This window comes from Nonomuraea sp. NPDC051941, from assembly GCF_044593615.1.
In genome coordinates this window covers 1-54,253 of record NZ_JBIUCF010000034.1, presented here as the reverse complement: position 1 = coordinate 54,253, position 54,253 = coordinate 1, and the positions used below count along the sequence as shown (strand labels likewise).

The following is a 54,253-nucleotide window of genomic DNA, read 5'->3' as shown; positions in this document are numbered from 1 at the left end:
GGACGGCGGCCACCAGCTCCGCGTGCGTGTCGTGCCCGGGATTGCGGTCGTGCGCGCGCAGCCCCAGCACCTCCACCAGGCCGATCAGCCCCTCGCGCAACGCCGGCGCGAACTCGGCGAACAGGTCCGTCAGCACCGGGTTGCCGGCCGCCGCGACGACCGCCGCGTGCAGGGCGATGTCGGCGTCCACGAACGCCGCGTCGTCCTGCGACGCCGCCCGCGCCCGCGCCGCCAGCGCCTCCTCCAGCGCCGCGACGTCCTCCTCGGTGCGCCGCTGCGCGGCCATCCGGGCGGCCTGCGTCTCGACCATCATGCGCACCTCGTAGACGTCCGTGATGGCGGCCCGCCGCAGCCGGGCAGGCCAGTCCTCGGCTATGTCCGTGGCGATCACGAACACGCCCGAGCCCTGCCGGGCCTGCACCAGCCCCGCCCCCGCCAGCGCGCGCAGCGCCTCCCGGACGGTCGAGCGCCCCACTCCCAGCGCCTTGGCCAGCGCGTTCTCGCCGGGCAGGCGGGTGCCCACGGGCCATTCGCCCTGCGTGATCTGCTCGCGCAGGTGCTGGGTGGCCTGCTCGACGAGCGGGCTGGGACGGAGGGAGCCGAGCGGCATCGAACGAACCTCTCAGGTTGTCTGAGGACCTGTGTTGTGATTAGTGTAGCCGCCATGACGCTGTCCGTGTACGCCTGGAACCGTCAACGTCCCAGCACCATGCCCTACCACCGCTACCGGCCCGCCCACGAGCGCGTCGAGGTGCCGCTCGCCGAGCGCGACTGGCCGTCCGCGCGCATCACGCGGGCCCCGCTCTGGGTGCCCGTGGACCTGCGCGACGGCAACCAGGCGCTGGCCGAGCCGATGGACCCGGCCCGCAAGCGCCGGATGTTCGACCTGCTGACGGGCATGGGGTTCAAGGAGATCGAGGTCGGCTACCCCTCGTCCAGCCAGCTCGACTTCGACTTCGTCCGCCACCTGGCCGAGCCCGGCGTCGTGCCGGAGGACGTTACCGTGGTCGTCTTCACGGCCGCCAGGCAGGACCTGATCGAGCGCACGTTCGCCGCCATCGAGGGCCTGCCCCGCGCGGTCGTGCACCTCTACACCGCCACCGCCCCCACCTGGCGGAACGTGGTGCTCGGCCACGACAGGCAGGAGCTGCGCGGCCTGATCATGGACGCCGCCGGGCACATCGCCCGGCTCGCGGACGGCCTCGACGTGCGCTTCCAGTTCTCGCCGGAGGTGTTCAACCTCACCGAGCCCGACTACGTGCTGGAGGTCTGCAACGACCTGACGGCCCTGTGGGACGCCGCGCCGGACCGCCCGGTGATCCACAACCTGCCCGCGACGGTCGAGGTGGCCACCCCCAACGTGTACGCCGACCAGATCGAGTACATGCACCGCCACCTCGACCGCAGGGACGCGGTGATCCTCTCGGTGCACCCGCACAACGACCGAGGCACCGGCGTGGCCTGCGCCGAGCTGGCCGTGCTGGCCGGCGCCCAGCGGGTGGAGGGCTGCCTGTTCGGCAACGGTGAGCGGACCGGCAACGTGGACCTGGTGACCCTCGCGCTCAACCTGCACACCCAGGGCGTGGACCCCATGCTCGACCTGTCCGACATCGACGAGATCCGCCGGGTCGTGGAGCACTGCAACCGGCTGCCCGTGCCCGAGCGCCACCCGTACGTGGGAGACCTCGTCCACACCGCCTTCTCCGGCACCCACCAGGACGCCATCGGCAAGGGCCTGGCCCACCACGCCAAGCGGGCCGCCGAGCTGGGCGTGCCGCCGGAGCAGGCGCCGTGGGAGGTGCCGTACCTGCCCATCGACCCCGCCGACGTGGGCCGCGGCTACCAGGCGGTCATCCGGGTCAACAGCCAGTCGGGCAAGGGCGGCATCGCCTACCTCCTGCGCACCCGCTACGGGCTGGAGCTGCCCCGCCGCCTGCAGATCGACTTCTCCTCGGTCGTGCAGCGGGCCACCGACGGCAGCGGCGAGGAGATCACGGCCGAGCAGCTGTGGGAGCTCTTCCACACCACGTACCTGGCCCCGGGGGAGACCGGCGCGCTGGCCGAGTGGAGCACGAGGGAGACGGTGCCGGGCGTGCACGAGTTCGAGGGCACGCTGAAGTCGGGGCGCCGGCTGCGCGGTACCGGCAACGGGCCGCTGTCCGCGCTGACCGCCGCGCTCGGCGACGACGGGATCGACGTGGACATCCTCCACTTCGCCGAGCACGCCCTGGACCCGGGTCGGGGCAGCCCCGCGATCGCCTACGTGGAGGCCCGCGTCGACGGCGTCACCAGCTGGGGCGCGGCCCAGGACACCTCGGTCCTGACCGCCTCGGCGCACGCCGTGCTGGCCGCCGTCAACCGCGTGCTGGCGTCCGTGCCGGCCTGATCAGGTCGTGGTGGTGATCTTCGCGTCCAGGTGGGCCGCGCACTCGTCGCGGAAGTAGAGCGTACGGGAGCGCAGCCGCTTGGGGTCGGCCAGGACCGCCCGGGAGACCGAGGGCACGACGGCGTGCCGTACGGAGGCGAACAGCCGCGCCACGTCGGCGGGAAAGGCTCCCTGGGCACCCAGCCCCGGCGCGAGGATGGGGCCGTTGAGGTCGTCCAGCGAGTGCTCCAGCTCGGGCAGCGTGGCCCCCATCACGACCCCGATGGGCCCCAGCGGCTCGTGCCCGGCGTTCGCCGCGGCGACCCCGGCCAGCACCTGGTCGGCCACGAGCCGCTGCAGCGGGGCCGCCTCCGGGTTGGAGGTGCGGGCCAGCACGAAGACGCCGGCGTCGTTGGCCATGGCCGACAGGATCGCGCCCTCCAGCGACCCGAACCCGAGGTACGGGCTCAGCGTCACGGCGTCGGCGGCCAGCGGGCTGCCCCGGTCGAGGTAGGCCTCGGCGTAGGCGGCCATCGTGCTGTCGATGTCGCCCCGCTTGACGTCGAGGAGCACCAGCGTCCCGGCCTCGCGCAGGTCGGCGATGGTGCGTTCCAGCACCGCGATGCCGCGGCTGCCCCAGCGCTCGTAGAAGGCGGACTGCGGCTTGACCAGGGCCGCCACGTCGCCGACGGCCTCGACGACCGTGCGGCTGAAGCGTTCCAGACCGGCGGGCGAGTCGTCGAGCCCCCAGGCGTGCAGCAGCGCCGGGCTCGGATCGATGCCCACACAGAGCGGCCCGCACTCGTCGAGCCTGGCTCGAAGGCGCGTCCCGAATGACTCGTTCATTTCAAGGGCCCCCTTATGACCGTACGCAGCCTAGCTTGCGGCGGCCGTGGCCAGGAATGCTTACTTCGGCGCCGGTATGGGATCGGGCCTTCAAGTGGCTTTCTAGGGGTAGATCAGGCTATATGTACGAGATCGCCCATCGGGTGCTGGTGCTGCGTACCGATCCGCCGCGTGATGTCACCGTCACGGTCGGCGTGCCTTACGAAGAGCCGACGGGGGACTGGTCGTGCCCGTACCGGATCGACGGGCTCGACGGCTGGGAGCACGAGCGGAAGGTCACCGGGGTCGACTCGCTGGAGGCGATCGAGCTGGCCCTGGCCATGGTCAGGGCGGCGCTGGCGGGCTCGCACGAGGCCAAGGAAGGGCTGCTGAGCTGGGACGAGGCGCCGTCGGGGCAGCGGCCGCAGACGGTGTATGTGAGTTTGGACAAGCTCCGAGATGTCGCCTATATCGCGATGAAGCACGAAATAGCGCCAGAAGAGGTCGTAAGTCAGGTTGAAGTGGCGGATGTTGTTCTTGATTTCGGCGACGCCGGGCAACTCCTCGGCCTGGAGATCTCGAACGCCGCCGGGCGGCTCCCGTCCGAGATGCGGATCTGAAAGATCGGCATAATCGGCACCATGAGCGCCGGCACCCTCCCCCGCCTTGTGGCCACCGACCTCGACGGCACCCTCCTCAACTCCTCACGTGCCATCACCCCTCGTACCCGAGAGGCCCTTCAGGCCGCCCGCGCGGCCGGAACCGAGATCGTCTTCGTCACCGCCAGGCCGCCGCGCGGCATCCGCGCGATCGCCGAGCAGGCGGGCGCCACGGGCGTCGCGATCTGCAGCAACGGCGCGATCGTGTACGACCTGGCCACCGACCAGGTCGTCACCAGCCATCTCCTGGACCGGACGGCGGCGAACAAGGTCGCGCAGGCCCTGGCCGCGGCCCTGCCCGGGGTCGGCCTGGCCGTCGAGACGGGCCAGGGCGTGCTCGCCGAGGCCGCCTACACCAGGCGCATCGTGGAGGACCTGGCCTACCTCCGCGAGGTGAGCTCTGTCTTCGACGGCGACGACCCCATCATCAAGCTGCTCGCCCAGTCGCAGACCAGCACGGCGGACGAGATGATCGCGGCCGTCATGGCGGGGATCGAGGGGCTGGCCGAGGTCACGCACTCCGGCGGGACCGGGCTCCTGGAGATCAGCGCTGCCGGGGTGACGAAGGCGAGCACGCTCGACGTGCTGTGCCGGGAGCGGGGGATCGCGCCCGGCGAGGTGGTGGCCTTCGGCGACATGCCGAACGACCTGGCCGTGCTCGCCTACGCGGGCGCCGGGTACGCCATGGCCAACGCGCACCACCTGGTGCTGGCGGCGGTCGAGCGCCGCACGCTGTCCAACGACGAGGACGGCGTGGCCGCGGTGCTGGAGGAGCTGTACGGCTGAGGATCCGTACGTGCCCGCCCGCCCCCGCAGGCGGGCACGTACGGTGTCAGGCGTCGTCGTCCGACACCCGCGAGGCGCCCTTGCAGGTGGTGGGCGACTTGCCGAGCAGTGGGAGCAGCGACCCGCAGGTGCTCACGGGCAGCGACACCGGCTCGATGATCTCGTCGTTGAAGATGGTCACGTTGCCGATCAGCGGCGGGGGACCGCTCGGCCTGGCGGCCTCGCCCTCGGCGTGCGCGGCGCCCGCGAGCGAGCACATGAACACCGCGATCGTCACGATGACGGCCGGCCGCCTCACCGGAGCGCCCCGGCTAGGCGGCGACCCGTTCCTGCTTCAGGGTCGACTGCCGCTCGCCCCCGTTCGTCTCGGCGTCGCGCCGCGCGCCCGCCATGATGCGGTCGATCAGCGCCAGCGTCAGCGCCGAGACCACGAAGGTCAGGTGGATCAGCGTTTTCCACAGCAGCTCCCGGTCGGTGATGGTCGGTCTGGACGCGTTGATGAAGATCTGCAGGAGGTGGACGGACGAGATGCCGATGATCGCCATGGCCAGCTTGACCTTCAGCACGTTGGCGTTGACGTGGGAAAGCCATTGGGGCTGGTCGGGGTGCCCATCGATGCGTATTCGGGAGACGAACGTCTCGTAGCCGCCGATGATGACCATGATGAGCAGGTTGGAGACCATGACCACGTCCACGAGGCCGAGGACGATCAGCATGACGGTGGTCTCCGGTGGTGAGCCGCCGAAGCCGAGCTCGATCAGATGGAGCAACTCCAGCATGAACCGCCACGTGTACACGATCTGGGCGAGGATCAGCCCCATGTAGAGCGGCGCCTGAATCCACCGGCTGAGGAACATGAAGTAGCCGACATAACCAGACATGGTCCGTGACTCCGGTGGAGGGTCGGCCACGGGCACCTGCGCGAGCCGCACTAGGACGTGAAGACGTTGACGTGCTGGACCCAGGTCTCGACGCGCACGATGGGCGGGTCGGTGGTGAGCTTGTCGAAAGCGATGGAGGGTAGGGCGCCCGCCAGCGCGAGTGCGGCGACGGCGGTCAGGACGCGGACCTTCAAAGGATCTCCTAGCTGCTCTGCGCTATCGGATGGACTGGGCTTGCGCTGCAGGGGGAACTGATCGGGCCACCGTGGCGGGCGGCGCGGCCGGCTTCGCCGCGCCGCCTGCCCGGATAACCGGATCGGCCGGGGACGTGCCCAGGCTGAGCCGGTCAGGGCTGCAAGCAGCTCACGGCCGGGACCTCGGCCGGCACGGCCGGGGCGGTCGGGTCGATCAGCGTCGTGGCGCCGGCGCCGGCCTCGGCCAGGCAGGGGACCAGGGCGAGAGGATCCACCACGGCGTGGGAGGCCGGGGCGGAGAGCAGGGTCAGGCCACCGGCGAGGGCCGTGACGGCGGCGATCCTACGGGGGGAGAAAAGCATAGAACCTCCTGGGAGACGGTAATGAACAACCGTCGTCTAGCTACCCGGGGCAGTGATCCAGTAACGCTCCGTATATTAGAAAGCTCTCACGTCTCCCAGCGGTCCTGCGCGGCCATGACCTCGTCGGCGTGGTCGTGCGCCCACACCCCGAACGCCTCGATCGGGCCGAGGAGCGTGCGGCCGAGATCGGTCAGCTCGTACTCGACGCGGGGCGGGGCCTCCGCGTACGTGCGGCGCGTGACCAGGCCGTTGAACTCCAGGCGGCGCAGCGTCTCGGTGAGGACCTTGGTGCTGATGCCGCCGATCTCCTCGCGCAGCCGTCCCGGCCGGCGCGGGCCGTGGCGCAGCGCCCACAGGACGACCGCGTTCCAGGTGTTGGCCAGCAGGTCGAAGGCCAGCCGGGCCTGGCAGTCGGCGATGAACCCCAACGAGGCCTCCGTTAGGCACCAAATGGTGTGTGACGGGCTTTCTACAGTCCTTCTACTTACCAGTTCATGCGACGGAGGACGAACATGCGTATCGGGATCCTGGGGGCGGGCGGCATGGCGGACGCCCTGGGCACGCAGTGGGCCAGGGCGGGGCACGAGGTGATGATCAGCGGCAGGGACGCGTCCGCGAGCGTGGCCCGGGCCGCGACGATGACGGCCGAGGCGGCCCGCACGTCGGCCGAGACCCCGGGCGTGCGGGCCGGGAGCTGGGCGGAGGCGGCGGCGTTCGGGGAGGTCGTGATGGTGGCCGTCAGGCAGGCGGGGCTGGCAGGCGTGCTCGAGTCCGCCGGCGGCGCGCTGCGCGGGAAGCCCGTCATCGACGTGGCCAACGCCGAGGGCCCGTACGACCCCGCCCGCCCCATCGCCCCGCTGATCCGCGACCTCACGGGAGGGCACGTGGTGAAGGCGTTCAACCTGTGCCACGTGGACGTGTGGCGGTTGACACCGCCGGTGTTCGACGGCAGGCCGCTGGCGGTGCCGCTGTGCGGTGACGACCCGGCCGCCCTGGCAGCGGTGCGTACGCTGGTCGCCGACCTCGGCTGCACCCCGGTGGACGGCGGCGGGCTCGACCGGGCCGTGCTGCTGGAAGCGACGGCCGCGTTCATGATCGGGCTCTGGTTCGGCGGCGCCGACGCCCAGGCCGTGCTCCCCCCGGTGGCCTATTCGGGCGTCTGAGCCGTACGACCGGCGGTGTATCGGGGATGACGACGAGCGGCGGATGCCCTCCGGCGGGCCCGGCAAGATCCTGGAGACCTCAATCCAGGTCGAAGGAGAGATCCAGTGGTAACCCAGGTCGCCAAGGGGAACGGGTACGTGACCGCGTTCAAGGCCGTGGTCGTTCTCAACACGCTGTCCGTCCTGGCGCAGGCCGTGACGGCCGGGCAGCTGATGAGCGGGGGAGGGGCGGGCTCTCACGGCATGGGGGCGTTGGCCGTGCACGTGCTGGGGCTGCTGCAGCTCGTCGCGGCCGTCCTGCTGTGGCGGCCCGGCCGGGGCCCGGGCTGGCCCGCGCTGGTCGGCCTGGCGGTGCTGCTGCTCGGCTTCGTCCAGTCCGCGCTGGGCGGATCGGGCGTGCTGGCGGTGCACGTACCGCTGGGGATGACGCTTTTCGGGCTCAGCGTCTGGCTCCTCGTCTGGGCCTGGCGCCCGCGATGACGGCGGAGGTCAGCCGGGCTGGTGGGTTCGGGCATCAGCCGGGGTGAGGGCCGGTGGTCGGCGCGGGCATCAGTCGGGGTGGCGGGCCAGGTGGTCGGCGCGGCGGATCGGGTCGGGGAGGCGGTAGCGCGGGGCGAGGCGCAGGACCTGGTCGGTGACCGTGTCCAGGGAGATGCGGTGGCCCTGGGAGACGTACACCGGCTTGATCTCCCGCTGCGTGCGCAGCGCGCGGCCGACGACGGCGCCCTCGTGGACGATCGGCGCCCAGTCGCCCCGTTCCGGCCCCGGCGGCTCGTGCGTGCCGACGAAGGGCGTCTTGCCCACGCCGAGCGCGGGCAGGCCGGTCAGCACGCCCAGGTGGCAGGCCAGGCCGAAGCCGCGCGGGTGCGCCAGCCCGTACCCGTCGCAGACCAGCAGGTCGGGTGTCACCGTGAGCCGTTCGAGCGCCTCCACCAGGGCGGGCAGCTCCCGGAAGGCGAACAGCCCCGGCACGTACGGGAACGCCACCCGCCCGCGCACCGTCACCTCCTCCACCGTCGCCATCGTGCCGGCGTCGAGGACGACCACGGCGGCCGTGAGGGCGTCGTCGCCGTGATAGTGCACGTCCAGGCCCGCGACCAGGGAGAAGTCGGCGGGGCCGGTGAGCTCGACGCGTCCGCGGAGCCGGTCCTGGACGGCCTCGGCCTCGGCGGTGGTGGTGGGCCATGGGTGAAGCTGCTGTACCTGCACCCGGCCTAAGCTATTACGCGTAGGGTCGGGCTCATGATCGAGGTGCTGGTGGTCGTCGGCCCCGGCGTGGTGGCCGACGCGGGGTTGCTGGAGGAGATCGCGGCCCGCGAGTTCTCCGCCGCGGGGGTCTCCGGGACGCTCGTCCACGCCCGCGACGCCTCTCAGGTCCTCTCGCTGCTGTCGTCGCCGTCCTCGCCGTCCTCGCCGGAGGGGGCGGGCGGTGTGGTCGTGCTGCCGGGGCCCTCGGCCGAGGTGCGCTCGCTGATCGGGCGGGACCTCGGGGCGGTGGTCTGGGTGGACGTCGAGCGCGTTGATGGGGTGACGGCCGGGGAGGGCGCCACCCACCTGCACGGGCGCGGCGTCGGCGGGCTGGCCTGGGGGATCCGACATGCCGTGCACCGGGTACGGCATCCGTCGCGGCGGATCGCGTACGGGCCGCTGCCGGAGCAATGGGGCGAGCTGTACCTTCCGGACGCCGACGAGCCGCCCGTGGCGATGCTGATCCACGGCGGGTACTGGCGCTCGATCTGGGCGGCCGACATCATGGGGCCGCTCTGCGCCGACCTGGTCGGGCGCGGGCTTGCGGTGTGGAACCTCGAATACCGGCGGCCGGATCTGCACGGCTGGGATGCGACGACGGCGGACGTGGCGGCGGGACTGTCCGCCCTCGCGACGGCGCACGCCGCGCCGCACGGCTCGGACGCGCTCCCGCCGGACCTGCTCCCCTCGGGCGCGCTTCCGGCGGGCGTCGATCGGACGGTGGGGCTGGACCTCACCCGGGTGACCGTCGTCGGCCACTCGGCAGGCGCCCAACTCGCCCTCCGCGCGGTTGCGGACGCGGTGGCCGGCGAGGCATCCGCCACCGGCGGCGCCCAAGCGGCGGCGGGTGAGGCTTACGCGGCGGGTGGGGCTCTCGAGGCCATTGGGGCTCACGCGGTGGACAGGGCTCGCGCGGACGCTGGGGCTTGCACGGCCGGTGAGGCTCGTGCGGTGGGTGGGGTGCGGGTGGTGATGGTGGTGTCGCTCGCCGGGGTGCTCGATCTGGTGGAAGGCGACCGGCGGTGGGTCGGGACCGGCGCCGTGGGAGCCGCCCTGGGCGGGCGCGCACCCGAAGGCCAGGTGGCGGTGCCGCCGTACGCGGACGCCTCGCCGTTGCTCCGGCTCCCGCTCGGTGTACGCCAGCTCGTCGTCCAAGGCGCCGCCGACGACCTGGACCTGGTCGACTTCAGCCGCCGCTACGCCCGCGCGGCCGAGGAGGCCGGCGACGAGGTGACCTACCTCGAAATGCCCGGCGACCACTTCGACGTCATCAACCCCGCCACCCCGATCTGGCAGGCCGCCGCCCGAGCGCTGGCGGGAGGCCCCGCCTCAAGGGGATAAAACGGACAACAACTAACATAACCGGGTGATCGTCGGAGAAACGCTCGGCCTGCTCGGAGCCGGGGTGGCGGCCGGAGTGGTGAGCACGGTCGTCAGCCTCGCCTCGATCGTCTCCTACCCGGCGCTCCTGGCGTTCGGCCTGCCCCCGCTCACCGCGAACGTCACCAACACCGTCGCTCTCGTCTTCACCGGCATCGGCGCCGCCGCCGGATCGCGGCCGGAGCTCGCCGGGGAGGGCGCCCGGGTGCTCAAACTCGGCCCCGTGGCCGCGGTCGGCGGCGCGACCGGCGCGTTGCTGCTGCTGGTCACCCCGGCCAGGACGTTCGAGCTGATCGCGCCCTGGCTGATCGCGATGGCCTCGCTGCTGCTGGTCAGGCCGCCGTCGGGGCGGGCACACGGCGAGCACGGCGTGCTGGGGCGGGTGGCGCTGTTCGCCGTGACGATCTACACGGGGTATTTCGGCGCGGCCGGAGGGCTGATGGTGTTCGCCGTGCTGGCCCTCATGTTCGACCACCCCGCGGCCAAGCTGAACGCCATGAAGAACGTGATGTCCGGGCTGGCGAACGCGGTGGCCGCGCTCGGGTTCGCGCTGTTCGGGCCGGTGAACTGGGCCGCGGCGGCGCCGCTGGCGGCCGGGTTTCTGCTCGGGGGATGGATCGGGCCCAGGATCGCGCGCCGGCTGCCGGGCAACAGCCTGCGCTACCTGGCGGCCGCCTGCGGGCTGGCGGTGGCGGTCAAGCTCGGCTGGGACTTGTACGCGCGCTGACCCCCTCGGGCGCCCCAATGGAGAGCCCAATGGAGAGCCCAGTGGAGAGCCCAGTGGAGAGCCCGGTGGAGAGCCCGGTGGAGAGCCCGGTGGCGAGCGCGGCGAAGCGGGTGGTGACCCGGTGCCAGATCGGCGTGGAGACCGGCTCGTCCGCCACCGCCCGCGCGTAGACCTCCTCGGGGTCGAACCCGTCCGGTGACCACTCGCGGATGCGCGCGGGCAGCACCTCGGGATGGAACTGCACGCCCCAGGCCCGCTCGCCCACCCGGAACGCCTGGTACGGGCAGGCGCCCGTCTCCGCCAGCCAGACGGCCCCGCCGGGCAGCCGGGTGACCGCGTCCTTGTGGTGCTCGATCGCGGGCACCACCTCCGGCAGCCCGTGGAACAGCGGATCGCCCGCGGCCTCGGGCCGGATCGTGAGGGGGAGACTGCCGTTCTCCGGCGCGCCGGTGTCGGCGGTCACCTCGCCGCCCGCGACCTCCGCGAGCAGCTGCCCGCCCAGGCAGATGCCGAAGAAAGGCACGCCCTCCTCCAGCGCCTGCCCCGCCAGCCGCCGGGCGTCGGCCAGCCACGGCGCCCGGTCGTCCTCGCCGGGCAGGTAGCCGCCGCCGAGCATGATCATGGCCGCGTGGTCGAGGCGGCCGGGCAGGGGAGCGCCCTCGTGGGCGAGGACGACGTCGAGCTTCAGCCCGGCCTCCTCCAGCCAGCCGCCCAGCCGGCTGGGGCCGCCGCTCCTGCTGTTCTGGACGATCAGGATCTGCTCGTTCACGGGAGGTTCGCCGCCCTGGCCGTGTGGCGCAGCAGCAGCGCGGTCGTCACCGGGCCGACCCCGCCCGGGACCGGCGTGAGCGCGCCCGCGACCTCCGACACCGCGTCGAAGTCCACGTCGCCGACCAGCCTGCCGTCGTCCGTGGGGTTGGTGCCGACGTCGATCACCACCGCGCCCGGCGCCACGTGCCCGGCGCCGATCAGCCCGGCGCGGCCCACCGCCGCGACCAGCACCTCGGCGGTAGTGGTGACGGAGGCCAGGTCCCGGGTGCGCGAGTGGCAGACGGTCACCGTGGCGTTCCGGTCGAGCAGCAGGTGGGCCAGCGGCTTGCCCACCACGGTCGAACGCCCGACCACCACCGCCCGCCGGCCCTCCAGCTCCACCTCGTAGTGGTCGAGCAGCGCCATCACGGCCGCAGCCGTGGCGGGCGGGAACGCGGGCAGCCCGGCGGCGAGCCGGCCCAGCGAGAGCGGGTTGGCGCCGTCGACGTCTTTGCGCGGGTCGATGGCCGCGGCCAGCCGCTGCGCGGAGGCGCCCGCGGGCAGCGGGGTCTGCAGCATGAGCCCGTGGACGTTGGCGTCGGCGCTGAGCTTGGTCAGCGTCTCGCCGATCCGCTCGGGCGCGGCCTCGGGCCCGAGATCGACGATGTCGCAGGCGATGCCCACGCCGGCCGCCGCCTTGGCGATCGACCTGACGTACCACAGGCTCGCCTCGTCGTCCGTCGCCACCACCACGGCCAGCCGCGGCGGCGGGCCCGCCGCCGCCTCGGCCTCCGTCTGGGCCCTGATGGCGGCGGCCAGCTCTTTCCCGGTCAGGGTTCTCACGGGTTGATCTCCTCGCGTACTTCGGCGGTCACCCAGTCTGCCCTGGCCACGGCCGCGTCCACACCGTGGACACGGGCGTTCAGCTCCTCGCGTATCCGCTCGTCCTTGATACCCGACAGGTTGACCTCGACGTTGATCCGGGCGGTGGTGAGCGCGGCGCGGGCGGCCTCCGCGGCGGCGGCGACGTCGGTGACGACGTTGCGGTTGCAGATCGGCAGCAGCACCTCGCACAGCTCGATCACCCGCGTGGCGGTCTCGACCACCCTGGCGGGCGGCTCGGCGGCGCCGGCCAGCGCCCGGGCGATGGCGGCGCTGCGCTCCTCGCCCTTGGGCAGCCGGTACGCGTTCGTGACCGCGGTGAACGCCGCCGCGTCCGCCTCGGCCAGCCGCAGCGCGCGGACCCGCAGGGTGTCGGTCTCCCCGATCACGCCGACGACGGTCTCGGCGTGGCCGGCGTACTTCTCCCCGGTCGTGTAGCGGGCGACCATGCCGAGCAGCGCGGCGCCCTGGGCCGCGTGCAGGGCGGCCGTGGCGCCGCCGCCCGGCGCGGGCACTCTGTCGGCCAGCTCGGTCAGGAAGTCGACGATCTTTGAGTCGCGCATGGCGGCATTCTGTCAGGCCACGCGTCCCTCATTCCCGATGCATCGGCCGCGTGGCGTCCTCCGGTCCGCTGTAGGACGCGTACGGTGAGGGCGCCGGCCCGTACTCGGGCTCGTAGACGGCCTGCTTCCCCGAGGACCGCCACCGCGACGGGAACAGCGAGACGACCACCAGCGCCACCCCCAGGAACAGCAGCACCCCCGAGTCCGCCACGGTCCGGAAACCCTGCTCCATGATATTCGGCAGCCAGTGGTCGGGCAGCACCCGCACGCCGACCTGCACCTCCACTGTGGGAATGACGCCCAGGGCGGTGAACGCCAGGCCGCCGAGCAGCGAGGCGATCGGCGACAGCCGCGAGCCGGCCAGGAACGCGAACGCGATCCCCGATGCCACGATCGCAGACAGCCCGAGCCAGGACGGCTGGAACGCCGACTGGAACCTGAGCAGATATTCGCCGATGCCGTACCAGAGGCTCGCGGCGATGATCGGAGGGAGGAGCAGTCCCGCGACCACTCCCAGAACATGACGGGCACCGTTTGACATGTCTAAACCCCGTTTGTTCGCTTGCGTCCCAACCTACCGCGCGATCCCACGGCGTGCGGGTGGCCTTCTCCACCCCCCCCTTGCTGAAAGCTCCCTGTGAAGGCTGCCCTCAGGCTTTGCCCGGGCGGCGGGCGCGGGCATCGTGGGCCGCATGAGATCCGCGATCCTGAAGACCGCACTCAGCACCCTCGTCGTGATCCTGCTCAGCGGCGTGCCCGCGCAGGCCACCGTGCAGGCCACCGGGAAGCCCGACACGTTCGCGCTGCCGAACGGGTTCCAGCCGGAGGGCATCGCGATCGGGCCTGGCCCGTACGCCTACTTCGGCTCCCGGGCGAGCGGCGACATCTACCGGGCCGACCTGCGGACCGGCGGGGGGTCCGTCATCAGCAAGGGCCCGGGCACGCCCTCGCTCGGGCTCAAGACCGACGGGCGCGGGCGGCTGTTCGTGGCCGGAGGCACCGGCGGCGACGCCCGCGTGATCGATCTGCGTACCGGCGAGGTCGTCAAGTCGTACAAGCTGACCGCCGACCCGGCGTTCGTCAACGACGTCATCCTCACCGGGCGCGCCGCGTACTTCACCGACTCCCGCAACCCCGTCCTGTACAAGCTGGCGCTCGGGCGCGGCGGCGCGCTGCCCGGCGAGGCCGTCAAGATCCCGCTGTCCGGCGCCATCCAGTACACGACCGGCAACAACGCCAACGGCATCGCCCCCAGCCCCGACCGGGAGTCGCTGCTGATCGTCCAGTCGAACACCGGCAAGCTGTTCGAGGTCGACCCGTCCTCCGGGGTCACCACGGAGGTGGACCTGGGCGGCGAGTCGCTCGTCAACGGCGACGGCCTGCTGCTGGAGGGGCGGACCCTGTACGCGGTGCAGAACCGCCTGAACGCGATCGCCGTCGTCAACCTGACGCGCGACGGCGCATCCGGAAAAGTCGTGAAACGGCTGACCGATCCGCGGTTCGACATCCCGACGACGGTCGCCGCCTCCGGCAAGCGCCTCTACCTGCCCAACGCCCGCTTCACGACGACCCCGGCCCCCGACACGCCGTACTCGGTGGTCGCCGTCAAGCGCTGACAGCCCTGGACGGGCAGGGGGCCGCCCTGCCCGTCCGGGCCCTACTTCTTGATCGTGTAGCTGTCGCCGTAGACCTTCCAGGTCAGCGGCGGGTTCAGGTCGAGGTTGCCGTTCTTGAGGAAGACGCGCTGCATCGTGTCCACGCGCGTCGTGTCCTCGTGCGCCTCCTCCGCCTTCATCGCCGCCTTCCTGGCGTCCAGGAACGCGTTCAGGTACGTCACCTCGTTCCCGCCCTGCGCGGGCGGCTTGGCCTTGGCCAGGGCCGACTTCCTGATGCCGCCGAAGCTCAGCTTGTCGCTGCCCGGCCCGTGCATGACCATGGCGTCGTAGTAGACGAACTGGCCGAGCGCGCGCAGCCCGTCCTGCTTGGCCTGGTTGACGGCCGGGTTGAAGTACACGCGGTCGCGCTCGTCGTTCTGGGCCTGCTGGAAGACGGTGTCCTTGGCGGCCGTCTTCCAGTCCTTGGTGAAGTTCGGGTCGAGGCCCTTGTGGGAGGCGCTGCCGTTCACCTTGCGCAGGGCCGGGAGGTATTTGGCGAGGACGTTGCCGGGCTTGCGCTCGGCGTAGAGCTCGACTAACTCCAGCATGTCGCCGGTGCCCGAGCAGAAGCCGATGATCCCCGCCGTGTAGCCGCGGTCGTCGTCGATGTCCTCGATGTAGCCGTACTGGGCCTTCCAGTCGAGCGAGGAGTTCTCCGCACTGGACACCAGCTGCATGGCGATGTCCTTCTTGTGCGGGTCGTCGAGGTCGGCCGGGCCGGTGCCGGTGACGGCGAGGGAGAGGGTCAGGAGTGTGGCGGTCAGCACATGAGCCCCTGGAGGAGAGGGAGGTTAGGAAAGCTTCCTAACGAAACATACTCCGATAAGTCAACCTAAGGGGCTCATGTTGTGAAAACTAACCCAAGGGCCGCAACGCGGCCAGCTGTTGCTCGAACGGGACGACCTCCTCCTCGGCCTCGGCCTTGGGCCTGCGGTGCAGCAGCAGGTCGGCCAGCTCCTCGGCGGCGCGGGCGATACGCGGGCCGAGGCCGTCGGTGAAGGCGTCGGCCGCGCCGCCCCAGTCCTCCGAGGCCGCGTACACGGCGGTGGGGACGACGACGGCGCGCAGATAGGCGAAGAGCGGGCGCAGCGCGTGCTCCAGCGCCAGCGAGTGCCGGGCCGTGCCGCCGGTGGCGGCGATCAGTGCGGGCTTGCCCGCCAGCGCCCCGTCGTCGATCACGTCGAAGAAGGACTTGAACAGGCCGCTGTACGAGCCGCTGAAGATCGGCGTGACCGCGATGAGCCCGTCGGCCTCCGTCACCGCCTCGATCGCCTCGCGCAGCCGGGCGTTCGGGAAGCCGGTCACGAAGTTGTTCGCGATGTCCACGGCGAGGTCGCGCAGCTCGATCACGCGTACCTCGGCCGGCGCCTGGCGCGTGACGGCCTCCGTCAGGCGGTCGGCGAGCAGGCGGCTGGAGGAGGGCTGGGTCAGCCCCGCCGTGACGACGGCGAGCTTCATCTGGTCGATCTCCTTTCCGATGGGTCAGGCGGTGGCGGGGACGCGGGCCGCGTGGGTGGGCCCGTCCGGGACCTCGGCGGGACGGTCCTTGGCGAACTCCTTGCGCAGCACCGGCACGACCTCCTCGCCGAGGATGTCGAGCTGCTCCAGCACGGTCTTCAGCGGCAGGCCCGCGTGGTCCATCAGGAACAGCTGGCGCTGGTAGTCGCCGAAGTAGTCCCTGAACTCGAGGGTCCTGTCGATGACCTGCTGCGGGCTGCCCACGGTGAGCGGCGTCTCCGCCATGAACTCCTCCAGCGACGGCCCGTGGCCGTACACGGGGGCGACGTCGAAGTACGGGCGGAACTCGCGCACCGCGTCCTGCGAGTTCTTGCGCATGAACACCTGGCCGCCCAGGCCCACGACGGCCTGCTCCGCGGTGCCGTGGCCGTAGTGCGCGTAGCGCTGGCGGTAGAGGTGGATCAGGCGCATGAAGTGCTCCTTCGGCCAGAAGATGTTGTTGGCGAAGAAGCCGTCGCCGTAGTAGGCGGCCTGCTCGGCGATCTCGGGGCTGCGGATCGAGCCGTGCCACACGAACGGCGGCACCCCGTCCAGCGGGCGCGGCGTCGAGGTGAAGCCCTGCAGCGGGGTGCGGAAGCGCCCCTCCCAGTCGACGACGTCCTCATGCCACAGCTTGTGCAGCAGGGAGTAGTTCTCGATGGCCAGCGGGATGCCCTGCCTGATGTCCTGGCCGAACCACGGGTAGACGGGCCCGGTGTTGCCCCGGCCCAGCATGAGGTCCACCCGGCCGTCCGCCAGGTGCTGCAGCATGGCGAAGTCCTCGGCGATCTTCACGGGGTCGTTGGTCGTGATCAACGTGGTGGCGGTGGACAGGATCAGGCGCTCCGTCTTGGCCGCGATGTAGCCGAGCATGGTGGTCGGCGAGGACGGCACGAAAGGCGGGTTGTGGTGCTCGCCGGTCGCGAACACGTCGAGCCCGACCTCCTCGGCCTTGAGCGCGATCGCCACCATCGCCTTGATCCGCTCGTGCTCCGTCGGCGTCCTGTCCGTGGTGGGGTCGGTGGTGACGTCGCCCACACTGAAGATTCCGAACTGCACTTTAGTCACCATCCATGACTGTTGAACTTTTGACGGCTACGGTAGCGCACAACCCCGCTGAGATATTCCACCATGGTGTGCACAAGTACGCGGAACCTCCAGGCGGATCACCACAGGCTGGAGGCTGACAACCACGCAGGTCCACGTCCCCGGCCCGCCTCCCGGCGGCTGAGTGACTAGGCGGCCAGCGCGTTGATGTCGGACGGGCCGAGGATGCGCTTGGGCGCGCCGCGCTCGGCGACCGCGATCATGGCCCGTCCGATGCGCTCCGTCGTGGTGACCGCCGACGCGAACAGCCGCCGCAGGATCGGGTAGAGCGGCCGCGTCACCACATAGGCCAACCGGTAGACCCGGGTCCGCGACGTGACGCCATGCATCGGCTGGATGTAGCCGGGCCGGAACATGTAAGCCTCGAAGGGCAGCTCCAGCAGCGCGTTCTCGGTCGCGCCCTTCACCCTGGCCCACATCGAGCGCCCCTGGGCGTCGGTGCCGGCGCCCGACACGTACACGAACGTCGAGCCGGGGTTGAGCCGGGCCAGCGTGCGGCCCGCGGACAGGGTGACGTCGTAGGTGATCCGCCGGTAGTCCGGCTCGCTCATGCCCGCCGACGAGACCCCGAGGCAGAAGAAGCAGGCGTCGTAGCCGGCCAGCTCGGCCTCGATCGGGGCAAGGTCGAGCAGGTCGCGGTGGGTGATCTCGCGCAGCTTGCCGTGGACGACCCCCGCCGGGGCGCGCCCGACGGTGAGCACGGCGTCCACCCGGTCGTCGAGCAGGCATTCCCTGAGCACCCCGCGCCCGATCATTCCGGTCGCCCCGAACAGGATCACCCTCATGCCCCGATTGTCTCTCGGATCTCGTCGGGCAGGGGATAGGGCTGCTCCGCGGGCAGCAGGCCGCTCACGTCCGCACGCGCCACGACCGCCGCGCGCACCTCCCGTACCCGGTCGGTGATGTCGGTGATCGCCAGCGTCCACTCGTCGACGTAGCGCCGCACGGCCTCGCCGGACAGCCCGACCTGGATCGACCGGTACGGCAGCGCCTGGTGCCGCACCCCGCGCTCGGGATCCCACTGGATCCGCACCGGGCTGCGCCGCATCCGGTCCGACCACCCGGGGCGGCGGTCGTCATGGCTCAGGCACGAGTGCGCCAGCGCCCACTCGAACCCCTCCCGCGACAGCGAAATGGCCAGCACCCGCTCCTGGCCGGGCTTGGTCGCCCACCCGCACCGGTACATCATCCACAGGAACGACGGCTTGATCCACGTCATCCGCTCGCGCTTGAACGGCGCCACGAACCGCTGCGCCGCCACGGCGGGCCCGGCGATGGCGGCGTCGTAGGCCTGGTAGACGGTGATCGACTCCTCGGTGTAGGCGGCACGGATCTGCCGGTAGGGCATGTTCATGCGGCCCAGCCTGGCGAAGAGCCGCACCGGAGGGCAACGGATTATGGCCCCGCCAGATCCCGGACCGCGAGCGCCAGGTGGGCGGTGGCGGGCGTCGGGACGGTCAGGCCGCAGGCCGAGATGCCGATCGCCCACTGCGTCCCGGGCACGACCGCGCTCGCGCACGCCACGTCCTCCCTGAACTGCCCGTGCTCCTCCACCACCTGCCCGGGCCGCAGCCCCGCCAGCTCCTCCTCCAGCTCCTCCACGCTCGAAGGGGTCACGGAGGTGAAGCGCTGCATGCCGTGCCCGATGAGCACGCCGCGCCGGACATGCGGCGGGAGGGACAGCAGCAGCGCCTTGCCGAGCGCGGTGGCGTGCGGCGCCGTCTCCAGGCCCGCCTGCAGGTCCTCCAGCCACGGCGAGCGCGGCCCCTCCGCCACCTCCACCACCATCAGCCGCTCGTCGGCGAGCTGGGCCAGGTAGGCGGAGTGGCCGGAGGCGTCGGCCAGGTGCCGCAGCACCTCCGAGGCGCGCGGCGGCCGCTCGAACGACTCCAGCATCTCGTGGAACCGCTCGGCCACCTGCGAGCCCGGCAGGTAGTCGCCGTCGGGCAGCCGGTGCAGGTAGCCCTCGTAGCACAGGGTTCGGACGAGGTGGTACGACGTGGACAGGTTCAGGCCACATCGGCGGGCGATGACCTTGACCGACAGCGGCCGGTCGGCACGCGAGACCTCTTCCAGCACGCGGAGCGCGCGGGAGACGCTGCGGATCAGGTCGCTGGGTTCTTCCCCGGTCATCCATATAGCATGCCGCCGCGTCGGCTTCTCCGCCCTTACGCGAAGGACCGAGCTTGCAGCCGTTCTCGGCGGCCGTGACGGCTCCCGCTACGGCTCCATGGCCTTGGTCCGGTGCACGGCCTGGAGCAGCCCGATGGCCACCAGCCCGGCGACCGTGGCCGAGCCGCCGTAGGAGACGAACGGCAGCGGCACGCCCACGATCGGCACGAGGCCCACGGTCATGCCCACGTTCACGAACGTCTGGAACGCGATCCACGACACCAGCGCACCGGCCAGCACGGTCCCGTAAGGGGAGTCGCCGCGCCGGGCGATGGCCAGCCCGCGCCACAGCAGCGCGCCCACGCACAGCACGATGAGCGCCGCGCCGACGAACCCGAGCTCCTCACCCGCGACGGTGAAGATGAAGTCCGTGTGCTGCTCGGGCACGAAGTGCCCGGCGGTCTGCTCGCCGTTGAACAGCCCCTTGCCGTAGAGGCCGCCCGACCCGATGGCGATGCGCGCCTGGGCGGCGTTGTAGCCCACGCCGCCCGGGTCGGACGCGGGGTCCGCCAGCACGAGCAGCCGTTCGATCTGGTACGGCCGCACCAGCCCCAGCTTCCAGGCCGCCGCGCCCGCCCCCACCGCCCCGGCGAAGAGCACCAGCAGCCACCGCTTGGGCGCCCCCGACACCAGCAGCGCCCCGGTCACCATGGCCGCGAACACCAGCATCGTCCCCAGGTCCGGCTGCAGCGCGATCAGCCCGATCGGCACCGCGGCCAGCACCAGCGCCAGCACCACCCCTCCGAACCCGGGCCGCCGCTGCCCGTCGCGCAGCTCGCCGAGCGGCACCGCGAAGGCCAGCGCCAGCGCCACCTTCGCGAACTCCGACGGCTGGAACTGCACTCCCGGGGCCGGCGCGATCCACGAGTGCGCCCCGTTCACCCGCACGCCCAGCGGGGTCAGCACGCCCGCCAGCGAGACCAGGGCCAGCACGTACACCACCGGCACGTACGCCCGCAGCACCCGCAGGTCGACCCGCGAGACCAGCCACATGAGCACCAGCCCGAGCCCGACGCTGACCGCCTGCCGCACCAGCAGCGAGTAGTCGCCCTCCATCCGCGTGGCCGACCACACCAGCAGCAGGCCCACCGCCGAAAGGGCCAGCGCCAGCAGCGTCAGGATCCGATCGGGCGCGGCCAGCGTCGGCGCCCACACCAGACGCGACCTCATCGCCTCTCCTGTGTTGAATGGTCGCGCTCACTTGGCCCTCGCTGGTCACGCGAGCTACCGCTCTCGGGCCTGAACGTTCGCCGCTCCGTCAACCCCAGGATGCCCTCCCAGATGGCACGAGCCGCGGGCGCCGCGCCCTCCGCGCCCCGGCCGCCCTCCGACAGCACGACCACCACGGTGTAGGCCGGATCGGGGGCGAAAGAGGCGAACCAGGAGGTGTCCCGCCGCCCGAACGACTCCGCCGTACCGGTCTTCCCGGCCACCGCGATCCGGTCGAACGGGAACTTCTCGAAAGCACCCCGCGCCGTCCCCGACCGGGGCACCTGGCTCAGCGCCTCCCTGATGAACCGCAGCGTCTCGCCGGAGGCCGGCAGCCGCCCCGCCACCGGCGGCTGGATCGTCCGCACGGTGCTCCCGTCGGGCCGCACGACCCGCAGCCCCACGCGCGGGCTGTACAGCGTGCCGCCGTTGGCGACGGCCGCGTACGCCCGCGCCAGCTGCAGCGGCGTCACCAGCACGCCGCCCTGCCCGATGGCGAAGTTGGCCGCGTCGCCGCCCCGCCACACGCCGCCGCCCCGGCAGTTCTCCCCGGCGACGGCCGTCAGGTACGCGGCCCGCCCCCGGTCGGCCAGCTCCGGGTAGCCCTTGACCGCGCGCCGGCAGCTCTCCTCGCGCGTGGCCTGCCAGTACGCCTTCTTCGACGCCGGGTCGGGCACCGCGCCCGCCGCCTCGCCCGGCAGGTCGACGCCCGTCGGCCGGCCGAACCCGAACCCGCGGGCGGTCCTCTGCATGACGTCCGACCCGCGCTCCCAGAGCTGGTCGGCGAGCCGGTAGAAGATCGTGTCGCACGACTCCACCAGCGCCTCGCGCATGGTCATCGGGCCGAGGTCCGCGCTCGCGAAGTTCCTGAACAGGCGGTTGCCGACGGTGTAGCCGCTCGGGCAGTCGTACGTGGCGCCGAGCCCGTACCCGGCGGCCGCGGCGGCCACCACCGAGGCGACCTTCCAGGTGGAGCCCGGCGCCCACTCGCCCTGCACGGCCCGCGACAGCAGCGGCAGCGCCTTGTACTCGCGGGCCGTCACGCCGTCGGTCCACACGGCCGGGTCGTACGAGGGCCGCCCCGCCAGCGCCACCACCCGCCCGGTCTCCGACTCCATCACCACCGCCGCGCCCGACGAACCGCCGCTGCTCGACAGGGCCCGGCTCAGCGCCTGCTCGGCGATGGTCTGGATGCGGGAGTCGATGCTGGTCACGAGCGTGTCGCCGGCGACGGGCTGGTCGAGGCGGATGACCCGGGTGACCCGGCCGGTGTTGTCCACGGCCACCTCCCGCCGTCCCGCCCTGCCGGCCAGCTCCTTGTCGTACACGCCTTCGAGGCCGTCGCGGCCCTTCGCGCCCTGCACGTACCCGAGCGTGTGCGCCGCCGCCGCGCCGAACGGGTAGACCCGGACGGGCCGCAGCTCCGTGCGCACCCCCGGGAAGTCCTGCTGCCGCTCGCTGATCAGCAGCGCCGTGACGCCCTCGGCGACGGGGATCGGCTCGTACGGCGAGCCCTGCCAGCACGGCTGCGCCACCCGCGGCCCGCACGGCCGCACCTTCTCCGCCAGCTGCCGGTACGGCTGCCGCAGCGCCTTCCCCAGCCGGGTGAGCACCGCCGCGCCACCGTCGGGCTGGTGGGCCAGCTCGACGGCGTCCACCGTCACCACCGGCCTGGTGTTGTTCGTCACCAGCGGCCGTCCGGCCACGTCGAGGATCTGGCCCCTCGTCGGCGGCAGCGACACGGTCCTGATCCGCACCTCGGCCGCCGCCTGCGCGTAGCGCGCGCCGCCGGCCACCTGCAGCTGCCACAGCCGCCCCACCAGCGTGAGCATCATCGCCGCGACGACCAGCCGCAGCACGAACAGCCTGGCCCTAGACACGGCGCGGCTCCGCCGCCGAACGGCCGGGCACCGGCCAGGGGTCCCTCGGCCTGCGCCGCGCCAGCGCCACGCCGACCGCCGCACCCACCGCCGCGCCGAGCGCCACCGTCCAGCCCAGCGTCCGTGGCAGCTCGGGGACGACCCCCGTCCAAGAGGCGTCCCCGAGCGCCACGGCGGCCGCGGCCTGCAGCAGGACGCCCATGGCGGCACCCGCCGCGGCCACCGGGAACGGCCTGCCCTCGCGCCAGTGGCCGACCAGCAGGCCCACGATCGACAGCACCAGCGCCGTCCGGCCCACCGTGCCGTCGGCGGGCGGCGTCACGTCGGCGGCCAGCCCGGCCACCAGCCCCGCCACGCACCCCCACACCGGCCCCCGGGCCAGCGCCAGCCACACCACGGCCAGCGTCACCAGGTCAGGACCGCCCCAGGGCGACCGGTTGACCAGCAGCACCTGCAGCAGCGGAGCCGCGAACACCAACACCACCAGCCCCATGGCTCACCGTCCCGGGTCGGGGACGACGACCGAGACGAGGTCGAGCGCGGACAGGCGGGCCGCGGGCCGCACCAGCGCCGTGCGGGTGGCCGCGCCCGAGACCTTCTCGATCGCGCTGACCGTGCCGATGGCCAGCCCGGCCACGTACGGCCGCCCGCCCGCCGAGCCGAGCGTCACCACCCGGTCGCCCACCTTCACGGGCGCGTCCGGGTCGAACAGGCTCAGCCGCAGGCTCCCCTCACCCGGCACGCCCGTGACCAGGCCGAGCTCGCCCGAGCCCGCCATGCGCGCGCCCACGGACGACCCCGCGTCCGTGATCAGCGACACCGTGGCCGTCGCCGGGCCCGCCCAGGTGACCTTGCCGACCAGGCCGTCGGCGTTCAGCACCGTCACGTCGCGCACGACGCCCGCCCCGGTCCCGGCGTCGATGGTGACCCGCTGCCCCTGCCCGAACCCCACCACGTGCGCGGCCACGCCCCGCGCGCTCGCCCCGGGCCGTTGCCGGGCCGCCAGCAGGTCGGCCCGCAGCTGCGCGTTCTCGCGCTCCAGCAACCGCACCCGCTGCTCGCCGCCGACGGACCTGGTGACCGCGCCGATCGCGTTCTCCAGCGTGCCGAACACGGCCGATCCCGCCGCCCGCAGCGGTGCCAGGGGCGTCAGCGTACGGTCGATCACGACGGTCAGGACGGCGGCGGCGAGCACGAGCAGGACGAACGCCCGCTTCACCGACGGGACCGATCGGGCAGCAGCACGTCACGCATGGCCTGGAAACGTTCGACGCAGCGGCCCGCGCCCAGCGCCACCGAGTAGAGCGGCTTGTCCACGACCCGGATCGGCATGCCGGTGGCCGCGCCCATCCGGTCGGCCAGGCCGCGTAACAGGGCGCCGCCGCCGGTCAGCACGATCCCGTTGTCCAGCAGGTCGCCCGCGAGTTCGGCCGGGCACTGGTCGAGCGTGGCCTGCACGGCGTCGATGATGGCCTGGACCTGGTCCTCGATGGCCTCGCTGATCTGCTCGGAGGTGATGGTGATGGTCTTCGGCAGCCCGCTGACCAGGTCGCGGCCGCGTACCGGGGCCGAGGTCTTCGGATCGAGCTGCCGTGGCCCGGTCGCGGGCGCCGCGTCGAGCCGCCTGGTCCTGGACCTGAACGGGTTCCAGCGGTGCGGGGCGGGCGGCGGCTCCGGCTCGGCCTCCTCCACGACGACCGCCGTACCCTGCCCGTCGGCGAGGGGGACGCCGACCCGGTGCCTGCCGGGGACGGGGTCGGCGTCGTGCACGCGAGCGGGCCTGACCATGCCCAGGTCGATCTTCAGGCGTTCGGCCGTGCGCTCGCCCAGCAGCAGCGCGTGCTCCTTCTTGGTGTGGGTGATGATCGCCTCGTCCAGCTCGTCGCCGCCCACCCGCAGCGACTTCGCGACCACGACGCCGCTCATGGAGACGATGGCGACCTCCGTGGTGCCGCCGCCGATGTCGACCACCATGTTGCCGGTGGCCTCGCCGACCTTCAGCCCGGCGCCGATCGCCGCGGCCATCGGCTCCTCGATGATGTGCACCCGGCGCGCCCCCGCCTCGTAGGCGGCCTCCTTGACCGCCCGCTGCTCGATGGAGGTGGTGCCGCTCGGGACCGCCACGACGATGCGCGGCTTGGCCAGGAACCTGCTCGGGTGCGCCCTCTGGATGAACATCCGCAGCATCCGCTCGGCCGCGTCCAGATCCGCGATCACGCCGTCCTTGAGCGGCCTGATCGTGGCGATGTGCGGGGGAGTACGGCCCATCATCCGCTTGGCCGCCCTGCCCACGGCCACGACGGTGTTCTTGTGCAGGTTGATCGCGATGACGGAGGGCTCGTTCAGGACGATGCCCTTCCTGCGGACGTAGACGAGAGTGTTGGCCGTACCGAGATCGACGGCTATGTCGTGACCGAGAAGACCCAATGCGAATGCCATGTGCCGCACAGCCTTTCGACCGGAAGGGCAGGGGGACTGCTGCCCGCACTCGCGCTGCCCTGACGGTTTTGACCACAAACGTCTTAACTCTGTATCCGCCCCCGTCCCCGCAGCTCAGCCGGTGTGCCGGGCCGGGTGGCGAGCACGGGAACCGGATCACCGGGCGGTGCGCCAGGCCTGCTCCTCGACCAGCTCCACGCTGCGCCACCCGCCGGAGGTGCGCCGCAGGCGATGGTGGTACCAGCCGCCGCCGTGCAGGAAGCCCTCGGTGTCCGCGGTGACCATGTCCCTGGTGGGGGCGAGGGTGTCGGTGAAGGGGGCGCTCACGCGCGCCTCGCCGTCCTGGAAGTCGATGGTCGGGGCCCCGATGAGGTGCAGCCGCCCCGGCCAGTGCGGCAGCACCTCGGCGAGCCAGGCCTTGACCTCGTCCCGGGAGCCCCTGATGCCGCCGGTGGCGCGGTAGTCGATCACCGCGTCCGGGCTGAACACCTCGTCGAGCAGGTCCCACTGGCCGGAGTCGATGGCGCGGGTGTAGCGGGCCAGCAGTCCGGTGATTTCGAGTCGATCGGCGATCTCCTGCGTGTCCATGGGGTGATCGTCGCGCTATGCGCGCTCGTTGGCCAGATCATTCAGCGGCGCAGCAGCCCGGCCAGCCGCTCGCGTGAGGCCCGTACGGTGAACGGCTCGCAGGTCGCGCAGAAGTAGCCGCGGCCGAACGTGAACTCCACGGCGCCGCCCGTGGCCAGGTTGACCAGCACGCGCTCGTTGTCCACGCTCACGGTGCGCGGGTTCTGCGGCGGCGGCATGAGCGGGCGCAGCGCCCCGGCCAGCCGCCGACGGCCCGCCGGGGTGAGCACGGCCGGGGTGAAGATCTCCTGTACGGCGAGCGCCCGGCCCAGGGCCCGGTCGTAGTTGACGGCCCGCCCGGCGTCCCCCGCCATCATGTAGCGGACGGAGATCACGTCGGCGTCGTTACGCACGACGACGTACGTGGCCGTGACGAGCCCGGTGGCCGCGGGATCGGCCCGCAGGCTTCGCAACGTGCGTTCGACGGCCTCGCGCACGGGCTCGGCGAGCGCCGCGTTGATCCGCGCCGCGTCGGCGCCCTGGGCCCGCGGGTAGGAGACGTCGATCGTGAGCCTCGGGCGCTGCTCCCGCCAGGCGACGGGGCCGATCGCGACCCGCTCGCGGGCCGGGCCGCCCTGCACGGCCGGCGCCGCCGCCACGAGCACCAGCAGCACCGCGCCGTACAGGAGGATCTTCCGCCGCAGTGGCACCACCAGCGCCGCGGCCACGAGCGGCCCGGCGACGAGGCCCGTCTGCAGCCCGGTGACCGGGTCGAACAGGCCGGCCAGCCCGCCGGCGAGCACCGACAGCCCCCAGACGGCCAGCAACGGGGCCGCGCGGCGCTCCTTCGTGTTCAGCCGGGCGAAGCCGAGGTAGACCAGCCCGGCGAGGAGCAGCACGTAGAGCACGCCGGTCAGGTTCTCCAGCGGCGGGCGGGTCACGCACAGCACCGGCACGGCCAGGAACGGCGCGTCGGCCCGCCCCACGGGCGGTCCCGCGCCGAACCCCTGGAACGCCCCCGCCACCACGGCGATCACCAGCGCCGCCCCGCCCGCCCGCGCCGCGGCCAGGCCGCGCTCCCGGCGGCTCGGCACGTGCGGGCGCACCTGCTCCTTCCAGGCCCGGTACCGCTCGCGCAGCTTGGCCCAGCCCTCCTCGCCCGTCAGCTCGACAATGCGTACGAACCTGGTCAGGCCGACCTGCGAATGCACGATGAACAGCAGCGCCCCCAACACCGGCACCACGAACCCGGTGAACGCGGCGGCCTCCCGGGCGGGCGCGACGTCCAGCGGCCGCTCGCCGGTGACCGCGTGGCCGATCACGCTGCCGAGGTTCCAGGCCAGCGCGGCGGCCAGCGCGAGCGCACCCGTCAGCAGCAGGTAGTCAGAGGCGGGGAAGAGCCGTACGAGCTGCCCCCGGATCGCGACGTACACCAGTACCGCCGCCGTCACCCCGAACACGGCCACCACCGCCCACACCCACACCACCACGGTCCCGCCCAGCGCCGGATCGGGCGGGGCGAGCAGCGCGAGCGCCCGCAGCGGCGCGGGCGTCCCCTCGTCGAACGTCCGCCGCGTCAGCAGCGGGAACCTCGAGGTGACGGCCAGGCAGAAGTACGTCAGCGCGAGCGCCGCCCCGGCCACCAGCAGGCTCCACCGCCGATCGGGCCGCACGGGATCGGGTGCCGTGGCCGGGCGCTCCCTGGCCGGAACGACCGTCTGGATCCCGATGGCGGCCGCCGCGAGCAGCAACGGGGGCACGGCGACCTGGGCGGGGTGGGCGATCAGCGCCGCCCCGAGGTCACGGAGGTACTCCGCCGCCCAGGCCCAGTCCAGCGGGTCGGCGAGCAGCAGCTCCCGCATGCCGCGGTCGATGGCGACGACGGCCGCGTACACGACCGGGGCGGCGGTCAGCACGATCCACGCCAGGACGAACGCCCGCCCCGGCCGCCCCTCGACCGGTAATCGCCGCCGCAGCACGCCCTCCAGCGACCCGGCCGCGACGGCGGCGAGCACCACGGCCACCTGGTCGAAGTAGTTCAGCGAGAGCGGCAGCCAGGCGAGCAGCTCCTGCCGCCCGAGGAAGGCGCTCCACACCACCGACCACCCCGCCACCAGGCCCGGCAGCACCCAGCCACGCGGCCGGAACGCCGACGTGCCCTGCTTCGCGGGCCCGGCGGGCGCCGCCCGGGTGACGGCCAGCACCAGCAGAGCGGAGAGCAGCGCCGTCGCCATCCCCCACGAGGCGGCGTACGTCAGGTGCTCCCGAAAGGGCATGCCTCGCAGCCGCGCCCACATCAGCACGGCCAGCACTCCCGCGGGACCGCCGGCGAGCCCCCAGCAGACCAGCACCCCCAGCCGCGACCCGCCGAACCCGGCCCACCGGAACGCGAGATACGCCCCGCCCGTCAGCGCGACCGAGAAGGCCACCAGCACCGCCGCCGTGCCCCCGCCCGTCCCGGGGAAGACCAGGACGCCGCCGAAGGCCCGGCCGAGCGGGAATCCGCCCACCGGCGGCAGGGCGGACCCGCCGGAGACGGCGAGCGCGCAGACCACGGCCGCGAGCAGGAAGATACGGGTCGTTTTCGCCACACCTCGTCCTCTGCCCGAGCCGGGTCGGATGCCGCCGCCCGGTGACGGGGAAGTGTCTCACCGGTGAGCGCCACCCGCTGGTGTTCGCTGTCGTGTCCCGACGATCATCGGCTCGCTGGGCGTCGGCGTTGCTGCTCGCGGTGCTGCCCGGCGTCCTGTTCCGGATCGACGCGCTCCTGCCCGAACCCGAGGACGCCACGGGCCTGTACGGGTTCGTGACCCTGTATTCGTGCCGGATCGACCTGTCCGTCCGCTACTGGGACAGCGCGCTGCGGGACTTCCCGCTCTTCTCGTACAGCGGCGCACCGTTGATCGTCCTCGGCTTCGCGGGCTGGTACGCGAGCCTGCGGAAGGGGCGTGACCGGCTCGTCCGCGCGGCCGCCGTGGTCCTGACGGTGACGGCGACCCTCCTGGTCGCGGTCGGGTCCGTCCCTCCGGGCAAGGTGAGCGCCGACAGCGAGCTCGACTGCGCCGGATTCGGCCGCGGCACCCCCGAGCCCGCCGTACGGGACGCGCCCCATGCGTCCCTGCTGCCGGCGCTGGCCTCGCTCTGCCCCTCTGTTGCGAGCCGGCAGGCGGCGCAGGAGAGCCAGCGGCAGGAGGAAGCGGCCGCGTACGTCGCCGGGAAGGAGCGGGCCTGCGCCCGGCACCGGACCCACCGCCCCAGGATCAAGCCGGTACGCCAGCGGCGCGCCACGATGTTCACCGAGTTCTGGACCATCGGGGGGTGGGAGGACGGCTCCGAGGGCCGCGTTCCCGACCTGGTCGAGAACCTGGTCGGGAGCGAGCAGAAGGAGCCGGTCGTCCATCGGTGACGCCCGGCACCCCCGCCCCTCGCGGCCTACGGGTTGAGGTCGGCGGCGGAACGCTCGGCGAAGATCCGCATGGCCTTGGTGGTGATCGGGCCGGGAGCGATCGGCAGCTCGGTGTCGTCGACGAGCCTGATCGGCTGGATGTCGCGGGTCGTCGAGGTCAGGAACGCCTCCTCGGCCTCGTACAGCGCCGACAGCGGCACGTCGGTCTCCTCCCCGCCGCACCATTCGAGCACCAGCGCCCGGGTCACCCCGGCCAGGGGGCCGGCCTCGAGGGTGGGGGTGAGCAGGCGGCCGTCGCGGACGATGAAGATGTTGGAGCCGGTGCCCTCGCAGAGGTCGCCCGCCAGGTTGCCGAAGATGGCCTCGCCGCCGCCGCGCTTCTTGGCGAACAGCAGGGCCTTGGCGTTGTCGCCGTACGAGGTGCTCTTGACCCCGGACAGGGCGCCGCGCTCGTTGCGGGGCCAGGGGACGACGGTGACGTTGGCGGTGGCCGGGAACGGCTTCTGCTCGTCCACGATGACGACGGAGGTGGTGCCCTGGTCGCCGCGGTCGGAGCCGAGAGGGCCGGGGCCGCTGGTGTAGGTGACGCGGATGCGGCCGAGCGCCCACGCGGGCGCGACGGCCAGGAGCTTGCCGATGCCGTCGGCGATGGCGTCGACGTCGGGCTCGGGCAGGTCCATGCGCTGGGCGGAGAGCGTGAGCCGGTCGAGGTGACGGGTGAGCGCGAACGACCGGCCGTTCACGATCTTGATGGTCTCGAAGACGCCGTCGCCGACCATGAGTCCGTGGTCGAACACCGATACGGTGGCCTGCGCGGGGTCGATCAGCTCGCCGTTGACCCAGACAGGGATGTTCATGTAGTTCCTCCTGTGGATGCCAGTGCGATGAGCCTGGCTGCTTTGAGCTCGGTCTCGAGCCATTCGCGCCTGGGGTCGCTGCCCCAGGTGATGCCCGCTCCCGTGCCGAATCGGAGCTCGCCTTTGCCGTGAGCCAACGGCGAGATCCAGAATGTTCTGATGCCCACGGCCAGCGCCGCCCGGCGGCGGTCGGCGTCGACCCAGCCCACAGCCCCACAGTACGGCCCCCGGGGTGCAGGTTCGAGCTCGTTGATGATGCGCAGAGCCGACGACTTGGGCGCGCCCGTGACAGATCCGGGCGGGAAAGTCGCGGCGAAGAGCTCGGGCCAGCCCGCCCCCGGCGCCAGTCTGGCCCGGACGGTGGAGACGAGATGGACGAGCCCCGGGTGCTCCTCGACGGCGCAGAGCGACGGCACCTCGACCGATCCGACGGCCGCGACCCTGCCGAGGTCGTTGCGGACGAGGTCGACGATCATGACGTTCTCGGCGTAGTCCTTGTCGAGGAGGTCGTCCGCGGTCGCGCCGGTGCCCTTGATGGGCCTGGACTCCACCACGTCGCCGTCACGCGACAGGTAGAGCTCGGGCGATGCGGACACCACGCTCAGGCCGGGCACCCGGATGACGGCCGCGTACGGCGCGGGGTTGCCCGCGGCCAGCCGGGCGGCCAGGGCGAGCGGGTCGGCGTCGGCCGGGACGGGGGCCGTCAGGATCCGGCAGAGGTTCGCCTGGTAGACCTCGCCCCGCTCGATGTAGCCGCGGATGGCGCGCACGCCCCGCTCGTAGGCGGCCTGATCGAGCGAACTGCGCCACTGGTCGGGCCGGGGCCCGTGCCAGGGGCGGGCGGGAGCGGGCAGGGGAGACTCGCGCACCCGGTCGAACCGGGCACACGTCACCTTGCCCTCGTAGTCGACGACGACAGCCCACCAGCCCTCGCCGTCGAGCGCGGCCAGGTCGGAGGTCACGTCGCGCAACCCGGTCGCGTACACGTGGCCTAAGTGGGCGAAACCGTCGTACACATTCTCCATTCTCCCAGCATTTCGACGAGCTCCAGCGCGGCCGGCAGCGGCGCCTCGGGCAGGGCCGCGTACACCTTCCGCGCGGGCGCCATCCCCCGCAGCGGCCGCAGCACCAGATCCCCCGGTACGGCCCGCGCCGCCAGCTCCGGAACCAGCGTCACCCCGAGCCCGGCGGCGACGAACCCGAACTTGCCCGTCCACTCGGCCACCCGCAGCCCGCTGCGCGGCGTGAACCCGGCCGCCGCGCACGCGGTCACCAGCAGGGTCGGCTGGCCGCGCGGGGCGGCCTCGATCCACGTCTCCTCCGCCAGGTCCCGCAGGTCCACGTCGGCCTCGGCGGCCAGCCGGTGGCCGCCGGGCAGCGCGACCAGCAGCCGGTCCTCACGCAGCGGCACCGTACGGACGCCTTCGGCGGACAGCCCAGCCGGGTAGTCGCTGATCACGGCCACGTCGAGGGCGCCCCCGCGCAGCCGGTCCATCAGCCGCGAGGTCAGCCCCTCGATCAGCCGCAGCTCGACGTCGGGCCGCCGCTCGGCGAACCGTTTCAGCGTGCCGGGCACCAGATCCACGTTCGCCGTGGCGAACGCGCCCACCCGCAGCGTCCCGCCCCGGCCGGTGTGGATGGCGGCCAGCTCCTCGCCCGCACGTTCGAGCCGGTCGAGCACGGCCGTGGCATGCCGGTGCAGCGCCTTCCCCGCCGGGGTCAGGCGCACCCCGCGCGGCAGGCGCTCGAAGAGCGGCCCGCCGGTGGCGCGCTCCAGCGCGGCGACGCGGCGGGAGACCGCCGACTGGGTGTAGCCGAGCAGCTCGGCGGCGGCCGTGAAGGAGCCGCTCACGGCGACCTCGTGGAACAGCCGCAGCGCTCCGGGGTCCAAGGCATTCAGATCTCGCATGGCTGATATGCAATCTAGTCGGTGGTGGAATACCTCGCATCCAGGTTGACTGTGGCGCATGATTACTTTTCTCGGACAGGGACGCATGGGCGTCCCCATGGCCCGGCGGCTGACCCAGGCCGGGCACAAGGTGACGACGTGGCGGCGCGGGAGCGGCGTGACCGCGGCGGAGGCGGTGGACGGGGCCGAGCTGGTCATCACCATGCTCAGCGACCCGGCCGCGGTGCGGGAGGTGCTGACGGCGGCGCTACCGGGGCTGCGGCCCGGCGCGACGGTGGTGGAGATGTCCACGATCGGCCCGGAGGCGGTGCGCGAGCTGCGCGCGCTGCTGCCGGCCGAGGTGGGCCTGGTGGACGCGCCGGTGCTGGGCAGCGTGGGCCCCGCGGCCGACGGCACGCTGACCGTGCTGGCCGGCGGTGACGTGTCGGGCTGCCGCGAGGTGCTGTCGGTGTTCGGGTCGGTGCGGGAGCTCGGGCCGCTGGGCGCGGGCGCGGCCATGAAGATCGCCGTCATGAGCGCGATCGTGCCCGCTCAGGTGCTGCTGGCGGAGACGTTCGCGTACGGCGAGGCGCACGGCGTGGACCGTGGCGCGCTGGCCGACGTGCTGTCGGGCACCCCGCTGGGCACGCTTGCGGAGCGGCTGCGCGTGCCGTCCGCCGAGACCCGCTACTCGCTGGGGCACGCGACCAAGGACCTGGAGCTGGGCTCCTGGGAGGGTGCCTCCATGGCCGGCGCCGCCCGGGCCAGGCTGCAGGAGGCGCGGGCGGCCGGGCTGGGGGAGCGCGACCTGACGGCGATCGCCGAGCATGTCGGCGGGGGGACCACCCACCGTGCGGTGCCGCTGAACCTGTCCACGATCCCCGCCACGAACGGCCGCTACTCGCACGCCGTACGCGTCGGCGACATGCTCTACGTCTCCGGCCAGGCCGCCTTCGACGAGCAGGGGAACATCGTCGGCGAAGGATCCATGGCCGCCCAGTCCGAGCACATCTTCCAGGTGATCTCGCGCATCCTCGCCGATCAGGGGGCGACGTTCGAGGACATCGCGTTCATCCGGACGTACGTGACGGACATGGACCAGCTCCTCGACTACGGGCGGGTCCGCGCGAAGTACATCACCGGCACGCCCCCGGCCAGCACCACCGTGGAGGTGTCCAGGCTGTTCCGGCCGGGGCTGCTGCTGGAGGTGGACCTGATCGTCGCGCTCCCTGGCTAGTTCAGGGGCCCGGCGACCGACTCCGCCGCCGCCACCACGCCGCCCTCGGCGACCAGGCGTACGGCGGACTCGATCTCCGGCGCGAGGAACCGGTCCGGCCCGGGGGCGGGCACGGTCTCGCGCAGGGCCTTGACGACGGCCGCGGTCGCGGGCGCGGGCTCCAAAGGGGCGCGCAGGTCGAGCGCGCGGGCGGCGGTGAGCACCTCGACCGCCAGCACGCGGGTGAGCCCGTCCACCGACCTGCGCAGCTTGCGCGCCGCCGACCAGCCCATGGACACGTGGTCCTCCTGCATGGCCGAGCTGGGGATCGAGTCCACGCTGGCGGGCACGGCCAGGCGCTTCATCTCGGAGACGATGGCCGCCTGGGTGTACTGGGCGATCATGTGACCCGAGTCCACGCCGGGGTCGTGGGCCAGGAAGGCGGGCAGGCCGTGGTTGCGGGCCACGTCCAGGAACCGGTCGGTACGCCGTTCCGACATCGAGGCCAGGTCGGCGGCCACCACGGCCAGGAAGTCCAGGACGTACCCGATCGGCGCGCCGTGGAAGTTGCCGTTGGACTCGACGCGGCCGTCGGCCAGCACCGCGGGGTTGTCGACGGCGCTGGCCAGCTCCCATCCGGCAACGGTGGCGGCGTGCGCGATCGTGTCGCGGGCGGCACCGGCGACCTGGGGGGCGCAGCGCAGCGAGTAGGCGTCCTGGACGCGGGTGCAGGACTCCGGGTCGCGGTGGCTGGCCATGATGCCGGACTCGCGCAGGACCTTGGTCATGTTGGCGGCGGACAGGGCCTGGCCGGGGTGCGGCCTGAGCGCCTGCAGCTCCGGCATGAACACCCGGTCGGTGCCCAGCAGCGCCTCCACGCTCATCGCGGCGCTGACGTCGGCGGTCCTGACGAGCGCCGTGAGGTCGTGGATGGCCAGGATGAGCATGCCGAGCATGCCGTCCGTGCCGTTGATGAGCGCCAGGCCCTCCTTGGCGGCCAGCTCGACGGGGTCGATGTGGGCCTGCTTGAGCGCCTCGCCGGCGGGCTGGAGGTTCCCGGAGCCGTCGCGTACGACGCCCTCGCCCATCAGCGTGAGCGCGACGTGCGCCAGCGGCGCGAGGTCGCCCGAGCAGCCGAGGCTGCCGTACTCGTGCACGACCGGCGTGATGCCCGCGCTGATCAGCGCGGCCAGGGTCTTGGCCGTGGTGGGCCTGATGCCGGTGTGGCCGGTGGCGAGCGTGTGCAGGCGCAGCAGCATGAGCGCGCGCACGACCTCGGTCTCGACCTCGGGCCCGCTGCCCGCCGCGTGGGAGCGCACCAGCGAGCGCTGGAGCTGGGCGCGCAGCGCCGGGTCGATGTGGCGGGTGGCCAGGGCTCCGAAGCCCGTCGAGATGCCGTACGCGGGCGTCGGGCTCTCGGCCAGCTCGTCCACCCGCTGGCGGGCGGCTGAGATGGCGGCCAGGGCGTCGTCGGTGAGCTGTACGGGGGCGCCGTGGCGGGCCACCCGGATGACGTCGTCGAAGGTCAAGGGCTCGGGGCCGACGTTCACGACCTCGTTGTCGCGCATGGGGCGTTCTCTCTCGCTGCTCGCTAGGTAACCGGCGTACCCGATGTTAGCTCCTTACTTGGGAACAATGCGGACAGCCCCTCCCTGCCCTCGTCGGTGAGGACCACCGCTCTGGGCACCTTGCCGCGCCGGTACCAGTCCCGTTCGAACAGCACCTCGGTGATCGCGGCCCCCAGCGCCCCGCCCAGATGCGACCTGCGCTCGGTCCAGTCCAGGCACTCGGGCGCGAATCGCCTCCTCGACCTGCGCGCGCCGTCCACGTCCACGCCGATGCCGGCCAGCAGCCGCTCTCCCGCCTCGGTCAGGTCCTGCGCCGCGTAGTAGCCGCCCTCGGCGAGCCGGTCGAGCAGCCCCACCCCGGCGCGTCCCGCGAGGTGGTCGTAGCAGGTGCGGGCCTCCTCCAGCATCCTGGCCTGCCTGGACTGGCGCAGGGACCGTACGGGCGGGCGGGCGCTGACCCTGGCCAGCACCTCCAGCACCTCGGCCACGTCGTGCCCGGCCAGGCGGTAGTAGCGGTGGCGGCCCTGGCGTACGACGTCGACCAGGCGCCCGTCGAGCAGCCTGGACAGGTGGGCGCTCGCCGTGGCGGCGCTGACCCCGGCCACCCTGGCCAGCTCTCCCGCCGCCAGGGCCCGCCCGTCGAGGAGGGCGGTCAGCATGGCCGCCCTGGTCGGGTCCGCGATGAGCGCGGCGACGGGCGCTATGTCGGCGTCGCGAGCGATGTACTCCATGCGTACGACGCTAGTACGGCGACATTTCGACGCGCGTCGAAGGGTCACGCCGCGCTTGCCGAGCACCTTGCGACGTGCGTCGAGGGGTCGGCCGCGCTCGCCGCCTCGCGACGTGCGCCGAAAGGTCAGCCGTGTTTGCCGAGTGCCTTGCGGATCAGCTCCCGTGCCCGCTCCATCAGCGCGATCGGCGTGCCCACCAGGACGTTCTTGGTGGCGCTCTCCGTGCCGGGGTGCGGGCGCAGCGGAGCGAGGCTCTCGGCCGCCCGCACCGCCGCGGCCATGGCCCGCCGCTCTACCGCGGAGGTCTTCGCGCGCAGCTTGACGAACTCGTACCGTTCCTCGCTGCGGGCGTGCGCCGCCACGGCCAGGCGCAGCTCACCGAGCCGCTCCCAGAACTGCGGATGGTCCACTCCGCCCTTGTGAAGGTCGAGGAGGAGCCGTTTGGCGCGGTTCTCCTCGGTCAGGCGGTCGCCCACGACGCCCTGCCCGTTGTCGAGCTTCCTGCGCGCGTACGGATGGACGATCTCCTCCTCGGCGGTCTCGTGCACGGACAACATCCGCGTGAGACGGTCGAAGGCCTCCTCCACCTTGTCCGGCGGCGCCTGCTCCACCTCGTCGAACAGGTCCCTGATCTGGCTGTGCTGGATCACCAGCAAATCGATGACATCTTGTTCACCCACGCCCGCGCCCTACCCGAGCCTCCGGCGGGCACGCGCTTCCTTACCGAACGCGGGCCGTCAGAGGACCGAAAGCGGAGGTTGCCGCATTTCGCCCCGGGTAAGCGCAGCGACATGGCCTTCGACCCACTGCAGGAGCGGGGTATCCCGCTGGACGACCAGCTGCGCCACTGGAACGAGCTGAACGTCACGCCGATCGACCCCGACCACACCGACCCCTACACGCGCTGCCGCATCATCACCATAAACGCGATCGAGACGGAGGCGATCCTCTTCAGCCACCAGCTCGCCCGCCACTGTCCCGACACCGAGATCAGGCAGCAACTGGCGCGGGTGCGCTACATCGAGGCGCAGCAGCAGAAGGTGGTCAACTGGCTGCTGTCCGGGCTGTCGTCGGTGCTGGAGACCACGATCGCCTACGAGCAGGCGGCGGTGGACCTGACGGCGTGGGCGGCGCGGCTGGAGCCGGACGACTATCTGAAGCAGGCCTACCAGTTCGGCCTGCTGGAGCACCTCGACCACCTCTACCGGTACGCGAACCTGTACGAGATGATCGAGCACCGCGCGGCCGAGAAGATCGTGGGCCGGGTGACCGAGGTGATGCCGGGGCGGCCGACGCACCTGCAGCACCGGGATCCGGTGGACAACGTGCGCGAGCCGTACGACCGGGGGAGGACGGAGCCGCTGTCGCGGCTGCACGCGCTGACCGTCATGGCGGTCGAGCAGCAGATCATGAACTTCTCCATGAACGTCGGTCCCATGTGCCTGGAGCCCGCGGCCCGCCGGCTCTACCAGGAGATCGGGCTGGTGGAGGAGGGGCACCTCACCCACTACGAGTCGCTGGCCGACGGGGGCGAGAGCTGGTGGGAGCGGCTGCTCAACCACGAGTACAACGAGTGCTACCTGTACTACTCGTGCATGGAGACCGAGTCGGATCCCCGGGTGAAGGGCATCTGGGAGCTGCACCTCAACATGGAGCTGGAGCACCTGCGGCTGGCGGCCGAGCTGTTCAGGCGGTTCGACGGGCGCGATCCCGACCAGGTGCTGGCCCAGGCGTGCCCGCCGCCGATGACGTTCGAGCCGAACAAGGCCTACCTCCGCGACCTGCTCGCCACCCAGGCCGACCGCACGACGCTGGGCACCGGGTACGTGCTGGAGGAGCACGAGCGGTTCCGGAGGATGCGGCAGGCGCTGGCGGACGGGGAACGGCCGCCTTCCGAACGCGTCATCGAGGACAACCGCGCCGTTTCCGGTCGGGACTACCGCCTGGAGACGGAGGCACCGTACTCGACGGGCGTGTCCGGCGGCCCGCGAGGCCGCTAGAACCCGTCCTATGGCGCTCACCGTCACCAGAGCCCACCGCCAGAGCCCACCGCCAGAGCTCGTCACCAGCGCCCGTCGCTAGAGTCGGGTCTCATGACAGCAGTCGCCCTCGTGACCGGCGCGTCGCGCGGCCTCGGTGCCGTGATCGCGCGCCGGCTGGCCGCCGACGGCCTGGCCGTCGCCGTCAACTACAGCCGGGACGCCGCCGGAGCCACGAAGGTGGTGGACGAGATCCGCGCCGCGGGCGGCGCCGCGGAGACGTTCGCCGCCGACGTCACGCACGAGCCCGACGTGTCGTCGCTGGTCGCCGACGTCACCGAGCGCCTGGGCCCGGTCCACGTCCTGGTGGTCAACGCGACCGGCCCGCAGCCGTCCATCGCGCTGGAGGACCTCACCTGGCAGGCGCAGCTCGACCAGCTCGAGTTCTTCGTCAAGAGCCCGACACTGCTGGTGCAGGCGGTGCTGCCGGGCATGAAGGAACACGGCGGCGGACGCGTCATCCAGATCGGTTCGGACATCGTGGACCGCAAGCTTCCCAGCATGTCCGCCTATATCGCGGCAAAGAGCGCCCAGCACGCCATGACCGAGGTCTGGGCCCGCGAGCTGGGCCCGCACGGCATCACGGTCAACGTCGTCGCCCCAGGCTGGATCCCGGTGGAGCGGCACGCGGGCCTCGACGAGAGCGGTTACCTCGCGGAGGTGCCTCTGGGCCGCATGGGCACGCCTGATGACGTCGCGGCGGCCGTCTCGTTCCTCACCTCGGAGGGCGGCGCGTTCGTCACGGGCCAGCGCATCACCGTTAACGGGGGCCACACGTGACCTGCGTGAGCGTAATCCAGTTTGGGTACTCGGCCAGGATTCGCTAGAGTTCTCTCGTCGCCCCGGTTAAACGGGGCGGATGCGGAAGTGGCTCAGTGGTAGAGCATCACCTTGCCAAGGTGAGGGTCGCGGGTTCGAATCCCGTCTTCCGCTCGGAGCTTCCGGCTCGGTGGCGTGGCCGAGAGGCGAGGCAGCGGCCTGCAAAGCCGTCCACACGGGTTCAAATCCCGTCGCCACCTCACAAGGACGATTAGCTCAGCGGGAGAGCGCTTCCCTGACACGGAAGAGGTCACTGGTTCAATCCCAGTATCGTCCACCATGCTCAAAGCCCCAGCCCACGGCACTCGCCGGGACTGGGGCTTCTTGCTGTCCGGCTTGCTCAGACGACTCCCGCGCGCCCCCCAACCGCCCTCACCCAGTGCCGATCGACCGCCCTGCCACCCTCGCCCGGCAGGCGACCGCCCAGCCCACCGCCCTCACGCGGGAGCGCGCGCCTGCCGCCCTCACCCGGCGGCGACCGCCCGGCCCGCCACCCTCACGCGGGAGCGACCGAGCAGCCCGCCACCCCCACCCGGCCCGGTGCCGGGCCGAACGCCCGTCACCCCCACCCGCTGAGTTGCCCCAGGGCCTGGTGAGCCGCGCCCCAGCCTGAATAGGCCGGGCCGCGACCCGGAATGGCGGCCGGCCGGCCAGCCCTCAGCCTCAGTACGACTTCTGAGTCTGGACGTTGAAATCGTCCATCTTGACCTTCTTGGCCGGATCAGTGAGGGGATCGTTGATCTCCAGGACGTCCAGCCCCTCCATGATGTCGCTGGAGTAGATGTACCCGTTGTAGTAATACGCCGACCAGGACCCGGCGATGCCACCGCCCGGGAACGGCCCGCGTTCGAAGAAGCCGATCTCCTTAGGGTTGGCCGAGTCGGTGAAGTCCCAGACCGACACCCCACCCTGGTACCACGACTGCACCATGACGTCCTTGCCCGGCACCGGGATCAGGGAGCCGTTGTGGGCCACGCAGTTCTCGTTCTCCTGCTGATTCCGGGGGATCTTGAAGTATCCGCGCCGCTCCAGCTTGCCGTTCGCGATGTCGTACACGGCGTCGGCGCCCTTCGTGCGCGGCGTGTTGCTGTCGCACGTGGCCTGGCCGCCGCCGCCCAGCTCGTCGCTGAACACGACCTTCGTGGCATCGTTGTTGAACGTCGCCGAGTGCCAGATCTGGAAGTTCTCCGTGTCGGTGATCTGCTGGAGGACCTTCGGATTGACCGGGTCGGAGATGTCGAGGAGCACGCCGTCGCCGAAGCAGGCGGCCGCGGCCAGCTTCTTCTCGGGGTACGCGGTGATGTCGTGGCAGCCGGAGGCGAGATCGGAGTGCTGCCGCTCAGGGAAGATATCCGGCTTCGCCACGATTTTTGCGGACTGAGGCGACTTTGTGGGGATCTCTACGATCTGGATGAGTTCGTGGGGCGGGGGGCAGGTCTTCGACTCGGGCTCGGGGCCGGGCGAGGAGACGTACACGTAGAGCGTTTCCCCGGCGGGGACCATCGTGTGCGTGTGCGAGCCGCAGTCGGTCCTGACCGCGCTGAGGTACTTGGGGCTCTTCTTGTCGCTGATGTCGAAGATCCGCAACCCCTCCCAGTCGCGGCTGTCCTCGCTGGAGTCGCATCCCTCACCGCTGCGCGGCTCGTCGATCGACAGGATGAGCAGGTTGCCATACACCGAGACGTCGTTCTGCTGGGCCGGGCAGGACACCGTGCTCACCAGCTGAGGTTTGGTCGGGTTGCTGATGTCGTAGATCGCGAACCCGCCGAAGTTTCCCACGAACGCGTAATCGCCCTGGAACGCCAGGTCGGTGTTGATGTCGTCCCGGCCGTTCAGCGGGGCGGGACGGCGCATCTGGGCGACGAGCTTGACGTTGTCGCTCGTCATCACGTCCCCGGTGGGGGTCGGCTTGCCGGCTGGAGCGCTGGTCTCCTGCGTGGAGGTGTCGGGCGTTGAGGCCCCGGACGCCGTCTGCCCCGCCGCGCAGGCGGAGGTTAACAGCAGTACCGTACACAACAACGCTCCGCGCAACTTGGCAGAGATCAACGCGCATTCCCCTTTGTCTCGTAGTTCACTATGGAAGCTATGCCAGTGGGTACGCGCACGCGTGCGGTCTTCATCACAGTTGTGACCACAATCGCCCTTGCCGCCTGCTCTCAGGAGCCCGCCGGTCCTTCCCCCGTGGGCACGGGGGCGCCGGTGATCATGCCGGGGAGTCCGGGGGCCCCGGGCCGTACCGCGACGCCGGGGGAGCGGGTCGGGCAGACGCCCAGACCGACGGTGGCCTCGGACGTGCGCTTCGCCGAGGCCATGATCCCCCATCACCGCCAGGCCCTGGAGATGACCTCACTGGTGAACGACCGTACGACCACGGAGACCATCCGCGCGTTCGCCCGCCAGATCACCGCCGCCCAGACCCCGGAGATCAAGGCCATGACGGGCTGGCTGGCCGAGCTCGGCCGCTCCGCCCCGGACGGTCACTCGCACACCCAGGCGGCGGGGTACGGCATGGCGACGCCAGAGGAGCTGAACGCGCTGCGCGCCACGAAGGGAGCGGCCTTCGACCGCATGTTCCTGCAGCTGATGACCAGGCACCACGAGGGAGCGGTCAAGATGGCGGGGGAGGAGCTGGCCACCGGCCGGGACCAGCGCATGCGATTGATGGCGAAGGACGTGTACTCGGGTCAGAGCATCGAGATCGCCCGCATGCGCAAAGTCCTGGAAACGCTGCCTGGCTAGGGCGTCAGGAGGGCCAGAGCATGTTGGTCAGCTCGGCGTCGAGGTCCATGTAGTCCGTCTCACGGCCCGCGGGGACCTTTTCGTACGTACGGTGGAGGAACTCGGTGAGCGGGGCCAGCGGCACCTCGAAGAGCGCCTGCCCGAACGGGGACGTGAGGCTGATGTGCAGCGTGCGCTCGCCATCGGCACGCGCGGGCCACACCTGCACGTCGCCGTCGCCGACACGCCTCACGATGCCCACAGTGAGCAGTTCGCGAGCAAAGATCCACTCGACCGGCTCGTCATTCCCCACGTGGAAGGCCATGCGTATGGCGTAAGGATCGTCGGCTGTGTAACTCAGTCCGGCGAGCAGGGGGACGGTAGTACGGTCGGGGACCACAAGCCGAAGGCCAAGCTCGGCGGAGACGGTGGTGCTGTTCATCGTCAGCCAAACCTTTTCGTCGTAGGTCCCCTCTTCGGGGCTTTCACTGCTCTGACGGACTTCGTCCTGAGCTATGACGCGGAACGAAGAAACCTGTAGGAAAGATTCCGCTCCAGGGGCCTTCTGTAACGCACATCACAGCTGGACATTTAGGCATCAACCAGGCTAAACGGGATCAAATCGGGTCGTATTTACGAGGGTTTTGCGTGTTGTGGAGCCTGTCCCGCCGCGCCGACCATGAACGTTTCTCACCAAAAGATCGCGATCGGTGCCTTACGGAACAGGACGATGGTATGCCACCGACCCACCCCGCCGGTGGGCAACCGCCGCGTTTCACCTGAATCCCTCCCACGGCCCCGTCGTCGTCACCCCGGAACCTCCCCCGATCCTCCCCGGAGCAACCCCAGAGCAACCCCAGAGCAACCGCGGAGCCGCCTGCGAACCACCTCGCATCCACCCCCGGCCCACCGCCCGGTCGCTTCGCTTCGCCAGCAGGTGCCAGAGTGCGGTATGGTTTTCCCCGTCGGCACCGCAAGGAGCCAACAGGGCGGGCGATTAGCTCAGCGGGAGAGCGCTTCGTTCACACCGAAGAGGTCACTGGTTCGATCCCAGTATCGCCCACCACGAAGATGCAGATGAGACGGGGTTTCGGAGAGATCCGGAGCCCCGTTTTTCGTGTCTGGAAGTCGATGGGAGCCAATCGGGGAGCCATCTCACTCGGACTCTCTACCCGTGTCGGCTGTCGCCGAAGATGATGTTCATCGTGTGGGCACCTTTGGTGATCACCGGTCTGAGCTGGTGCCGGTAGACCGCTTCCGTGACGCTGGTACCCGCGTGCCCGACGAGATCGGCGATGGTCTCGATGGGTACGCCCTGGTCACTCATGATGGAGACGAACGAGTGACGTAGCTCGCGGGGCGTCCAGGCGGTTCCGATCCCCGCTTGCTTGGTGATCTTGCGGAATGTCCGTCGCACGTTTGACGCGTCGAGTTGGGTGCCGACGCTCGTGCAGAACACCAGGTTGTGGTCTTGCCATGCCTCGCCGGCCTTGAGCTTGTGGGCGGCTTGGCGGACGTGGTGTTGCCGGAGGGCTTGCGCCGCCAGCTTGGGCAGTTCCAGCGTGCGCCTCGATTTACGGGTCTTGGTGTCACCTCCATCTCGATCGGCGCGCCATACGTAGATGGCGAACTTCCTGTAGTTGAACCCCACTTCGGTCACCGGTCGCCAGGACTTGCTTTCCGGTATCCAGGCGACGACGTGATCCCAGCGCAGCGCGCGGGCTTCCTCGGTGCGGACGCCAGTGGTGAGGCTGATCACCACGTACGCGTGGAGTTCGGACGACTTGGCAGCCTTGAGCACTGCCTCTGCCTGTTGCCGATTGAGTGCCTTGCTCGGCCGTCCGTCCGTGCCCTTGGGTGTGGTGACCAGTTCGGCAACGTTCCTGAGCACCATGTCACGTGCCTGAGCTTGCCGGATGGCCCTCTTCAGCACGCCGTGAATCTCCCGCAGGGTGGTGGTGGCCAGCTTGCCGGCGAGCTGGTCAAGCCACTCATCCACGTGATCGGCACGTAGCTGCTGGAGTTTGATCTTTCCCAGCCCTGGGATGACGTGCGTCTCGGCGAGGATGCGTAGCTTGGTGACGGTGTTCTCGGATCGGCCCTTGAGACCCTTGCTGAGCCAGTCGTTGACGGCATCGCGCACGGTGTAGGTCTCCGATGCGGTGATGCCCGCCTCAAGGTCTTTGACGGCCTTGATCAGCTTGTCCTTGACCGCGGTCTTGGTCTTGGCCTTGCGCTTGAGGCGTTGGCGCTTGCCGTCGGGGCCGAACCCGAGGGAGATGGCTCCGGTGTAGCCGTCTCCCTCGGGGTAGATGGTCGCTTCGTACTTGCCGATCAGGATTTTGGCCAAGGGATCACCCTTTCTCGTGACGGTTGAGGTACTCCTCGATCGCCTTCCTGATCACCCACGACACATCTCGTTCCTGCGACTCGGCGTACTTGCGGAGACGGTCTTTCAGTTCTGTGTCCACGCGTACGGGAGGCAGGGTCGTTCGGTCGCTCGTCATAGACGGCTTCCTTTCGTGTCATGCAGTTATCAAGAGGCGCCGGCCGGACGGTGGGTTGTGCCTCGCATCCGGCCTATACAAACGGTGTAGCACCGCGTTCTACGCCTCGTCTATCGGTTCCAGCGAGGAAACGAAGTCGGCAAGGTGTCGGTCGGTGATCCGGCGAAGCTTGCCGATCTTGATGCTCTTGAGCTGCTGTGTGCGCAGTAGGTAGTAGACCTTGTCGCGTCCGATGCTCAACATCTCTGCGACCTGTTCGACGGTGTATGCCTGCATGTGCATCCCCCCTCTCGGTTGGTCGTGGGCGGCTCTCTTCCTTCGCGGGGTTCGCGTGTTTTTGGTTACGGGTTGTGATGGTCCGTCGGTTCGTCCGTCCGTGCCTGTCACGCCCTATACACGCGCAGACGCGCGGACGGATGCGGACGACGGACGCGGACGATTACGGATCGTGTATTTCGGGGAGGGCGCGCCAGCGTCCCCGTGCGACCTGTTCGACCTGGCGCGCATGGCCTAGTTCTTGGAGGCGTTGGTAGACCCAGGTGCGACGCATGCCGGTTGCACGTATGAGATCACCGACGCTTGTCCCGTCGTCGGGGGCCTGCCTCAGCGCGGTTGTCAGAGCCTCCTCGGCTTCCCGTACGGCGTTGTCGCGGGCGTGGCGGGGTGACAGTCGGACGGCGGGTTGTGGCGGCGGGGCGGGCGTCTCAGTCGCGCGATGTAGGGCTTGGGTCGATATCTCGTCGAGGGGCGGGCGGTGTTCGGCGTGCCGTTCGGCGGTGGCTTGTACGCCCTGGTCGTCGAGGAGGTAGGTGCGGGCGCGGCGGGGGATGTCGTGTTCTGGGGAGCTGATCAGGAACTTGCCGGGGGCGTCGAGCTTGTGGGGGTGCCAGCCGGCTTTGACCATGCCCTGTCCCAGGATGAGATCTCCGTCGCGGGGTTCCCGGACGCGGAAGCACAGCCGGACGTCCATCTGGGAGCGGACCGCGCTCTTGCCCATGGCGTCCTTGGAGGGGCGTTGGGTGGCGGCGATCAGGTTGACGGCGGGGGCGCGGCCCCGCCTTGCGATTGAGTCGGCGTAGTCGATGGCTCGTGGTGCCTCGCTGGCCAGCTCGGCGTACTCGTCGATCACGATGATCAGCGCGGGCCGCTCCGAGGATGGCTCCCAGACGCGTTCGCCTCGTTTGGTGAGGTCGTCGGCCCGTCCGTCGAGGATGACCACGGCATCGGCCAGCAGGTTCTCTGCCTCTTGCGGGGTGGTGGCCAGGCGATCGATGCACGATGCCCAGGGCATCAGCTCCATGCCGCGCTTGAGGTCGACCGCCCACAAGATGACGTCTTGGCAGGCGGTCAGGTCTCCGAGAAGCACGTTCACACCGCCTGACTTGCCCGCCCCCGACATGCCCGCGAACAGCCCATGCCGCCGCAGCAGGGGGACGCGGACGGGTGCGCCGTCTTCGAACAGGCCCAGCTTGGCGGGCTGGGTGATCGAGGTGATGGAGGGGCCTGGCCAGGCGATGGCGTCGGCGTGTGGGTCGGTTTCGATGACCCGTACATCGGCACGGTTAGCCTGCTTGGTGGCCACCGGTTGGACGCGGATACCGCCGCGTGTGGTGCCGAGAGCCGATTCCAGGCGAGGGACGGCGCTGACCGCATCCTCTACCGTCTGGCCGAGCCCCAGCCCGAGCCGGAAGCGGTAGCCCCACAGGTCCACGATCGCGGACTGAACGCGGGATCCAGTCAGGCCGACCGCTTTGGCGATGTCGGGCCAGGCGGCCAGCGTGCGCTCGACGCGGACGCGGGCACGTCGCCGCCGGTGCGCCCACCACGGGACCGCCAGCACTCCGCCAATCAGCAGGATCGCCGGGAGTGGCGGTGTGAAGGGGCCGATGCGGGCGGCGGCGGTCAGCCACCCGCCCGCGAACGCCGTGGTGATCGCCGCATAGCTGCGTTCGATCGGTCGGGTCAGGTTGACCCACCGTCCCCACACGAGCAGTGCCAGAGTCACGGCGGCGGTCAGTAGGGGGACGGTGGGCCACCAGGTCGGGTACCAGGTGTGTAGGGTCGCCCCCGCCACCACGGTGACCAACGCGGCGGTGAGGGGGGCGAGTTCGGACCGGTAGCGCCAGACGGCGCGGGCGATGCTGGCGATGACCAGGGGCGCGAATTCGAGGTCATCGGTGATCAGGCCGATGGGTTCGACGCCGTAGCGGCGCATGCGGCGGGCGTTGCGTCGCATCTGGTAGCGCGAGGCGCGATGACGGTTCATCGGCCACCACCTGTCGCGCGTCGGGTGTCGGTGCGGTGCTGGGCGTACAGCTCGTCGCGCACGTAGAACAGGGGGTCGTACTCGCCCTCGTCGTGGGCGGCGAGGGTGGCGCGGATGGCGGCGATCAGGTTGGCGCGCTGGTAGCGGGCGGTGGCCAGCTCGGCGCGGAGCTGGTCGATTTCGGTGATCAGGGCGGGGGCGTCGGCCAGGGCGTCGAAGATGTGGCGCCACAGGTGGTCGAGGGCGGGGGCGGACTTGGCGAATGCCGTCAGCAGTTCGGCGGCGGTGGTGTTGCGGGTGGCAGCTCCTTGGAGATCAGCGTGTGGGTAGGGGTGGCGTTGGGTCATTAAGCATCACCTTCTTCGGTTGGCGGGCAGTTCAGTGGCCGGTGATCCAGCTCAGGGCGGCCTGGATAGCGGCGCGGATGTCGGGGGCGAGCGTGGTGGCGGCCAGCAGGAAGCCGAACAGCAGGCAGATCAGCGCGTGCCACCAGCGCAGGCCCAGATAGCGCCAGGCGATGAACACCACCGCACCGACCACGAGTACCAGCGGGACAGTTACCGTCATGAGGGCTTCACCTCCTCTCACGGGATCTCGCGGGGGACTGGGGGCGGTGCTAGATGCCGTCGTGGCGGGACTTGCGGCGGCACCAGCGCCAGCGGGCGCGGCACTTGCGGCAGCGCAGGGTTCCGGGCGTGGCGGCTCCGCACAGGCATCGGCCAGGCTGGAATGGGAGGGCTCGCATCAGGGGTTCACCTCCTCCCGGGACAGGCGGCCGGCGGGCAGTGGTGGGCGTGGGTGCCCAGGAGGCGGCGGCTCAGGATTCCGGTGGGGGCGTGGCGGCGGTCCTCGACACGGATCACGGTGACCAGCACCGCGAACAGCGTCAGCGTGCCGATGGACAGGGCCAGGCCCAGGAACACGACGAACAGTCCGATGTCCATCGCTCACGCCCCCTCGATCTCGTCGAGGGTGATCGCGTCGCGGTAGGAGTCCAGGGCCTGGATGCGGGCCATGGCCGCGTGCGTGACGTGGAGGGCTTCGTAACAGACCGCGCCGAACGTCGCACAGGCGACGTGATGTCCGCGCTGGATCGTGGACGCGACGCCCAACAGCGCGGCCACCCGCCCGACTTCGGCGATCGCCTCCGCCTCCGTGGTGGCGTCGGTGTCGTAGAGCGTGTGGACCGACACCCGCACCGTTCCGTACCTGGGAACGGGCACCTGTGGGTGACTGTCGAGGAAAGCGGCGAGCGTGCGCAGTCCCGCGATCAGGTCGCGGCGCTGGTGGCGCTGAGCTGGGCTCATCTAGATCACTTCCCTTCCGTTTCCGGTGACCTACGAGGCGAAAGTAGGTTTCGGGGAAGGGGTGAACCCATCGCGCGATGTGATCGTGTAGTGAGATCAAAAACATCCGGCGATGAGATGGATCAGATCCTGCGGTGAGATAAACCCCAGCTCACGACGCCAGACGCAAAGGGACCCCCGACAGAGCCCTTGGGAACTGGCACTCTTTCGAGCGCAGAGGGCTCTGCCGGGGGCGTTGACGCGACGATGCGGGACGCGGTGGCACAGGTGTGAGCGAGCCACGGTCAACCGCACCGTCGCGCGTCAGGGCGGCGGCAGAGCGGCATTCTCGGCAAGCGCCGACCCTGCGTCTTCCGCTTCGGTCCAGGCTCGGACTCGCGTACAGATACGAGAATCCAAGTACAGGTGATACAGCGAGGCGGCGGTGTAACCCTGACGGCAGTCATCGATGTTCAGATCGAAATGGTCGAGGAACGCGGCCTTTGAAAACGGGCTGCACCATGCGTGACTCTTTCCCAGCTCGGACGCTTCATCGGCCACCGGATGGGCTTGGCTCCACTTGCTCTGCGCCATCTCGATCACGACCCGTCCAGCGCGGCACGAAGATCCTTGTACCGGGCGGCGATACGTCGTGCAGCCCTCTTTGGGTCGGTCGTGGAATGCCAGGCGTAGATGGCGCGGGCGCGGCGGTCGTTCCAGCCGGCCAGCCACCAGAAGAGGTCACCGTTGGTCCACACAAGCAGGCCACGCCATACCGACACCACAGCCAGCCCGTAGCCGTCGTGCACATCGGTCGTGATCCCGTGTACGGCCAGCTCCCGCTGTAGCTGATCGGCCACGGCGACGATGGGGTTGAGGCGATACGCCTCGTGCTCCCCGGTCATGCTCTGGCCCTCCCGCAACTCCGCTTTCCGAGCAAAGAACAGGCGGAAGCCAGACAAATGCGGATCTTCGGCTTTGCCTCAGATCAGCCCTGACCTGCGCCACGAACTGATGTGAGGTTTCCAAGTAGACCGGTTCCGCAGAATCTCACCGTGATATCTCACGGTGTGATGGACTTGAAGAGCTTCACTTCTCTCGAAAGGCTGCGCTACCAGGGGAACGGAACGCCGCCATGACTATGGATCAAGAGCGGGCACGACAAGTTCTTGAGACTGTTTTCGCACGTCAAGACGTGGAAGACGCGTGCAAACGCCGTGATCTGGGCGGGTTAATCCGCATCCTCACCAAGTACGGCATCACCCAGGGCCAGATCGCCCATCTCACCGGGAGGCCCCAGGGCCGCATCAGCGAGTACAAGAGCGGCAAGCGCATCCCGACCGCAAAGCATACATTTGAGGCGTTCGCTGATGGTTTGGGCATGCCTGCCCACTTGCGACGCCATTTGGGACTGTCGTCCTCTGGCGGCAGGGCCGGTGCACAGGTCGTCAGCGATGGGGTCCAGATCCCGACAGACACTTTCGACTTGCAGCTCTTCGCTGAAGCGATCGGGAAAAGGGGCGAGCCGTTGAAACGCCGCGAATTGCTAGCCATGGTCGCACAACTCGGTGCCCAGTCAGCTCTAGCTCAAAGTGAGGCATGGGAGAAGGTCGCATTTGCGCTGTCCAGGCCGAGCGCACTTGACGAAGCGGTAGTGCGGGAGTTGGAGGCCAGATCCGCCGGCTTCCACCGTCTCGAAGAAATGCTGCCAGCGCATACGATTTTCAAGGGGCTTGCAGCCCACCTGAACGAGGTCGGCACCATCCTGAACGGCACCGCGACCGATCCCAAAGACGAGCTTCGCCAACGCTTGATCGTCGTGGCGGGAGAAAGCAGCGTACTGGCCGGCTGGATCGCAACAGATCTAGGAAACGTGTCCGCTGCCCGGAACTTCTACGACACAGCAGAGAAAGCCTCTAAAGAGGCTAACGACCCAGCTATCATCGCGTGCGCGTTCGGATACAGAAGCTACATACCAAGCGGCAAAGGAAACCATGGGAGAGCACGCGCCCTCCTCACAACCGCACTACGGCATCTGCCCAGGGAGACATCACCTGGAACCACATCGTGGCTGGCCGCAAGACACGCGGAAGAAAGCGCCGCACTCGGAGAAAAGGACGCAGCCCTTCGATCGTGGGCTGACGCCAACGAGGCGTTCAATATCGCGGATCCGGAAGAGGACCGCGTATGGACGAGATTCCTAGACCGGGATCGCTTCGACTCCTTCCAAATCTCCACCTACGCACAAATCGGCCGACTGGACGAAGCCGAGCAGGTAGCTCGTGCAGTCATAGCGCGCTTGTCCGAGGTAGAACGAAAGCGCGCAGGCGTCATTCTTGGCGACATCGCTACAGCCCATCTCGTGCACGGCTCGGTGATGGAAGCTGTCAAAGCAGCCAGAGAGGGACTCGCGATCATTCGTGAAACGGAGTCCGGCATCTGGCTGCCGCGATTCATCGTCCTAGCGGAGTCGCTCAGACGCTGGCAGACTCAACCGCCAGTCCGCGCATTCCTAGAAGAGTTGGCCATCACGAAGCGTCAATTCTCCGCGTCTCCTGTCTGATCCAATCTAGATAATCGTCGCTTCCTGTAATAATTTCAGTTGCGATGATTTCTGGCGTCTCGTAACTGTGGTTGGCTTTGATGTGGTTCTCAAGCGCGGGGAGCAGAGGGCGCGTGGTTATGATAACCAACTGCCATTCCTGCTCATCGCGTAAAGACCCTCGCCACCAGTACAGAGACCGAATCGGGCCGACGATCTGTACGCCAGCAGCCAGACGCTCCGAGGTGATGCTATGTGCCAGAGCAGCACCCTCGTCAGCGCTCGGCGCAGTGGTCGTGGCCTGAATGTAACCTCTCATATAGGAACATCATTCCTCACAGAGCGAGTCCTGGGTCGTCCACCAGGTTGCCGTCCTCGGTTGCCCGGAGGGCGACCGCCACCTGACCAGATCCCATTCGGCGTCCAGCAGCTTGAAGTTGCGATTCTCGGTCGTCCCGGAGGGCGACCGCCACGCGAGCCGCCCGTGCCGACCGACAAGGCCATGGTGTTGCGATCCTCGGTCGTCCCGGAGGGCGACCGCCACGCGAGCCGCCCGTGCCGACCGACAAGGCCATGGTGTTGCGATCCTCGGTCGCCGCGGAGGGCGACCGCCACGATCAGCGGAGAGAGCGTGATCGCGCTGTCCTACGTTGCGATCCTCGGTCGCCCCGGAGGGCGACCGCCACTCCCGGCCAGCTGGACCAGCATCGACGCGTTATCTTCGTTGCGATCCTCGGTCGCCCCGGAGGGCGACCGCCACCCGGCGACGAGGTCACCGACCTATCCGCCAACGAGTTGCGATCCTCGATCGCCCCGGAGGGCGACCGCCACCTCAAGGCGCTCGCGTTGCGCCAGGCGGAAGAGATCGAGTTGCGATCCTCGGTCGCCCGGAGGGCGGCCGCCACCGCATGGTGGTTTCGACCGAGGCACACGCCGACTACCAGTTGCGATCCTCGGTCGCTCCGGAGGACGACCGCCACTTCGCCACGGGGGGTCCGCAGCAAGGTCACGGCCATGTTGCGATCCTCGGTCGCCCCCGAGGGCGACCGCCACCGTTCGTGGTCGGCTTCACGTACTGGCCGTTGATGTTGCGATCCTCGGTCGCCCCGGAGGGCGACCGCCAACTCAGGGCCTCCAGCTCATCCCCCAGGCCGGCAAGTGGTTGCGATCCTCGGCCGCCCGAAGGGCGACCGCCACGCGTGCGGACCCACGGCCCGCAGTCATGTGACGTGTTGCGATCCTTGGTCGCCCCGGAGGGCGACCGCCATCTGACGCCAGCCATCTGTCCTACACCACCACGATCAAGTTGCGATCCTTGGTCGCCCCGGAGGGCGACCGCCATTTGACACTGCCCGACCCGGTCGAGGTGAGCTTGACGTTGCGATCCTCGGTCGCTCTGGAGGGCGACCGTCACCGACCACGCCATCTGCCTTGAGCCCTTCTGCCCGCTGGTTGCGATCCTCGGTCGCCCCGGAGAGCGACCGCCACCGGCGTCGCCGGTGGCCACGGCGTACATGACTCGGGCGTTGCGATCCTCGGTCGCCCTGGAGGGCGACCGCCACAGCACCCCGGCGTCGACCAGGCCGTCGATGGCGGCCTTGATCCTCGGTGGCCCCGGAGGGCGACCGCCGCCACCACCACCAGGATGAGCGTCACGTCCCCGACCGGCAGGCAGTTGCGATTCTCGGTCGCCCCGGAGGGCGACCGCCACGGCGCTTGACGAGGTCGCCAAGGTCACCTTCAGGCTGTTGCGATCCTCGGCCGCCTCGGGGGGCGACCGCCACCGACACCGGAGCGAGCGATCTCCGACATCCACTCGCCGTTGCGGTCCTCGGTTGTCTCGGAGGGCGACCGCCACGACGGGCATCGCGCAGGACGTGGTGTCCGGCTTCTGGTTGCGATCCTCGGTCGCCCCGAAAGCGACCGCCACTGGTAGGCCAGGGTCCGCCGGCCCATCCCGTGACGTTGCGACCCTCGGTCGCCCGGGAGGGCGACCGCTACCTACGAGCGGGTCGGCTATCCACACCTGGACGTGATCGTTGCGACCCTCGGTCGCTCCGGAGGGCGACCGACACTTTTCCAGCCAGCCCACGATCGCGGTCAGGGTGTCCACGTTGAGATCCTCGGTCGCCTCGGAGCTCGACCGCACGGTGTATCTGGTCCCAGAACACACCTCGACGGACGTTGCGACCCTCGGTCGCCCCGCAGTGCAACCGCCACTACCTGAGGATGATTCTCTACGGCCCGCCAGGAGCAGGATTGCGACCCTCGGTCGCCCCGGAGGGCGACCGCCACCTGCAAGGCTTGGACGGCCTTCTCGGCGCCGCCGATGTTGCGATCCTCGGTCGCCCAGGAGGACGACCGCCACGCCCACCGAAAGCGAAGGCCAGCAGCTTGGTAGAGGCGTTGGGACAGTCGGCTGCCCCGGAGGGCGACCGCCACATCGGAGAGGCCTAGCCTGCCGCCTGTCGGGCTGTAGTTGTGAGCCTCGGTCGCCCTGAAGGACGACCGCCGCCTCGTCCTCGAACTGCTCGTCCGTCACCGGCAGGTTGCGATCCTCGTTTGCCCCGGAGGGCCACCGCCACTCAACCTCTAGGACGGGCGTGTGCAGACGATCGAGGCGTTGCGACCCTTGATCGCCTCGGAGCGCCACTGCCACCCCGCCTGTGTATACGGCGACGTGATCGACCTGGATTGGTTGCGACCCTCGGTCGCCCGGAGGGTGACCGATACTGCGAACCCGCCCGGTCGCCGGAAGCGGGATCGGTTGGTTGCGATCCTCGGTCGCCCCGGAGGGCGACCGCCACCGCCCCCAGCCCGGTGAGTCCGCGGATGAGATCGTTGCGATCCTCGGTCGCCCCGGAGGGAGACCGCCGCATCGGGCGACGATGACGCCGTCCTTGCGTACTTGGTGGTTGCGACCCTCGGTCGCCCCGGAGGGCGACCGCAACACGATCGTGGACAGGTCCTCGTGTCGCGCGATCAGGTGGTTGCGATCCTCGGTCGCCCCGGAGGGGCGACCGCCACGGCGCGAGAGGACCGATGGTGTTAATCATGCGGTCGTTGCGATCCTTGGTCGCTCCGATGGGAGACCGCCACCGTCGTCGGAGGGGCTCGCCTCGGCCGGGTGCGGTGTTGCGACCCTCGGCTGCCCCGGAGGGCGACCGCCACCTCATAGAACGGGAGGTTGAGCTTGTTCCGCTTTGACGGACACCATCGTTGTGGTGCTCAGGCTGCGTGAGCGGCCTCGAAGTCGGCAGGGCTACGGTAGCCCAGGCTGCTGTGCAGTCGACGGAGGTTGTACCAGCCCTCGATGAACTCGAAGATCGCGCTGCGAGCGGCAGCCCGGGTGGGCCAGGGGCGATCGCCGAGGAGCTCGCCCTTGAGCGTGGCGAAGAACGACTCGGCCAGCGCGTTGTCCCAGCACTGACCGGTTCGACCGACCGACAGGCGCACCCCGAGCCGTTCGGCCAGGGCGGTGTAGTCGGCGCTGGTGTACTGGCAGCCCTTGTCCGAGTGAAAGATCACCGATCGGGTGGGGCGGCGGCGTGCCCAGGCCTGGCGTAACGCATCGGCGACCAGGTTGGTGCGCAGGTGATCGGCCGTCGCCCAGCCGACCACCCGGCGCGAGGCGATGTCGATGACGGTGGCCAGATACAACCAGCCCTCCTCGGTGGCGAGGTAGGTGATGTCGCCGCACCAGCGGGCATCGAGTCCGGCCGCGTCGGGTGTGAAGTCGCGGCCGATCAGGTCTGGCCGGGTGCGGGCGCCCGGGTCGGGGATGGTGGTCTGCTGCCGGCGCCGCCGATACCGTCCGGCCAGGCCGAGCTGGCGCATCAGCCGGGCCACCCGCCGCCTGCCGCACCGCTCGCCGTCCTGGCGCAGTTGCGCGTGCACCCGGGGTGCACCGTAGCTGCCCCGCGAGCGCGCGTGCACCTCGGCGACGCGCTCGGCCAGCTCGGCATCGCGCACGGCGCGCGGCCCAGGGATCGGGCTGCGGCGGGCATAGAAGGCGGCACGGGAGACTCCCAGCAGTTCACACGCCCGCTTGACGCTGTGGCCGCCCTGTTTCTCCGCCTCGATGAACGGGTGCACGCTCACCGGGTCTCCCTCACGAAGAAAGCCGTCGCTCGCTTGAGCACGTCGACGTCCTGGCGAAGACGCTGGTTCTCCCGCCGCAATGCCTCCAGCTCCTGCCGCTCGCTGCTGGTGAGCCCGTCCCGCCGGCCGGTGTCGACCTCGGCCTGGCGGACCCATTGCCGCACCGCGGTCTCGGTCAGGTCGAAGTCCTTGGCCACCTGCCCGACCGAGCGGTCACCACGCTGGCACAGTTCGACGATCTCGGCTTTGAACTCCGGCGTGAACGAGCGGCGAGGACGCGGCTTTTTCTTCCCCATGCTCTCCATCATGGACATCCTTCCGGGGACGAGCCCCTGATCTCGGATGTCCGTCAAACCGGATCAAGCCCAGGTCTGCCCACCGCACGTCGGGGTTGCGACCCTCGGTCGCCCCGGAGGGCGACCGCCACTCCTTCAGCAGGGCCTTGAGCCGGTCGGCAAAGGCGTTGCGATCCTCGGTCGCCCCGAAGGGCGACCGCCACCCGCCACTCCGCCGGTATCGAGCTTTAAGCCGTACCGTTTCGTGTTGCGATCCTCGGTCGCCCCGGAGGGCGACCGCCACCTCCGTTCAGCTCGCTCCGAGGCCCGGGAGATGAAGTTGCGATCCTCGGTCGCCCGGAGGGCGACCGCCACCTGGGCCTGGACCTGATCAACCGCAACGGGTCGGAGTTGCGATCCTCGGTCGCCCCGAAGGGCGACCGCTGAAGGTGGCGATAACCCTGATCGGGGTGGTGGTTGCGATCCTCGGTCGCCCCGAAGGGCGACCGCCACTCGGCACGGTGTTGGAGACGTCCGCGCCAGCGTTGGTGTTGCGATCCTCGGTTGCCCCGAAGGGCGACCGCCACGTATCTACGTGATGAGGTTAAAACTCACCTGGTGCCGTGGGGGGGGGGGGGGGGGGGGGGGGGGGGGGGGGGGGGGGGGGGGGCGCGCGGGGCCCCCCCCCCCCCCCCCCCCCCACCCCCCCAAAAACCCGGAAGA

General features: G+C 70.6%; 60 protein-coding genes and 4 tRNA genes (1 of these 64 cut by a window edge). 18 read left to right on the top strand and 46 right to left on the bottom strand.

Going from position 1 to position 54,253, the window contains the following annotated elements; translation table 11 throughout:
- Nucleotides 1-610, bottom strand: partial view of a FadR/GntR family transcriptional regulator gene (locus ACIHFD_RS43005; RefSeq protein ID WP_397371828.1) — the 5' portion only. 80 nt of this gene lie to the left of the window's left edge; only the first 610 of its 690 coding nucleotides appear in the window; the start codon lies at nt 608-610; its stop codon lies beyond the left edge, outside the window.
- 54 nt (nt 611-664) lie between these two features.
- Here ACIHFD_RS43005 and ACIHFD_RS43000 point away from each other — a divergent pair, with 54 nt between their 5' ends.
- Entirely contained in the window at nt 665-2,386 is a 1,722-nt protein-coding gene (locus ACIHFD_RS43000) for a 2-isopropylmalate synthase (RefSeq protein WP_397371827.1), read from the top strand.
- Here ACIHFD_RS43000 and pyrF read toward each other — a convergent pair whose 3' ends face one another.
- Complete coding sequence (gene pyrF / locus ACIHFD_RS42995) at nt 2,387-3,211, bottom strand: orotidine-5'-phosphate decarboxylase (RefSeq protein WP_397371826.1); 825 nt, start codon at nt 3,209-3,211, stop codon at nt 2,387-2,389. It lies immediately after the preceding gene.
- Nucleotides 3,212-3,333: 122 nt separating this feature from the next.
- Between pyrF and ACIHFD_RS42990 the strand changes: the two genes are divergently transcribed.
- Nucleotides 3,334-3,810, top strand: a complete 477-nt coding sequence (locus ACIHFD_RS42990) for a DUF2283 domain-containing protein (protein WP_397371825.1) — start codon at nt 3,334-3,336, stop codon at nt 3,808-3,810.
- Nucleotides 3,811-3,831: 21 nt separating this feature from the next.
- Entirely contained in the window at nt 3,832-4,635 is an 804-nt protein-coding gene (locus ACIHFD_RS42985; protein WP_397371824.1) for a Cof-type HAD-IIB family hydrolase, read from the top strand.
- Between the two features lie 46 nt (nt 4,636-4,681).
- Here ACIHFD_RS42985 and ACIHFD_RS42980 read toward each other — a convergent pair whose 3' ends face one another.
- From ACIHFD_RS42980 to ACIHFD_RS42960, 5 genes are all read right to left on the bottom strand, one after another.
- A complete protein-coding gene (locus ACIHFD_RS42980; protein ID WP_397371823.1) occupies nt 4,682-4,933 on the bottom strand; it encodes a hypothetical protein in 252 nt (83 codons plus the stop codon).
- A 13-nt stretch (nt 4,934-4,946) separates the two neighbouring features.
- Nucleotides 4,947-5,516, bottom strand: a complete 570-nt coding sequence (locus ACIHFD_RS42975; protein WP_355198303.1) for a TIGR00645 family protein — start codon at nt 5,514-5,516, stop codon at nt 4,947-4,949.
- A 50-nt stretch (nt 5,517-5,566) separates the two neighbouring features.
- Nucleotides 5,567-5,710: a hypothetical protein gene (locus ACIHFD_RS42970; protein ID WP_185077192.1), complete on the bottom strand. Its 144-nt coding sequence runs from the start codon at nt 5,708-5,710 to the stop codon at nt 5,567-5,569.
- 152 nt (nt 5,711-5,862) lie between these two features.
- On the bottom strand, nt 5,863-6,072 hold the full coding sequence (locus tag ACIHFD_RS42965) for a hypothetical protein (RefSeq protein WP_397371822.1): 210 nt from the start codon (nt 6,070-6,072) through the stop codon (nt 5,863-5,865).
- An 86-nt stretch (nt 6,073-6,158) separates the two neighbouring features.
- Nucleotides 6,159-6,500, bottom strand: coding sequence for a helix-turn-helix domain-containing protein (locus ACIHFD_RS42960; RefSeq protein WP_357736006.1), 342 nt, complete (start codon nt 6,498-6,500; stop codon nt 6,159-6,161).
- An 84-nt stretch (nt 6,501-6,584) separates the two neighbouring features.
- On the opposite strand from ACIHFD_RS42960, the gene ACIHFD_RS42955 reads away from it, so the two are divergent.
- Together ACIHFD_RS42955 and ACIHFD_RS42950 are read left to right on the top strand one after the other, a co-directional pair.
- Nucleotides 6,585-7,235, top strand: coding sequence for an NADPH-dependent F420 reductase (locus tag ACIHFD_RS42955; RefSeq protein WP_397371821.1), 651 nt, complete (start codon nt 6,585-6,587; stop codon nt 7,233-7,235).
- A 105-nt stretch (nt 7,236-7,340) separates the two neighbouring features.
- Nucleotides 7,341-7,715, top strand: coding sequence for a hypothetical protein (locus tag ACIHFD_RS42950; RefSeq protein ID WP_397371820.1), 375 nt, complete (start codon nt 7,341-7,343; stop codon nt 7,713-7,715).
- A gap of 69 nt (nt 7,716-7,784) precedes the next feature.
- On the opposite strand, the gene ACIHFD_RS42945 is transcribed toward ACIHFD_RS42950, so the two are convergent.
- A complete protein-coding gene (locus ACIHFD_RS42945) occupies nt 7,785-8,444 on the bottom strand; it encodes an endonuclease V (protein WP_350727084.1) in 660 nt (219 codons plus the stop codon).
- Nucleotides 8,445-8,477: 33 nt separating this feature from the next.
- Between ACIHFD_RS42945 and ACIHFD_RS42940 the strand changes: the two genes are divergently transcribed.
- Complete coding sequence (locus ACIHFD_RS42940; RefSeq protein ID WP_397371819.1) at nt 8,478-9,824, top strand: alpha/beta hydrolase; 1,347 nt, start codon at nt 8,478-8,480, stop codon at nt 9,822-9,824.
- A gap of 25 nt (nt 9,825-9,849) precedes the next feature.
- Nucleotides 9,850-10,590 carry a sulfite exporter TauE/SafE family protein gene (locus ACIHFD_RS42935; protein WP_397371818.1) on the top strand — a complete coding sequence of 247 codons (741 nt, stop codon included), beginning with the start codon at nt 9,850-9,852 and terminating at the stop codon, nt 10,588-10,590.
- On the opposite strand, the gene ACIHFD_RS42930 is transcribed toward ACIHFD_RS42935, so the two are convergent.
- From ACIHFD_RS42930 to ACIHFD_RS42915, 4 genes are read right to left on the bottom strand one after another with little or no spacing between them, the layout of a single operon-like run.
- Nucleotides 10,559-11,359, bottom strand: coding sequence for a type 1 glutamine amidotransferase (locus ACIHFD_RS42930; RefSeq protein ID WP_397371817.1), 801 nt, complete (start codon nt 11,357-11,359; stop codon nt 10,559-10,561). The genes ACIHFD_RS42935 and ACIHFD_RS42930 overlap by 32 nt on opposite strands.
- Complete coding sequence (locus ACIHFD_RS42925) at nt 11,356-12,183, bottom strand: bifunctional 5,10-methylenetetrahydrofolate dehydrogenase/5,10-methenyltetrahydrofolate cyclohydrolase (protein ID WP_397371816.1); 828 nt, start codon at nt 12,181-12,183, stop codon at nt 11,356-11,358. The genes ACIHFD_RS42930 and ACIHFD_RS42925 overlap by 4 nt, the downstream gene beginning before the upstream one ends.
- Nucleotides 12,180-12,785, bottom strand: a complete 606-nt coding sequence (locus ACIHFD_RS42920; protein ID WP_355198321.1) for a cyclodeaminase/cyclohydrolase family protein — start codon at nt 12,783-12,785, stop codon at nt 12,180-12,182. Before ACIHFD_RS42920 ends, ACIHFD_RS42925 begins: the two co-directional genes overlap by 4 nt.
- Before the next feature lie 28 nt (nt 12,786-12,813).
- A complete protein-coding gene (locus ACIHFD_RS42915) occupies nt 12,814-13,326 on the bottom strand; it encodes a hypothetical protein (protein ID WP_397371815.1) in 513 nt (170 codons plus the stop codon).
- 151 nt (nt 13,327-13,477) lie between these two features.
- On the opposite strand from ACIHFD_RS42915, the gene ACIHFD_RS42910 reads away from it, so the two are divergent.
- Nucleotides 13,478-14,401: a superoxide dismutase gene (locus ACIHFD_RS42910; protein WP_397371814.1), complete on the top strand. Its 924-nt coding sequence runs from the start codon at nt 13,478-13,480 to the stop codon at nt 14,399-14,401.
- 41 nt (nt 14,402-14,442) lie between these two features.
- Here the strand turns inward: ACIHFD_RS42910 and ACIHFD_RS42905 are convergent, their stop codons facing one another.
- The 13 genes from ACIHFD_RS42905 to ACIHFD_RS42845 all read right to left on the bottom strand — a co-directional run bounded on the left by ACIHFD_RS42905 (nt 14,443) and on the right by ACIHFD_RS42845 (nt 27,902).
- Nucleotides 14,443-15,207 (bottom strand): chitosanase, encoded by a 765-nt coding sequence (locus tag ACIHFD_RS42905; RefSeq protein ID WP_350727092.1) that lies wholly within the window; start codon nt 15,205-15,207, stop codon nt 14,443-14,445.
- Between the two features lie 88 nt (nt 15,208-15,295).
- Complete coding sequence (locus ACIHFD_RS42900; protein WP_397371813.1) at nt 15,296-15,898, bottom strand: FMN reductase; 603 nt, start codon at nt 15,896-15,898, stop codon at nt 15,296-15,298.
- Between the two features lie 24 nt (nt 15,899-15,922).
- Nucleotides 15,923-16,996, bottom strand: coding sequence for an LLM class flavin-dependent oxidoreductase (locus ACIHFD_RS42895; protein ID WP_350727094.1), 1,074 nt, complete (start codon nt 16,994-16,996; stop codon nt 15,923-15,925).
- A 176-nt stretch (nt 16,997-17,172) separates the two neighbouring features.
- Entirely contained in the window at nt 17,173-17,829 is a 657-nt protein-coding gene (locus tag ACIHFD_RS42890; RefSeq protein WP_397371812.1) for an epimerase, read from the bottom strand.
- Nucleotides 17,826-18,398: a DUF4291 domain-containing protein gene (locus tag ACIHFD_RS42885; protein ID WP_397371811.1), complete on the bottom strand. Its 573-nt coding sequence runs from the start codon at nt 18,396-18,398 to the stop codon at nt 17,826-17,828. Before ACIHFD_RS42885 ends, ACIHFD_RS42890 begins: the two co-directional genes overlap by 4 nt.
- Nucleotides 18,399-18,439: 41 nt before the next feature.
- Nucleotides 18,440-19,177, bottom strand: coding sequence for an IclR family transcriptional regulator (locus ACIHFD_RS42880; RefSeq protein WP_397371810.1), 738 nt, complete (start codon nt 19,175-19,177; stop codon nt 18,440-18,442).
- 87 nt (nt 19,178-19,264) lie between these two features.
- Nucleotides 19,265-20,386: a rod shape-determining protein RodA gene (gene rodA / locus ACIHFD_RS42875; RefSeq protein WP_397371809.1), complete on the bottom strand. Its 1,122-nt coding sequence runs from the start codon at nt 20,384-20,386 to the stop codon at nt 19,265-19,267.
- The gene (mrdA, locus tag ACIHFD_RS42870; protein WP_397371808.1) at nt 20,383-22,305 is read right to left on the bottom strand and encodes a penicillin-binding protein 2; all 1,923 of its coding nucleotides are present in this window, start codon (nt 22,303-22,305) and stop codon (nt 20,383-20,385) included. The genes rodA and mrdA overlap by 4 nt, the downstream gene beginning before the upstream one ends.
- Complete coding sequence (locus ACIHFD_RS42865) at nt 22,298-22,798, bottom strand: rod shape-determining protein MreD (RefSeq protein ID WP_397371807.1); 501 nt, start codon at nt 22,796-22,798, stop codon at nt 22,298-22,300. Before ACIHFD_RS42865 ends, mrdA begins: the two co-directional genes overlap by 8 nt.
- Nucleotides 22,799-22,801: 3 nt before the next feature.
- Nucleotides 22,802-23,524, bottom strand: coding sequence for a rod shape-determining protein MreC (mreC, locus tag ACIHFD_RS42860; protein ID WP_397371806.1), 723 nt, complete (start codon nt 23,522-23,524; stop codon nt 22,802-22,804).
- Nucleotides 23,521-24,744 carry a rod shape-determining protein gene (locus ACIHFD_RS42855; RefSeq protein WP_397371805.1) on the bottom strand — a complete coding sequence of 408 codons (1,224 nt, stop codon included), beginning with the start codon at nt 24,742-24,744 and terminating at the stop codon, nt 23,521-23,523. The genes mreC and ACIHFD_RS42855 overlap by 4 nt, the downstream gene beginning before the upstream one ends.
- 156 nt (nt 24,745-24,900) lie before the next feature.
- Complete coding sequence (locus ACIHFD_RS42850; protein ID WP_397371804.1) at nt 24,901-25,332, bottom strand: nuclear transport factor 2 family protein; 432 nt, start codon at nt 25,330-25,332, stop codon at nt 24,901-24,903.
- Nucleotides 25,333-25,373: 41 nt separating this feature from the next.
- Nucleotides 25,374-27,902 (bottom strand): hypothetical protein, encoded by a 2,529-nt coding sequence (locus ACIHFD_RS42845; protein ID WP_397371803.1) that lies wholly within the window; start codon nt 27,900-27,902, stop codon nt 25,374-25,376.
- 92 nt (nt 27,903-27,994) lie between these two features.
- Between ACIHFD_RS42845 and ACIHFD_RS42840 the strand changes: the two genes are divergently transcribed.
- On the top strand, nt 27,995-28,717 hold the full coding sequence (locus ACIHFD_RS42840; protein WP_397371802.1) for a hypothetical protein: 723 nt from the start codon (nt 27,995-27,997) through the stop codon (nt 28,715-28,717).
- A gap of 26 nt (nt 28,718-28,743) precedes the next feature.
- Here ACIHFD_RS42840 and ACIHFD_RS42835 read toward each other — a convergent pair whose 3' ends face one another.
- Genes ACIHFD_RS42835 through ACIHFD_RS42825 form a run of 3 tightly spaced genes read right to left on the bottom strand, consistent with a single transcriptional unit; the run spans nt 28,744 to nt 31,483 of the window.
- Nucleotides 28,744-29,574 carry an aminotransferase class IV gene (locus ACIHFD_RS42835; RefSeq protein WP_350727106.1) on the bottom strand — a complete coding sequence of 277 codons (831 nt, stop codon included), beginning with the start codon at nt 29,572-29,574 and terminating at the stop codon, nt 28,744-28,746.
- Entirely contained in the window at nt 29,571-30,599 is a 1,029-nt protein-coding gene (locus tag ACIHFD_RS42830; RefSeq protein ID WP_397371801.1) for a chorismate-binding protein, read from the bottom strand. Before ACIHFD_RS42830 ends, ACIHFD_RS42835 begins: the two co-directional genes overlap by 4 nt.
- On the bottom strand, nt 30,566-31,483 hold the full coding sequence (locus tag ACIHFD_RS42825; RefSeq protein WP_363972220.1) for a LysR substrate-binding domain-containing protein: 918 nt from the start codon (nt 31,481-31,483) through the stop codon (nt 30,566-30,568). The genes ACIHFD_RS42830 and ACIHFD_RS42825 overlap by 34 nt, the downstream gene beginning before the upstream one ends.
- Nucleotides 31,484-31,541: 58 nt before the next feature.
- Here ACIHFD_RS42825 and ACIHFD_RS42820 point away from each other — a divergent pair, with 58 nt between their 5' ends.
- Nucleotides 31,542-32,699, top strand: coding sequence for a Rid family hydrolase (locus ACIHFD_RS42820; RefSeq protein ID WP_397371800.1), 1,158 nt, complete (start codon nt 31,542-31,544; stop codon nt 32,697-32,699).
- Here the strand turns inward: ACIHFD_RS42820 and hutH are convergent.
- The 3 genes from hutH to ACIHFD_RS42805 all read right to left on the bottom strand — a co-directional run bounded on the left by hutH (nt 32,696) and on the right by ACIHFD_RS42805 (nt 35,657).
- Nucleotides 32,696-34,246 carry a histidine ammonia-lyase gene (hutH, locus tag ACIHFD_RS42815; protein ID WP_397371799.1) on the bottom strand — a complete coding sequence of 517 codons (1,551 nt, stop codon included), beginning with the start codon at nt 34,244-34,246 and terminating at the stop codon, nt 32,696-32,698. The two genes, ACIHFD_RS42820 and hutH, sit on opposite strands and share 4 nt — an antisense overlap.
- A gap of 23 nt (nt 34,247-34,269) precedes the next feature.
- Nucleotides 34,270-34,977: a metalloregulator ArsR/SmtB family transcription factor gene (locus ACIHFD_RS42810; RefSeq protein ID WP_355198353.1), complete on the bottom strand. Its 708-nt coding sequence runs from the start codon at nt 34,975-34,977 to the stop codon at nt 34,270-34,272.
- A gap of 125 nt (nt 34,978-35,102) precedes the next feature.
- Nucleotides 35,103-35,657 (bottom strand): hemerythrin domain-containing protein, encoded by a 555-nt coding sequence (locus ACIHFD_RS42805; RefSeq protein WP_397371798.1) that lies wholly within the window; start codon nt 35,655-35,657, stop codon nt 35,103-35,105.
- Nucleotides 35,658-35,768: 111 nt separating this feature from the next.
- On the opposite strand from ACIHFD_RS42805, the gene ACIHFD_RS42800 reads away from it, so the two are divergent.
- From ACIHFD_RS42800 to ACIHFD_RS42780, 5 genes are all read left to right on the top strand, one after another.
- Entirely contained in the window at nt 35,769-36,977 is a 1,209-nt protein-coding gene (locus ACIHFD_RS42800; protein WP_397371797.1) for a hypothetical protein, read from the top strand.
- Nucleotides 36,978-37,070: 93 nt separating this feature from the next.
- Nucleotides 37,071-37,796, top strand: coding sequence for an SDR family NAD(P)-dependent oxidoreductase (locus ACIHFD_RS42795; protein ID WP_397371796.1), 726 nt, complete (start codon nt 37,071-37,073; stop codon nt 37,794-37,796).
- Between the two features lie 81 nt (nt 37,797-37,877).
- Nucleotides 37,878-37,949 (top strand) — tRNA-Gly (locus ACIHFD_RS42790).
- Between the two features lie 15 nt (nt 37,950-37,964).
- A tRNA-Cys gene (locus ACIHFD_RS42785) sits at nt 37,965-38,035 on the top strand.
- Nucleotides 38,036-38,040: 5 nt separating this feature from the next.
- A tRNA-Val gene (locus ACIHFD_RS42780) sits at nt 38,041-38,115 on the top strand.
- Nucleotides 38,116-38,498: 383 nt separating this feature from the next.
- Here ACIHFD_RS42780 and ACIHFD_RS42775 read toward each other — a convergent pair.
- The gene (locus ACIHFD_RS42775) at nt 38,499-39,854 is read right to left on the bottom strand and encodes an LVIVD repeat-containing protein (protein ID WP_397371894.1); all 1,356 of its coding nucleotides are present in this window, start codon (nt 39,852-39,854) and stop codon (nt 38,499-38,501) included.
- A gap of 108 nt (nt 39,855-39,962) precedes the next feature.
- Here ACIHFD_RS42775 and ACIHFD_RS42770 point away from each other — a divergent pair, with 108 nt between their 5' ends.
- Nucleotides 39,963-40,574, top strand: a complete 612-nt coding sequence (locus ACIHFD_RS42770; protein WP_397371795.1) for a DUF305 domain-containing protein — start codon at nt 39,963-39,965, stop codon at nt 40,572-40,574.
- 4 nt (nt 40,575-40,578) lie between these two features.
- Here ACIHFD_RS42770 and ACIHFD_RS42765 read toward each other — a convergent pair whose 3' ends face one another.
- Nucleotides 40,579-40,995, bottom strand: coding sequence for an SsgA family sporulation/cell division regulator (locus ACIHFD_RS42765; RefSeq protein WP_103958541.1), 417 nt, complete (start codon nt 40,993-40,995; stop codon nt 40,579-40,581).
- A 549-nt stretch (nt 40,996-41,544) separates the two neighbouring features.
- Here ACIHFD_RS42765 and ACIHFD_RS42760 point away from each other — a divergent pair.
- Nucleotides 41,545-41,619 (top strand) — tRNA-Val (locus ACIHFD_RS42760).
- 102 nt (nt 41,620-41,721) lie between these two features.
- Here the strand turns inward: ACIHFD_RS42760 and xerC are convergent.
- From xerC to ACIHFD_RS42710, 10 genes are all read right to left on the bottom strand, one after another.
- On the bottom strand, nt 41,722-42,903 hold the full coding sequence (gene xerC, locus ACIHFD_RS42755; RefSeq protein ID WP_397371794.1) for a tyrosine recombinase XerC: 1,182 nt from the start codon (nt 42,901-42,903) through the stop codon (nt 41,722-41,724).
- A 4-nt stretch (nt 42,904-42,907) separates the two neighbouring features.
- On the bottom strand, nt 42,908-43,060 hold the full coding sequence (locus tag ACIHFD_RS42750) for a CopG family ribbon-helix-helix protein (protein WP_106240258.1): 153 nt from the start codon (nt 43,058-43,060) through the stop codon (nt 42,908-42,910).
- Between the two features lie 99 nt (nt 43,061-43,159).
- Nucleotides 43,160-43,336, bottom strand: a complete 177-nt coding sequence (locus ACIHFD_RS42745; RefSeq protein ID WP_397371793.1) for a helix-turn-helix domain-containing protein — start codon at nt 43,334-43,336, stop codon at nt 43,160-43,162.
- 163 nt (nt 43,337-43,499) lie between these two features.
- A complete protein-coding gene (locus tag ACIHFD_RS42740; RefSeq protein WP_397371792.1) occupies nt 43,500-45,326 on the bottom strand; it encodes a cell division protein FtsK in 1,827 nt (608 codons plus the stop codon).
- On the bottom strand, nt 45,323-45,673 hold the full coding sequence (locus ACIHFD_RS42735; protein ID WP_397371791.1) for a hypothetical protein: 351 nt from the start codon (nt 45,671-45,673) through the stop codon (nt 45,323-45,325). The genes ACIHFD_RS42740 and ACIHFD_RS42735 overlap by 4 nt, the downstream gene beginning before the upstream one ends.
- 31 nt (nt 45,674-45,704) lie before the next feature.
- Entirely contained in the window at nt 45,705-45,893 is a 189-nt protein-coding gene (locus tag ACIHFD_RS42730) for a hypothetical protein (RefSeq protein ID WP_397371790.1), read from the bottom strand.
- Nucleotides 45,894-46,078: 185 nt separating this feature from the next.
- Nucleotides 46,079-46,270: a hypothetical protein gene (locus ACIHFD_RS42725; RefSeq protein ID WP_397371789.1), complete on the bottom strand. Its 192-nt coding sequence runs from the start codon at nt 46,268-46,270 to the stop codon at nt 46,079-46,081.
- A gap of 3 nt (nt 46,271-46,273) precedes the next feature.
- Entirely contained in the window at nt 46,274-46,633 is a 360-nt protein-coding gene (locus ACIHFD_RS42720; RefSeq protein ID WP_397371788.1) for a hypothetical protein, read from the bottom strand.
- 303 nt (nt 46,634-46,936) lie between these two features.
- Complete coding sequence (locus tag ACIHFD_RS42715) at nt 46,937-47,215, bottom strand: hypothetical protein (RefSeq protein WP_397371787.1); 279 nt, start codon at nt 47,213-47,215, stop codon at nt 46,937-46,939.
- Nucleotides 47,212-47,517 carry a hypothetical protein gene (locus tag ACIHFD_RS42710; protein WP_397371786.1) on the bottom strand — a complete coding sequence of 102 codons (306 nt, stop codon included), beginning with the start codon at nt 47,515-47,517 and terminating at the stop codon, nt 47,212-47,214. Before ACIHFD_RS42710 ends, ACIHFD_RS42715 begins: the two co-directional genes overlap by 4 nt.
- Nucleotides 47,518-47,747: 230 nt before the next feature.
- On the opposite strand from ACIHFD_RS42710, the gene ACIHFD_RS42705 reads away from it, so the two are divergent.
- Nucleotides 47,748-49,175: a helix-turn-helix domain-containing protein gene (locus ACIHFD_RS42705; RefSeq protein WP_397371785.1), complete on the top strand. Its 1,428-nt coding sequence runs from the start codon at nt 47,748-47,750 to the stop codon at nt 49,173-49,175.
- Here the strand turns inward: ACIHFD_RS42705 and cutA are convergent.
- The 3 genes from cutA to ACIHFD_RS42690 all read right to left on the bottom strand — a co-directional run bounded on the left by cutA (nt 49,141) and on the right by ACIHFD_RS42690 (nt 53,551).
- Complete coding sequence (gene cutA / locus ACIHFD_RS42700; protein WP_397371784.1) at nt 49,141-49,473, bottom strand: divalent-cation tolerance protein CutA; 333 nt, start codon at nt 49,471-49,473, stop codon at nt 49,141-49,143. The genes ACIHFD_RS42705 and cutA overlap by 35 nt on opposite strands.
- A 2,909-nt stretch (nt 49,474-52,382) precedes the next feature.
- A complete protein-coding gene (locus ACIHFD_RS42695; RefSeq protein WP_397371783.1) occupies nt 52,383-53,255 on the bottom strand; it encodes an IS3 family transposase in 873 nt (290 codons plus the stop codon).
- Nucleotides 53,252-53,551 carry a transposase gene (locus ACIHFD_RS42690; protein WP_397371782.1) on the bottom strand — a complete coding sequence of 100 codons (300 nt, stop codon included), beginning with the start codon at nt 53,549-53,551 and terminating at the stop codon, nt 53,252-53,254. Before ACIHFD_RS42690 ends, ACIHFD_RS42695 begins: the two co-directional genes overlap by 4 nt.
- Nucleotides 53,552-54,253 lie beyond the last annotated feature (702 nt).

Bases quoted from the DNA above. Each gene is read 5' to 3' on its own strand.
- ACIHFD_RS43000 (WP_397371827.1), top strand. From the start codon at position 665: ATGACGCTGTCCGTGTACGCCTGGAACCGTCAACGTCCCAGCACCATG.
- pyrF (WP_397371826.1), bottom strand. From the start codon at position 3,211: ATGAACGAGTCATTCGGGACGCGCCTTCGAGCCAGGCTCGACGAGTGC.
- ACIHFD_RS42990 (WP_397371825.1), top strand. From the start codon at position 3,334: ATGTACGAGATCGCCCATCGGGTGCTGGTGCTGCGTACCGATCCGCCG.
- ACIHFD_RS42985 (WP_397371824.1), top strand. From the start codon at position 3,832: ATGAGCGCCGGCACCCTCCCCCGCCTTGTGGCCACCGACCTCGACGGC.
- ACIHFD_RS42975 (WP_355198303.1), bottom strand. From the start codon at position 5,516: ATGTCTGGTTATGTCGGCTACTTCATGTTCCTCAGCCGGTGGATTCAG.
- ACIHFD_RS42965 (WP_397371822.1), bottom strand. From the start codon at position 6,072: ATGCTTTTCTCCCCCCGTAGGATCGCCGCCGTCACGGCCCTCGCCGGT.
- ACIHFD_RS42955 (WP_397371821.1), top strand. From the start codon at position 6,585: ATGCGTATCGGGATCCTGGGGGCGGGCGGCATGGCGGACGCCCTGGGC.
- ACIHFD_RS42940 (WP_397371819.1), top strand. From the start codon at position 8,478: ATGATCGAGGTGCTGGTGGTCGTCGGCCCCGGCGTGGTGGCCGACGCG.
- ACIHFD_RS42920 (WP_355198321.1), bottom strand. From the start codon at position 12,785: ATGCGCGACTCAAAGATCGTCGACTTCCTGACCGAGCTGGCCGACAGA.
- ACIHFD_RS42915 (WP_397371815.1), bottom strand. From the start codon at position 13,326: ATGTCAAACGGTGCCCGTCATGTTCTGGGAGTGGTCGCGGGACTGCTC.
- ACIHFD_RS42910 (WP_397371814.1), top strand. From the start codon at position 13,478: ATGAGATCCGCGATCCTGAAGACCGCACTCAGCACCCTCGTCGTGATC.
- ACIHFD_RS42900 (WP_397371813.1), bottom strand. From the start codon at position 15,898: ATGAAGCTCGCCGTCGTCACGGCGGGGCTGACCCAGCCCTCCTCCAGC.
- ACIHFD_RS42890 (WP_397371812.1), bottom strand. From the start codon at position 17,829: ATGAGGGTGATCCTGTTCGGGGCGACCGGAATGATCGGGCGCGGGGTG.
- ACIHFD_RS42885 (WP_397371811.1), bottom strand. From the start codon at position 18,398: ATGAACATGCCCTACCGGCAGATCCGTGCCGCCTACACCGAGGAGTCG.
- ACIHFD_RS42880 (WP_397371810.1), bottom strand. From the start codon at position 19,177: ATGACCGGGGAAGAACCCAGCGACCTGATCCGCAGCGTCTCCCGCGCG.
- rodA (WP_397371809.1), bottom strand. From the start codon at position 20,386: ATGAGGTCGCGTCTGGTGTGGGCGCCGACGCTGGCCGCGCCCGATCGG.
- ACIHFD_RS42865 (WP_397371807.1), bottom strand. From the start codon at position 22,798: ATGGGGCTGGTGGTGTTGGTGTTCGCGGCTCCGCTGCTGCAGGTGCTG.
- ACIHFD_RS42855 (WP_397371805.1), bottom strand. From the start codon at position 24,744: ATGGCATTCGCATTGGGTCTTCTCGGTCACGACATAGCCGTCGATCTC.
- ACIHFD_RS42850 (WP_397371804.1), bottom strand. From the start codon at position 25,332: ATGGACACGCAGGAGATCGCCGATCGACTCGAAATCACCGGACTGCTG.
- ACIHFD_RS42835 (WP_350727106.1), bottom strand. From the start codon at position 29,574: ATGAACATCCCTGTCTGGGTCAACGGCGAGCTGATCGACCCCGCGCAG.
- ACIHFD_RS42830 (WP_397371801.1), bottom strand. From the start codon at position 30,599: ATGGAGAATGTGTACGACGGTTTCGCCCACTTAGGCCACGTGTACGCG.
- ACIHFD_RS42825 (WP_363972220.1), bottom strand. From the start codon at position 31,483: ATGCGAGATCTGAATGCCTTGGACCCCGGAGCGCTGCGGCTGTTCCAC.
- ACIHFD_RS42820 (WP_397371800.1), top strand. From the start codon at position 31,542: ATGATTACTTTTCTCGGACAGGGACGCATGGGCGTCCCCATGGCCCGG.
- hutH (WP_397371799.1), bottom strand. From the start codon at position 34,246: ATGCGCGACAACGAGGTCGTGAACGTCGGCCCCGAGCCCTTGACCTTC.
- ACIHFD_RS42810 (WP_355198353.1), bottom strand. From the start codon at position 34,977: ATGGAGTACATCGCTCGCGACGCCGACATAGCGCCCGTCGCCGCGCTC.
- ACIHFD_RS42800 (WP_397371797.1), top strand. From the start codon at position 35,769: ATGGCCTTCGACCCACTGCAGGAGCGGGGTATCCCGCTGGACGACCAG.
- ACIHFD_RS42795 (WP_397371796.1), top strand. From the start codon at position 37,071: ATGACAGCAGTCGCCCTCGTGACCGGCGCGTCGCGCGGCCTCGGTGCC.
- ACIHFD_RS42765 (WP_103958541.1), bottom strand. From the start codon at position 40,995: ATGAACAGCACCACCGTCTCCGCCGAGCTTGGCCTTCGGCTTGTGGTC.
- ACIHFD_RS42750 (WP_106240258.1), bottom strand. From the start codon at position 43,060: ATGACGAGCGACCGAACGACCCTGCCTCCCGTACGCGTGGACACAGAA.
- ACIHFD_RS42745 (WP_397371793.1), bottom strand. From the start codon at position 43,336: ATGCAGGCATACACCGTCGAACAGGTCGCAGAGATGTTGAGCATCGGA.
- ACIHFD_RS42740 (WP_397371792.1), bottom strand. From the start codon at position 45,326: ATGAACCGTCATCGCGCCTCGCGCTACCAGATGCGACGCAACGCCCGC.
- ACIHFD_RS42735 (WP_397371791.1), bottom strand. From the start codon at position 45,673: ATGACCCAACGCCACCCCTACCCACACGCTGATCTCCAAGGAGCTGCC.
- ACIHFD_RS42730 (WP_397371790.1), bottom strand. From the start codon at position 45,893: ATGACGGTAACTGTCCCGCTGGTACTCGTGGTCGGTGCGGTGGTGTTC.
- ACIHFD_RS42725 (WP_397371789.1), bottom strand. From the start codon at position 46,270: ATGGACATCGGACTGTTCGTCGTGTTCCTGGGCCTGGCCCTGTCCATC.
- ACIHFD_RS42720 (WP_397371788.1), bottom strand. From the start codon at position 46,633: ATGAGCCCAGCTCAGCGCCACCAGCGCCGCGACCTGATCGCGGGACTG.
- ACIHFD_RS42710 (WP_397371786.1), bottom strand. From the start codon at position 47,517: ATGACCGGGGAGCACGAGGCGTATCGCCTCAACCCCATCGTCGCCGTG.
- ACIHFD_RS42705 (WP_397371785.1), top strand. From the start codon at position 47,748: ATGACTATGGATCAAGAGCGGGCACGACAAGTTCTTGAGACTGTTTTC.
- cutA (WP_397371784.1), bottom strand. From the start codon at position 49,473: ATGAGAGGTTACATTCAGGCCACGACCACTGCGCCGAGCGCTGACGAG.
- ACIHFD_RS42690 (WP_397371782.1), bottom strand. From the start codon at position 53,551: ATGGGGAAGAAAAAGCCGCGTCCTCGCCGCTCGTTCACGCCGGAGTTC.